The 54,484-nt window shown below is 46.3% G+C and carries 52 protein-coding genes and 2 tRNA genes; 10 read left to right on the forward strand and 44 right to left on the reverse strand.

What is annotated here, in order from left to right; genetic code table 11:
- Positions 1-396 precede the first annotated feature (396 nt).
- The 6 genes from K8S15_06915 to K8S15_06940 all read left to right on the forward strand — a co-directional run bounded on the left by K8S15_06915 (position 397) and on the right by K8S15_06940 (position 8,717).
- Complete coding sequence (locus tag K8S15_06915; GenBank protein MCD4775768.1) at positions 397-1,476, forward strand: hypothetical protein; 1,080 nt, start codon at positions 397-399, stop codon at positions 1,474-1,476.
- A complete protein-coding gene (locus K8S15_06920) occupies positions 1,469-2,320 on the forward strand; it encodes a hypothetical protein (GenBank protein ID MCD4775769.1) in 852 nt (283 codons plus the stop codon). Before K8S15_06915 ends, K8S15_06920 begins: the two co-directional genes overlap by 8 nt.
- Positions 2,321-2,387: 67 nt before the next feature.
- Positions 2,388-3,434, forward strand: a complete 1,047-nt coding sequence (locus tag K8S15_06925; protein ID MCD4775770.1) for a hypothetical protein — start codon at positions 2,388-2,390, stop codon at positions 3,432-3,434.
- A gap of 498 nt (positions 3,435-3,932) precedes the next feature.
- Entirely contained in the window at positions 3,933-4,976 is a 1,044-nt protein-coding gene (locus K8S15_06930; GenBank protein MCD4775771.1) for a GNAT family N-acetyltransferase, read from the forward strand.
- Entirely contained in the window at positions 4,966-6,141 is a 1,176-nt protein-coding gene (locus K8S15_06935; protein ID MCD4775772.1) for a 6-bladed beta-propeller, read from the forward strand. Before K8S15_06930 ends, K8S15_06935 begins: the two co-directional genes overlap by 11 nt.
- A 641-nt stretch (positions 6,142-6,782) precedes the next feature.
- The gene (locus K8S15_06940; protein ID MCD4775773.1) at positions 6,783-8,717 is read left to right on the forward strand and encodes a carboxypeptidase-like regulatory domain-containing protein; all 1,935 of its coding nucleotides are present in this window, start codon (positions 6,783-6,785) and stop codon (positions 8,715-8,717) included.
- Positions 8,718-8,755: 38 nt separating this feature from the next.
- Here K8S15_06940 and K8S15_06945 read toward each other — a convergent pair.
- The 9 genes from K8S15_06945 to K8S15_06985 all read right to left on the reverse strand — a co-directional run bounded on the left by K8S15_06945 (position 8,756) and on the right by K8S15_06985 (position 15,356).
- A tRNA-Arg gene (locus tag K8S15_06945) sits at positions 8,756-8,831 on the reverse strand.
- Between the two features lie 29 nt (positions 8,832-8,860).
- Positions 8,861-9,346: a metallophosphatase family protein gene (locus K8S15_06950; GenBank protein MCD4775774.1), complete on the reverse strand. Its 486-nt coding sequence runs from the start codon at positions 9,344-9,346 to the stop codon at positions 8,861-8,863.
- A 96-nt stretch (positions 9,347-9,442) separates the two neighbouring features.
- Positions 9,443-9,724 carry an integration host factor subunit beta gene (locus K8S15_06955; protein ID MCD4775775.1) on the reverse strand — a complete coding sequence of 94 codons (282 nt, stop codon included), beginning with the start codon at positions 9,722-9,724 and terminating at the stop codon, positions 9,443-9,445.
- A gap of 435 nt (positions 9,725-10,159) precedes the next feature.
- A tRNA-Ala gene (locus K8S15_06960) sits at positions 10,160-10,236 on the reverse strand.
- A gap of 55 nt (positions 10,237-10,291) precedes the next feature.
- On the reverse strand, positions 10,292-10,714 hold the full coding sequence (locus K8S15_06965) for a DUF296 domain-containing protein (GenBank protein MCD4775776.1): 423 nt from the start codon (positions 10,712-10,714) through the stop codon (positions 10,292-10,294).
- Positions 10,692-11,072 carry a hypothetical protein gene (locus tag K8S15_06970; protein ID MCD4775777.1) on the reverse strand — a complete coding sequence of 127 codons (381 nt, stop codon included), beginning with the start codon at positions 11,070-11,072 and terminating at the stop codon, positions 10,692-10,694. The genes K8S15_06965 and K8S15_06970 overlap by 23 nt, the downstream gene beginning before the upstream one ends.
- Entirely contained in the window at positions 11,065-13,449 is a 2,385-nt protein-coding gene (locus K8S15_06975; protein ID MCD4775778.1) for a T9SS type A sorting domain-containing protein, read from the reverse strand. Before K8S15_06975 ends, K8S15_06970 begins: the two co-directional genes overlap by 8 nt.
- 15 nt (positions 13,450-13,464) lie before the next feature.
- Entirely contained in the window at positions 13,465-14,562 is a 1,098-nt protein-coding gene (locus tag K8S15_06980; protein MCD4775779.1) for an AI-2E family transporter, read from the reverse strand.
- Complete coding sequence (locus tag K8S15_06985; GenBank protein MCD4775780.1) at positions 14,559-15,356, reverse strand: carbon-nitrogen family hydrolase; 798 nt, start codon at positions 15,354-15,356, stop codon at positions 14,559-14,561. Before K8S15_06985 ends, K8S15_06980 begins: the two co-directional genes overlap by 4 nt.
- A gap of 126 nt (positions 15,357-15,482) precedes the next feature.
- Here K8S15_06985 and K8S15_06990 point away from each other — a divergent pair, with 126 nt between their 5' ends.
- Entirely contained in the window at positions 15,483-16,688 is a 1,206-nt protein-coding gene (locus tag K8S15_06990; GenBank protein MCD4775781.1) for a pyridoxal phosphate-dependent aminotransferase, read from the forward strand.
- Positions 16,689-16,767: 79 nt separating this feature from the next.
- Here K8S15_06990 and K8S15_06995 read toward each other — a convergent pair whose 3' ends face one another.
- The 35 genes from K8S15_06995 to der all read right to left on the reverse strand — a co-directional run bounded on the left by K8S15_06995 (position 16,768) and on the right by der (position 51,337).
- Complete coding sequence (locus K8S15_06995) at positions 16,768-17,157, reverse strand: NusG domain II-containing protein (GenBank protein ID MCD4775782.1); 390 nt, start codon at positions 17,155-17,157, stop codon at positions 16,768-16,770.
- The gene (amrS, locus tag K8S15_07000) at positions 17,144-18,163 is read right to left on the reverse strand and encodes an AmmeMemoRadiSam system radical SAM enzyme (GenBank protein ID MCD4775783.1); all 1,020 of its coding nucleotides are present in this window, start codon (positions 18,161-18,163) and stop codon (positions 17,144-17,146) included. The genes K8S15_06995 and amrS overlap by 14 nt, the downstream gene beginning before the upstream one ends.
- Entirely contained in the window at positions 18,142-19,149 is a 1,008-nt protein-coding gene (locus K8S15_07005; protein MCD4775784.1) for an FAD:protein FMN transferase, read from the reverse strand. The genes amrS and K8S15_07005 overlap by 22 nt, the downstream gene beginning before the upstream one ends.
- Entirely contained in the window at positions 19,146-19,463 is a 318-nt protein-coding gene (locus K8S15_07010; protein ID MCD4775785.1) for a hypothetical protein, read from the reverse strand. Before K8S15_07010 ends, K8S15_07005 begins: the two co-directional genes overlap by 4 nt.
- Before the next feature lie 17 nt (positions 19,464-19,480).
- On the reverse strand, positions 19,481-20,266 hold the full coding sequence (locus K8S15_07015) for a hypothetical protein (protein ID MCD4775786.1): 786 nt from the start codon (positions 20,264-20,266) through the stop codon (positions 19,481-19,483).
- Between the two features lie 16 nt (positions 20,267-20,282).
- Positions 20,283-21,131 carry a membrane dipeptidase gene (locus K8S15_07020; protein MCD4775787.1) on the reverse strand — a complete coding sequence of 283 codons (849 nt, stop codon included), beginning with the start codon at positions 21,129-21,131 and terminating at the stop codon, positions 20,283-20,285.
- Positions 21,128-21,319, reverse strand: a complete 192-nt coding sequence (locus tag K8S15_07025; GenBank protein ID MCD4775788.1) for a hypothetical protein — start codon at positions 21,317-21,319, stop codon at positions 21,128-21,130. The genes K8S15_07020 and K8S15_07025 overlap by 4 nt, the downstream gene beginning before the upstream one ends.
- Positions 21,319-21,702: a hypothetical protein gene (locus tag K8S15_07030; protein ID MCD4775789.1), complete on the reverse strand. Its 384-nt coding sequence runs from the start codon at positions 21,700-21,702 to the stop codon at positions 21,319-21,321. Before K8S15_07030 ends, K8S15_07025 begins: the two co-directional genes overlap by 1 nt.
- Before the next feature lie 6 nt (positions 21,703-21,708).
- The gene (locus K8S15_07035) at positions 21,709-22,227 is read right to left on the reverse strand and encodes a hypothetical protein (protein ID MCD4775790.1); all 519 of its coding nucleotides are present in this window, start codon (positions 22,225-22,227) and stop codon (positions 21,709-21,711) included.
- Complete coding sequence (gene dut, locus K8S15_07040; GenBank protein MCD4775791.1) at positions 22,196-22,642, reverse strand: dUTP diphosphatase; 447 nt, start codon at positions 22,640-22,642, stop codon at positions 22,196-22,198. Before dut ends, K8S15_07035 begins: the two co-directional genes overlap by 32 nt.
- Before the next feature lie 25 nt (positions 22,643-22,667).
- A complete protein-coding gene (pnp, locus tag K8S15_07045; protein ID MCD4775792.1) occupies positions 22,668-24,776 on the reverse strand; it encodes a polyribonucleotide nucleotidyltransferase in 2,109 nt (702 codons plus the stop codon).
- A 121-nt stretch (positions 24,777-24,897) separates the two neighbouring features.
- Positions 24,898-25,167: a 30S ribosomal protein S15 gene (rpsO, locus tag K8S15_07050; protein MCD4775793.1), complete on the reverse strand. Its 270-nt coding sequence runs from the start codon at positions 25,165-25,167 to the stop codon at positions 24,898-24,900.
- The gene (locus tag K8S15_07055; GenBank protein ID MCD4775794.1) at positions 25,164-26,051 is read right to left on the reverse strand and encodes an adenylyltransferase/cytidyltransferase family protein; all 888 of its coding nucleotides are present in this window, start codon (positions 26,049-26,051) and stop codon (positions 25,164-25,166) included. The genes rpsO and K8S15_07055 overlap by 4 nt, the downstream gene beginning before the upstream one ends.
- A gap of 4 nt (positions 26,052-26,055) precedes the next feature.
- Positions 26,056-26,916 (reverse strand): tRNA pseudouridine(55) synthase TruB, encoded by an 861-nt coding sequence (gene truB, locus K8S15_07060; protein MCD4775795.1) that lies wholly within the window; start codon positions 26,914-26,916, stop codon positions 26,056-26,058.
- A complete protein-coding gene (rbfA, locus tag K8S15_07065; GenBank protein ID MCD4775796.1) occupies positions 26,913-27,257 on the reverse strand; it encodes a 30S ribosome-binding factor RbfA in 345 nt (114 codons plus the stop codon). The genes truB and rbfA overlap by 4 nt, the downstream gene beginning before the upstream one ends.
- A 22-nt stretch (positions 27,258-27,279) precedes the next feature.
- Positions 27,280-29,418, reverse strand: a complete 2,139-nt coding sequence (infB, locus tag K8S15_07070; protein ID MCD4775797.1) for a translation initiation factor IF-2 — start codon at positions 29,416-29,418, stop codon at positions 27,280-27,282.
- A gap of 95 nt (positions 29,419-29,513) precedes the next feature.
- Positions 29,514-30,911: a transcription termination factor NusA gene (gene nusA / locus K8S15_07075; protein MCD4775798.1), complete on the reverse strand. Its 1,398-nt coding sequence runs from the start codon at positions 30,909-30,911 to the stop codon at positions 29,514-29,516.
- A 41-nt stretch (positions 30,912-30,952) separates the two neighbouring features.
- Positions 30,953-31,372: a hypothetical protein gene (locus K8S15_07080; GenBank protein MCD4775799.1), complete on the reverse strand. Its 420-nt coding sequence runs from the start codon at positions 31,370-31,372 to the stop codon at positions 30,953-30,955.
- A gap of 104 nt (positions 31,373-31,476) precedes the next feature.
- Positions 31,477-34,518, reverse strand: coding sequence for an O-antigen ligase family protein (locus K8S15_07085; GenBank protein ID MCD4775800.1), 3,042 nt, complete (start codon positions 34,516-34,518; stop codon positions 31,477-31,479).
- On the reverse strand, positions 34,515-35,588 hold the full coding sequence (locus tag K8S15_07090; protein MCD4775801.1) for an undecaprenyl/decaprenyl-phosphate alpha-N-acetylglucosaminyl 1-phosphate transferase: 1,074 nt from the start codon (positions 35,586-35,588) through the stop codon (positions 34,515-34,517). The genes K8S15_07085 and K8S15_07090 overlap by 4 nt, the downstream gene beginning before the upstream one ends.
- Positions 35,589-36,686 carry a sn-glycerol-3-phosphate ABC transporter ATP-binding protein UgpC gene (ugpC, locus tag K8S15_07095; protein ID MCD4775802.1) on the reverse strand — a complete coding sequence of 366 codons (1,098 nt, stop codon included), beginning with the start codon at positions 36,684-36,686 and terminating at the stop codon, positions 35,589-35,591. It lies immediately after the preceding gene.
- 17 nt (positions 36,687-36,703) lie between these two features.
- The gene (locus K8S15_07100; GenBank protein ID MCD4775803.1) at positions 36,704-37,078 is read right to left on the reverse strand and encodes a hypothetical protein; all 375 of its coding nucleotides are present in this window, start codon (positions 37,076-37,078) and stop codon (positions 36,704-36,706) included.
- Positions 37,075-38,337 (reverse strand): hypothetical protein, encoded by a 1,263-nt coding sequence (locus K8S15_07105; GenBank protein ID MCD4775804.1) that lies wholly within the window; start codon positions 38,335-38,337, stop codon positions 37,075-37,077. The genes K8S15_07100 and K8S15_07105 overlap by 4 nt, the downstream gene beginning before the upstream one ends.
- Positions 38,337-39,113 (reverse strand): hypothetical protein, encoded by a 777-nt coding sequence (locus K8S15_07110; GenBank protein ID MCD4775805.1) that lies wholly within the window; start codon positions 39,111-39,113, stop codon positions 38,337-38,339. Before K8S15_07110 ends, K8S15_07105 begins: the two co-directional genes overlap by 1 nt.
- 8 nt (positions 39,114-39,121) lie before the next feature.
- Entirely contained in the window at positions 39,122-40,513 is a 1,392-nt protein-coding gene (locus tag K8S15_07115; GenBank protein MCD4775806.1) for a sugar transferase, read from the reverse strand.
- Positions 40,510-41,451, reverse strand: a complete 942-nt coding sequence (locus K8S15_07120; protein MCD4775807.1) for a glycosyltransferase — start codon at positions 41,449-41,451, stop codon at positions 40,510-40,512. Before K8S15_07120 ends, K8S15_07115 begins: the two co-directional genes overlap by 4 nt.
- Positions 41,452-41,477: 26 nt before the next feature.
- On the reverse strand, positions 41,478-42,929 hold the full coding sequence (locus K8S15_07125; protein MCD4775808.1) for a B12-binding domain-containing radical SAM protein: 1,452 nt from the start codon (positions 42,927-42,929) through the stop codon (positions 41,478-41,480).
- Positions 42,910-43,941 (reverse strand): glycosyltransferase family 9 protein, encoded by a 1,032-nt coding sequence (locus K8S15_07130; protein MCD4775809.1) that lies wholly within the window; start codon positions 43,939-43,941, stop codon positions 42,910-42,912. The genes K8S15_07125 and K8S15_07130 overlap by 20 nt, the downstream gene beginning before the upstream one ends.
- Positions 43,931-45,376, reverse strand: coding sequence for a glycosyltransferase family 39 protein (locus tag K8S15_07135; protein ID MCD4775810.1), 1,446 nt, complete (start codon positions 45,374-45,376; stop codon positions 43,931-43,933). The genes K8S15_07130 and K8S15_07135 overlap by 11 nt, the downstream gene beginning before the upstream one ends.
- A complete protein-coding gene (locus K8S15_07140; GenBank protein ID MCD4775811.1) occupies positions 45,358-46,080 on the reverse strand; it encodes a ChbG/HpnK family deacetylase in 723 nt (240 codons plus the stop codon). The genes K8S15_07135 and K8S15_07140 overlap by 19 nt, the downstream gene beginning before the upstream one ends.
- Positions 46,077-47,414 carry a glycosyltransferase family 39 protein gene (locus K8S15_07145; protein ID MCD4775812.1) on the reverse strand — a complete coding sequence of 446 codons (1,338 nt, stop codon included), beginning with the start codon at positions 47,412-47,414 and terminating at the stop codon, positions 46,077-46,079. Before K8S15_07145 ends, K8S15_07140 begins: the two co-directional genes overlap by 4 nt.
- The gene (locus K8S15_07150; GenBank protein MCD4775813.1) at positions 47,411-48,613 is read right to left on the reverse strand and encodes an ABC transporter ATP-binding protein; all 1,203 of its coding nucleotides are present in this window, start codon (positions 48,611-48,613) and stop codon (positions 47,411-47,413) included. The genes K8S15_07145 and K8S15_07150 overlap by 4 nt, the downstream gene beginning before the upstream one ends.
- Before the next feature lies 1 nt (position 48,614).
- Complete coding sequence (locus K8S15_07155; protein MCD4775814.1) at positions 48,615-49,412, reverse strand: ABC transporter permease; 798 nt, start codon at positions 49,410-49,412, stop codon at positions 48,615-48,617.
- On the reverse strand, positions 49,405-50,034 hold the full coding sequence (plsY, locus tag K8S15_07160) for a glycerol-3-phosphate 1-O-acyltransferase PlsY (GenBank protein ID MCD4775815.1): 630 nt from the start codon (positions 50,032-50,034) through the stop codon (positions 49,405-49,407). Before plsY ends, K8S15_07155 begins: the two co-directional genes overlap by 8 nt.
- A 1-nt stretch (position 50,035) precedes the next feature.
- A complete protein-coding gene (gene der / locus K8S15_07165; GenBank protein ID MCD4775816.1) occupies positions 50,036-51,337 on the reverse strand; it encodes a ribosome biogenesis GTPase Der in 1,302 nt (433 codons plus the stop codon).
- A gap of 97 nt (positions 51,338-51,434) precedes the next feature.
- On the opposite strand from der, the gene K8S15_07170 reads away from it, so the two are divergent.
- From K8S15_07170 to K8S15_07180, 3 genes are all read left to right on the forward strand, one after another.
- Positions 51,435-51,890, forward strand: coding sequence for a hypothetical protein (locus K8S15_07170; GenBank protein ID MCD4775817.1), 456 nt, complete (start codon positions 51,435-51,437; stop codon positions 51,888-51,890).
- Positions 51,891-52,001: 111 nt separating this feature from the next.
- The gene (locus K8S15_07175) at positions 52,002-53,120 is read left to right on the forward strand and encodes an HD domain-containing protein (GenBank protein ID MCD4775818.1); all 1,119 of its coding nucleotides are present in this window, start codon (positions 52,002-52,004) and stop codon (positions 53,118-53,120) included.
- A partial coding sequence (locus tag K8S15_07180; protein MCD4775819.1) for a CHASE2 domain-containing protein occupies positions 53,113-54,484 on the forward strand: 1,372 nt, incomplete at its 3' end. The genes K8S15_07175 and K8S15_07180, both read left to right, overlap by 8 nt.

Consider the following 54,484-nt stretch of genomic DNA (forward strand, 5'->3'; position numbering starts at 1 on the left):
TATTCTATTAAATGCAAGGAAAAATATAGCGCCTGTTTCCCGGCGTTTATATCCTGTTCAATATCACAGGTGTCCCACGTTCATTAGCTTCTATTCTAAACGCAGCAACTTACTTCTCATTTTGATCGCCTCTTGGTAACCAGCCCCAATGAAGTAATTGGAATTATGAAAGATCGAGCCTTTTGTGATATATCCGCAACAAAGCAATCCCTTACTTATGAGATTGTATAACGCATTCCAACAGTGATATATAAACTCTATCACTCCTGTTCTCCGAGTAATCAATCAGTTATCCAATAGTATTCATCGTCTATTATGAATTTCCAGACTGTTGTATCATCATGTATTTCAGAATTATATGTCGCTCAATGCTTGCATCATGTTCAAGAATAAGCTATGTTCATCAAAGTCGAAACAGACAGTTATAATGAACAAAGAAATGAGTTTGTCATGAAATTGACTCATCGAAATCGCGATAGGGAAATACTACAGATAGCACTCAAGAAACTTAACGAGGAATTACCTGTTGGAAATTGTGAAGTACAATGGGAGATACCCATGGGTATTATGGGCATCAAACATGATGCCGTACTCAAATTCGAGAAAATACTCCATGAATATTATGTTGAGATTCGCAGGAACATTGATCTCAAAATGCTTGATGTTATGGAATTCTACCAGGCTGCAACCGATAGAACCCTGCTACTAGTAACAGATGTAGCAACAAATAGGATTGCAAGAGATCTGAGAAGAAGGAAAATTCAATTCATTGACACTTTGGGGAACATGTATCTTACTCAGCAAGATCCCTTCATTCGAATTTTTGTAATCGGTAATAGACAACAGGACACAGCTATCCAGAAACCGGTTAACATGTTTATTGGCACAAGACTTCAGGTCATATTCACTCTGCTAGCAATCGAGAATGCTGTAAATCTCCCCTATAGAGAAATCGCAAAGCTGGCGGGAGTAGCTTTGGGAACTGTAGGATTGACATTCAAGGATTTGAAACAGCTTGGATATATTCGAGCTTACAAGCACAATCGAAAAATCATAAAGCGTGACAAACTTGTAGCTAGATGGTTAGAAGCATATCCTGTACAGATCCGTCCAAAACTCAATCCAAGACGCTTCGATGTTCTGGAGAAAAACTGGTGGATAAATATAGATCTCAACCAATATGGAGCAGTACTTGGTGGTGAAACAGCAGCCGCAGTTCTTACAAAGTATCTTCACCCAGAGCATGGAGTTATTTACATGCAAGGAAGCATTCACGAACTGGCTATTGCCTTGAAGCTAAAAGCTAATCCAGAGGGAAACCTCACTATACTCAGCAAGTTTTGGGACAATGAAAACTTACATGTCAATCAAATCCCTATAGTCCCTCCCCTGCTTGTGTGTGCGGAGTTGTTAGCTGAAGGTGGAGAAAGAAATAGAGAGACTGTAAAAATGATTATGGGAGATTGGGATGTATAAGGTAACTATCGATGCAGATAGAAGGAAAATACTTTCTGCCATAAATGCCATATCCACGGAGCTAAGCATTACCTGGTTTCTCTGCGGTGCTTATTCCAGGATTCTGCTTTTCGAAGAAATTTTAGAGGTTTCAGTTGGTCGAGCAACAATCGACCTTGATATAGCTATTTGCGTAAAATCCCTTGAGGACTTCTACAATTTCAGGGATAATCTTCGTAGAAAGTATAACTTCAAACAAGATCGTTATAATGAACATAGACTTATTCATTCAAGTAATTTACGTTTGGACATAATTCTCTTCGGACGTTTCGCTGAGCCTGATGAAATGTACCGTTGGGGAGATGATGACGAATTTGAAATGAATGTTCAGGGTTTTGCAGATGCTTACTCATCCAGTATAAGCATAAGTATTAATGACGAGTTTGAGATCAAATCAGCCGGTTTTGCTGAGCAGTTTGTCCTTAAATTGCTAGCATGGAAGGATAGGCATTCGATACGTGGAGTCGACGATGCTGGTGATCTCGCTTACTTTCTAGTTAATGCAATACACTCTTTCCCGGATGATGAACTCTATAATAAGTATGATTCCGTTATGGAGGAAAATGAGTATGATGCCGAACTCACTTCTTGTTTCGTCTTAGGAAAGCAAATCAAATCAGTGTTCTCCGAAAAGACATGTAACACCTTACTTGAACTCCTCCATAACGAGTTACAGAAAGCTGAGGACTCTGCACTTATATCAGATATGTACGAGAAATTCACCTCTTGGCCTCAACCGGAAGAGCGAATATCCGACCTATTCACGCAGCTCCTTAATGGTATCTGTACAATCATTGTTGGCTAGGAAATTTGTTCTGATTGTGTTATCCATACGTTCCCGGTCAATGCCCATCAGCATGTAAGGAAAGTTTATGAAGCTCATATCAGCCGTTCTTCTACTCCTGTTTGCAGAATCAGCAAATTCAGTCACTATCGATATTCTTTCAGAGCATTCATGTCCTGTCGAAATTATGAGATGGAGTCCAATCCGGATCGACAGCTGTCAGTTTCTGGAATCGGGAGGAATGAGAATCTCTACAAATCGGGCTGTTCCTTCTGGTGATTCTTTATTCAACACTGAATTGTGGACGATTGTAATTGATTCAGCTGGATGTCCGGTATCATCTGAAGTAGTTGTTCTGGATATCCCTGATAACCGGCTCATACTGAGTTTTTCCCAACTTGGGGGATCGAACGAGATATGGATGATTGCCTGCACAGAACAGAATGACACGGTATGGACATGCGCTCTTGAGGGAACGGATGAATTCAGCAATTATCAGGCTGTAACGAAGCTCCCGGATGGCGGATATCTGATAAACAGCCCTCCCGATTGCCATTCCACCTACACGGAGATCCAGAGTGTGTCATCTGCCGGCGAGATGATATTTCACTACTCACTTGGTACCTGCTATCTACTGGACCTGCCTGGGGTTATCGGTGAGGTATCGCCGGGCGTCAGATTCCTCAGGAAGACATCAAGCGGAGATATTCTTGCCGGTGGTACTGTCTCGCAGTTTCTCACAAGCCCTGACGCCTGGTTCGTATGCCTTCTGGATGGTGATACCGGCAATCCCCGGTGGAAGACAACAGGCTATGCCCTCGGAATGGCCGGAGTTTACGAGGCTATCGAAGCTTCTTCGGGCTTGATAGTAGCTGTAGGTGCTACAGCGAGGATCGTTATACCCGAAGGGTACCCTCGTTCCGCCTGGGGATCAAAACTGCCGTTCATCACCGTTCTTGATTGCACGGGAGCATTTCAGAAAACGGTTGTGTGTGATCTCGATTTCGCCGATTGGTTCTACAGCATCATCGAGACGAACCCTCTGGAGTCCGAGTTCCTGATTACCGGGGAGGATACTACATCGAATGAACTTGTGCTTCTCAGAGCAAATATTTCCACCGAACAGGATAACTGACGCTTAGTCAACCAGAATTTTCGTTGGTACGGAATTTTGAACCGGGTCATAACCTTTTTCGTGCCGGAATATCGGAAGAATGAGTGAATTCCGGTGAGATTTCAATAGAAAACACGACCGCAGCGCACCGCTGAGATTCTGCCGATCGGCCCGAATACCTTCCGGCTTTCATTGATTTCACTGCTTCATTGAGTAATATTGGAATATATCTGACCTGTCAAAGAACCAACCTCCCCGATGGGAAGCGGAACCCCTCCCCGGAGCGCACACTCCTCCTGATGCCGGGCGGATACAATCTCACCCAACCTCTATCTCCGGGACGTCATCCTTCCAGGGAAGGTAGTTCGCGTCAGGCTCACAGACCAGAAATAGTGCCTTCCGACCCGAGGTGAAAGCTTATCTTGACTCAAGGGTATGGAACCATTCAATATACGCAGGTGAATCATACTCTCAGTGACGGTATTATATTACTCAAAATTAAGAATGGAGGCTACAATAATGTACGGGTTTACAATTGTTCCCTTCTCAGTCGCTTCCTCGAACCAGAAACAGATAGACGCCTGGTACGCTCTGCGGAGTAGCCTTCGCAAGGAAACGCTCCCTGACGAGTCTGTTTTAACCATGGAGATACTGCTTGCACATAACCGCGCCATGCAAGAGCTTCTGGAGTCTGTTGAATGGTGCATCTGGCATGGTGAAGATGAGGTCATGGTCGGGCTTGCTGGTGTCCATTTCTCAAAGGAGGGTTCAGAAAGCGACCCCGCCTATTTCACCATACAGATCGATCAAAACTACAGACGCAGTGGAATTGGCAGTACATTTCTGAGAAAAATAGTTCAAACTGCAACAGAACGGGAAAGGAAGATACTTCGCGTTCAAACAAATGACAGGTGTCTGCCCGGTGAGAAATTCATCGCTCCAACAGGGGCAGAAACTGTCCATAAGGGACACTTCAATATTCTTGTTCTAAAGGATGTGGAGGAAACCCTTATCAATTCATGGCTTGGGCTTCCGATGCAGGGATTCAATGAGGTCACCATTGGTAACTGGGAAGGATTAACTCCGGAACATCGGATCCAGGAGATATCTGACTTCTATCAGGTGATCTATGACGCAGGGAAAGAACAGCACGGGGATTCTGGTTATAAATTCACTCCGGAGAATGTTCGAAAAGGTGAAAATGTTTCGATTTCGATGGGTAAAAAAGTTCATGCAATTTACGGTGCTGATGCCGAAAGTGATCGTCTGCTTGGGCTTACGAAGATATCTTGGTTCTCTTCACGACCATCGGTTGTTTTACAGGGGTACACAGCTGTTCTTCCCGATGCCAGAGGAAAAGGAATAGGGAGACGGCTCAAGGCCGAAATGCTGAAGAAAGTGATTCGGGACATGCCCGAGGTTGAGTATGTGAAAACGGGAAACGCAGACAACAACGATGCCATACTGAAGATCAATGCTGAGCTGGGATTCATACAGCAAATGGCAACAAAAACCTGGCAGATAGAAACGGCTGCTTTAGAGGAGTATCTCAGTGTGCTTTAATTTTGTGAGATTAAGCTTGCATCAGTTAAAGAAACAACTTAAGAAATTTGGAAATAGAAGGGTCTGGGGTCGAAACATGAAATTTGCAAGAACCGTAATACTGTATCTCTGTGCCCTATGTATTTCATGCTCAGAGAATCAACAATCCGAAACGCTTTCATCAGTTCCTTATGACACTTTGCAAATAGTAGATTCAATTGGAGTTATGTATGGAGATAGCAATTACATATTCGGAACAATATCAAATGTTGATAGAGACCAGCAAGGCAAAATATTCGTTCTTGATAGCATTAGAAATTGTATCCTTATCTTCTCCCCAACAGGTGAGTTTATTCATCAGATAGGACGTTATGGAGAAGGACCAGGCGAGTTCAATGATCCGCTTGCACTTGAGATTACCGGTGATGGATCGATATGTGTTGTTAATAGACAATGGTTTCGCTTCAACAGTGAATGGGAGTATTTAGATGCGGAGTTGCTCGACAATTCTAGAATTTCGCAAATGGAATCATGCGGCCCTGATGCAATCGTTGGAATTGTAAATATACTGGACATGACAAATGCTGGCGTGTCTATCGACAGAAGAATAACAATGTGGAGTGAATTCGATCCAAATCAAGAAATCGCTGTTTACTATCAGGCAGACTATATTGCCAATGTTCCAAACGATATATTTACCATAGATCTTTATCATTATGTGAAATACACAGTTATTGATAGCACCATATTTGTAGCGCCGAATCCTCTAACAGAGCCATTGCTCTACTCCTTTGATAAAGACGGTACTCCTCGGGATACTCTGTTGCTTCCTTATTCAGCTGTTGAGAAATCTTCCGAAGATATTGCTGAAGAGAAAGTATTCATTGAAGGTTCTCTGTACTCCGCTACATCAGGTGAAAGATCAATCGAATGGGAGCCGTATCCATATAGAGCAATGATTGGTGAGCTTGGCACTGACAGCCTCGGCAGATTGTGGGTTCAGCGAGGATTTGAGGATATTGCTGTATTCGATATTATTGATCCCGACAGCCTGGAAGTCGTCAAAACGGTTATCATTCCAGATATTGATGGTGTAATAAACTGGAAATTCCACATATCGGAATACGGGATACTGGGGATTCCCAAGTACGAGTATGACTACCCGATAATCTATATTATCAAGTAATATCTCCATTCAGGAGATAGCCATGGGTCCTCTAAACACTCCACAATCCGGTTTCAAACGCAGATCCAATATCAACAGGAACAGAACGATTTTGCCATATAGAGACATTATATTTCACATCTGCAGCATATTTGAACATGCTATTCTCTACTGAAGTGATACAACCCAAATCCACTCCGGGAGATCAAATGATATATGCAAGTCAATTGTTATAAATCAATGATTTCTGAATATATGATTAAGTCCAATTCTCGATCTGAGATACCGAGTCCACAATGCAATACGAAATAGGGGCGGAGGTAATTAGATATTTAAATTCTGAAATTTGGTACCCCTGATGATTTCCAGTTGGAAACCGTTCTTGGATTGGATCATAAGTGTTGCTGAGCTGCAGAAAGCCTATACTGCGTGATATTAACACCTTAGCAGGTCATTATCTTAAAGTACTATTTATAGGCTATCATCTGCCAAATGGGATTGGAACTGGTACGAGTGATGAAAACATAATAAAATAAGTTACTATTTGAAGGATTGTCCTTCCTACAGTAATAAGTATCAATAATCAGACTAGACGAATGTCAATTAAGCGATAATAATAGATTGATGTTTTATTGGGTTATTACTGAAGGAGATATTTTATTTTGCGTAGTTTCGTTTTCCTTTTCGCTCTAACACTCTCTTTCATTTCTCATGCTGCTGAAACTAATCAAAGTACAGAGCCAGAAACTGGCACAATCATTGGGCGTGTTACAGTTGCCCATATAAACGAGTTATATGGTGTTGAAGATGCAGTAGCAAACGCAAGAGTAATGGTGCGAGGAACACTATTCGGTGCTATGACTGATTCATTGGGTTATTTCGCGATCAGTAATCTACCAATGGGGGCCTACGACTTGACCGCCCATGTAATGGATTATTCTACTTTCTCCCCTTTCAGTATACAAGTTTTATGCAACGACACTACTGATGTTGGTGATGTTTTTGTATCTCCACAATGGCCTAATCGTGGTCACTACTTTATATGGCCCTATTTTGAAAATACTATGGAAGTTGAAGTAGAACTCATCTCTGACAGTATCCTGAACCACATAGGGGACTTGGTTCAATTCTATACTGTATCTACTTGCCTACCAAGTACCAGATCTGGTCACACCTATAGAATCAGCCTGAACGATAGTAGCAATAGTCTTCATCTCAGAATTCCTGGATTCTGGGAGTTAAGTATAAACTTTGATGACGCTCGATATACTAACGGAGTATACCGGATTAAACTAGATTATCTGCTTCATCAATCAAGTGGATTTTCGTCCGATTCGCAATCACGCCAAACTCCGGATGTTTTTCATAATTCAATACCTGATGAATGGCTTGCAGAAGAGTATCAGGCAGATCATGAATACATAGATATAACGCAGTGGGGTAATAGCGATTTAATCAACTGGGGCTTTATAGGTCACAAGGTAATCTTCGATGAATTGGATAATCGAAGTATTCTTCTGATATACCATCATCGTGCAGTATTACTTCGAAGTAATCAAGAACCAAAGGTGATAGAATTCACATATCCAGTGAAAGTCTTTCGTTCTTCTCCTAATGGCAGATATGTTCTTGCAATGGAATCAGTTGGTTTCCTTTTTCAGGGCGGAAATGCTGAATTCATCGACATGATCACGGGAAACTCAACCTGTTTCGACCCGTCTCCCGAACTACAAGAGCCCGATAGAGCTGTAAGCCTTGATATGGCTTGCTATATAGCTCCATTCTACTTTATTGGAAATTGTGGAAGATTAGTAAGGGTTGAAGACGATAGAGTACATTTTTATAATGAAGATTTCACTCTTGATTCATTAATACTGTTAGACAATCTAACCCTCCCTCGCTATTGTAGAAATCGGGAGCGTTTGACGCCAGATGGTGATTATCTGCTGCAAGTCGGATTGTATGAAGATAACAAGTATGTATTGATATTTATGAATAGTGATGGAAACCATACAAAAATGATAGATCTCGAAAACCGGAATGAAAGGGGTGAGTTAACTGCACTCTCAATGGACGGCAATTGCAAATATGTTCTACTTTTCCAATACTCCCCCTACTCCCCTGGGAGAACACGCCTTTTCAATGCATCAACAGGTCAGATCCTGAAAGAATGGAATGAGAGAACCGTTCAAGCAGTTTTCTCCCCATCTGGTAATCTTGTATGCAATCATTTCGAATTGAGTGAAACACCATATTTGAGTGTTCTTTCCACTGAAACACTTGAAAATGTACTCATCATACCCGATGCTCATCCCGAAAATTATGAAGATCTCTCAATCTTTAGAGCCATACTAGGACTTTCAGACAATGGATATATTTTCGCAGAGTTACTCTCAGAACAGAGAAACGATATTGAACTCAGGTATGCTCTATTTGATGATATGATGAATCCTATTTGGTTGAGTTCCTGTTTCAGCTATGGTAACACACCGTCTTTCGACTATCGCAGGAATCATCCCACTCTATCCCCAGACGGAACCAGACTTTCTTATATGGATGGTAGATACCTTCACCTGATAACTTTTTCAAATCTGTAAAGGGGATCTATGCTCTGAATCTGAGTGTTTCTGAAATTTGGTACCCCCGACGGGATTCGAACCCATGCTTCCGGCTCCGGAGGCCGACGCTCTATCCAGCTGAGCTACGGGGGCACCTTTTATTTAATATGCACTGGAATCAGTCAGAAGGATATCTTTTCTACTAATGGCTTTTTGCCTTTCTCAAGAGTAAGAAGTGCCATTGTTCTGCTTCCAATTGATCCTGATACTGCGCCGGGATTCAGTCTAAGTACACCATCTTTGATATCATTGCAGAATACATGTGAATGACCAAAAATGATTATTTCCGGATTACGGGACTTGAACCTTTTGAAGATCCTGTTCTCTATTCCGAATCTTGCTCCTGTCCCATGCGTCATGCATATCCTTTTTCCTTCGATCTCCAGTTCAAGACTCTCAGGATACTTACTGAAGATATCGTATGGGTCCATGTTGCCATGAACAGCTTTTACCGGCGCAAATCTTTCAAGGTCAATAATTACGCTTTTATCGACCATGTCTCCTGAATGCAGAATGAGATCACATTCTACACAAATCTCATACACCCGGCCGGGGATTGCCCCCAGCCTTGTGGGTATATGAGTATCTGAAAGAACAGCTATTTTCAATTACTTGTTTTTCTTCTTATGCCTGTTAGCCCGGCGTCTTTTCTTCATTTTATGTTTTGCTATCTTTTTACGTTTTTTCTTTTTCCCGCTGGGCATCTATTTTGCGACCTTGTTTTTCACAATTCGTGAAGGTTTGAAAACAGGTACTTTCCTTCTTGGGACTTCAACAGCGTCGCCTGTGTGTGGATTTCTCGCAATACGCTTCTTGCGGTCTACAACCTTGAATGTACCAAAACGTCTGATCTCAACGTGATCATGACTGTAAAGAGCTTCTCTGATTTCTTCAAGAAATCCATCGACCACTAAAGCAACATCCTTTTTATTGAGGCCGATATTATTACGTGCTGCAATCTTCGATACGATGTCAGCTTTTGTCATTTTTTTCCTCCGTTAACTGATTAGTGTTTACCGGCAAACATGATTCCGGTATCGTTATTCGAATTCTCTTTCATCTTTTCCGTAGAAGCGTTAAGATAGAAAATAACAATGAGTTCGGCAAGGGTCAGAATGAAATCGCTTAATTTTCTACTTATATTCCAAATAGTTCTTATTGGAATTATTAATCTGTTCTAATATTTATTATTTTAGCATTTTGCGCTGACATGAAATTTTTCAACTCGCTTACTATCACTCACGATAGACTTAAATATTTGTTTTAATTCCTCATACAAATGAAAGCTGAGAGCAAAACCTCCCGCATTCTGGTGGAGCTGACGGGAGTTCCTTCGACTCGCTCCGCTCGCTCAGGATAAACTCACCCTTGATGGTTCTCCTCCCTGAAACTAAAAGCGGGAGGCTGAACCTCCCGCATTCTGGTGGAGCTGACGGGAGTCGAACCCGTGACCCCCTGACTGCCAGTCAGGTGCTCATACCAACTGAGCTACAGCCCCTCTGAAGTAGGTAACACTACGAAAACGATGGTGAAAGTCAATAGGGATTTGTTCTTTATCGTGGTATATCCAGCTTCCAGAATGTTCCTCCCGCCGGTACTCTTACGAACTCATTATCAAATTCAAGCATTACAAGTTCGATGGTCATTGAAACAGTACCATTGAAAAGATGCCCCCCCTTTACTGACATGTCTTCTTCCGCGAGGCTCACATGAAGGTGAACGAATGGTTTACCTTCTTTCATAGATACATTGCCCTGAAGAGACAGTATCTCCGAAGATGGCAGAACAATCTGTTTTACGTATTCCTTACCGTTGTATCGTCCGATTTCTATGTTCTCAAGCATTCCGATGCCTGCCACAATAGCGGCCGATTCCACTCTCTCCTTTTCGCACCAATCTGCGAGTGTTTCGGGAAATTTCTCGCCTATATCAAATCTAATAACAGTTCTTTTATTATTCCTGTAGAGTACTTTCATCTAAGTAACCTTCCGTCCAGCTTCTTCTTCCCGTGTCTATGAATCCGTGTCCAGACGGGCAGCTTACCACATAACCACTATCTGACGACTCCAGGAGATACTCCTCCCCTGTTTCCGGACATGTAAGAGTTTGCAGTCTTCCTGCACATTCATTCAACTGTTCTATAGTAGTTGCCCATTCACCGTTGACATCACAATATCTTGCCTGATCTGTGCATAGATTGTTCATATTAGCTCTGCAAGTTCGCCGTTTTGAGATGTCAATCAGCGTTTCTGAATTACTGCCATTGCAGGCTGTGAACAGGATAATGATGAAAGAGGCCGCAACAATTTTCAGTATTAATGATTTTTTATTCATCAGTTATAACAACCATCTGTCTTGTTATCGGGTCTGTACCCGTGGCAGTGAACCTTGCGAAATATATTCCCGAAGGTACACGCTTTCCATCAGTGTCAATACAGTTCCAAACCAGTGTTCCCGCTTCCGCGGAACCCGTATCAACCGTTTTTACGATTCTACCCGCAGCATCGAAAATGCTCACAGTAGCTGAGCCTTCGGTAGCGCTCCAGTTAAAGGTGATAGAACTGGATGCCGGATTGGGAGAGGGTCCTGAAAAATAAGGGAATATCGCAGGTACACCAGCATCTGCAATCCCTGTACCATATACAAGTATCTCTTTTGTTCTCAGTACGTGATTTCTGCTCCATACCGTTAATGCCACCGTATCGTAGTCGTCGGTTGCATTTATATTCATTGTGATCTGACCTGCGGCATCGGTGTAATCTACAGCGTACATCACTGAGTTATCCCATTCCCCCTGAATAAAACATACTCTGGCATCTTCCACAGAACCGGAGTTATCCGCCACCGTAACCGTAACGCTGTTCATTCCCGGCGACAGTGTATCCGGAGCGGTAATCTGCAGCTGTCCATCGGGTGCTTGAGACCAGACAGGTAACTCAGGGTCACCGAAAAGGGTAATAGATTTTGCTATCCAGTCGTAATGCGTATCGGTTGATATCAATGGTACGAACTCGTCCCAGGCCATTGAATGCGCGACACCAAGGTTGTACAGGTCTTCAGTAAATAGATTGGCGAAGAACTCCTGGTCAACCAGTTCGCTCCATTGGTCTCCGGGTTCTGAGGGCTCTCCCCATCCGTATCTTGTATTCATCATGCAGAAACCGCCGCCACCGGGTGATCTGATCCAGAATTCAGCGAGACAGGTACCCGTATCGAAGGAACCGGAAAGACAGGCTATTGTATTGAATATTGATACCCTGCCGTGTGCAGAGATATTGGTGAGTCCCATAAAATCGTCGCTCACAAGGCTTTCGTCGCCTATCGACAGCATTCCCTCACTGCCGTGCCCGGCATGATTGATAAGGTTCATTCCCGTATTGAGCATCTCCATCGTAGCGCTGTAGCTCTGGGTGCCGTTACTCTCATAATGCTTGACGACAGGTTGCCATTCTGTGGGTGTGTAGAGAGTGTCAACTTTTTCTTTGCCTGCACTTCCGGGACAGAAAGGAACCCACCAGAGTATACCTGTAGTGAATCCCATGGAGGTAAACCACGGGTCTGTGTCTTCACTGTCAGCAAGTTCGGGAATTTCGTAGGCGAGAACCTTGTTTACGAAAATATTGGCCTGCGTACCGTTCTCAACTGAAGCTCTTCCGATAATGTAATCAGGATGATAATCCATTACATCACCGCTGAGCTCTCCCCAGACGCCGTTATTGTTTGCATCCCACTGGTCCGAACCAACCGTCAGGTCGTTCATGTCCTGGTAGTAAATATCAGCCGCGGGAAACGCTTCGTAACCTTCGGCGGTCGCATAGCAGTTCCTGTGTGGTACGAGGGGCGTATCTCCGCCCAATAGAACGTAAGTCGGGGGTGATTGGGTGTATATATCTCTCAGAAAGAATCTGAGCTTCTGTGCGGCGTCAACGCCGGTGTAATTCGATTCTATATACTCCATGGTTACCACAGCTGCCGGAATTCCTTTCATGGTTTTAAACTGCGCAAGGGGCTCAAATACTGAAACCAACGAATCCCTCGTAACGATAAGGTATTCCCCCCATGGAAGATCGTCCGCCGGTACAGCAGATATTCGGCTCATACTCAGTTCTTCGGGATTCAGAACCTGACTGCTGATAATATCCTCAGATATCCTGAGTCCTTCCGCTCCCCTGCCTTCCGGAGTACACATCATATCTTCGTAATGGTAATGGATGATCATGGAGATGGAACTGGTCAGAACAGCTCTGCCGGAAGATGGATACCATACTATCGGAGATATTCTCATGTTCAGGATATTGTATCCCATGAGATTACCCTGCGATACGGGTATTATTAAAGGATTGCTTGCGGTTTCACTGTAGGATTGAGCATTCCTGGGAGTCACCGAAAAGAGTTCCGGACTGGAAATTGGAACACCGTGCTGAACGGGTTTGAGATCGTAATATCCATGTAGTGCGATCTCATCAAAGCTCACAATGGATACGGAATCAACCTTTGCGGCGGTTGGCAGCAGTACTGAAACCGGAAACACCGGAAGAGTCGGACTACCCGGAACCCCGGTATTCACAGCACCTTCCAGATAGAAGTACTCACCAAGAGTGCTTTCCATGACTGTTATATCTGCTACGGTACTTTCCCAGTTAATAAGCATTTCACCCGCAGATACCGTGAAAACGATAACAAACATAGTAAATACGGTTATTTTTCTCATTTTTTCCCTACTGTATCAGGTTTCCATTAAGGCTGTAATCCACCCTTTACCGTGTATTTCCTCCAGCATTACTTTCAACATAATCGTAATAGGCACCGCGAGTATCATACCCCACGCTCCCCATAGCCAGGCCCATGCAATAACCGCCAGAAGAACGGTAACCGAACCTATTGGAAGTTTGAACTGCATCAGTTTTGGCTCTATTGCATTTGAGACTGTGATGTTAACGGCCATAACAACGATTATTACCGGCCATGCATCAAGAAAGCTGCCGTGTTCGAAAACGGCCATCGTATAAAGAACAACGCCCGCACCTGCAATAAGCGAACCGTAAATCGGGATGAAGTTCATAACGAAACATATTGATCCCCATATCAGTGCGTCCTGGGGATTGAGAAATAGCATAAGACCAAGGCCGATACATATACCGGTGATAGAACTGGTTGCAAGTTTTACTAATATGAACTTACGTGTATTGGATTCTATTTTTTCAGATATCTTCATTATCCTTTTGTAGTTGGATAATTTGAGATTCTTCTCAAGGTTCTCTTCAAGCTTTTTTCTTCCCATCATAAGGAAGGTAGTGAGAAAGAGTATCATTACGAAAGTAAATACACCGGAAATAATTGGTTTTGCAGCATTTGGAGCTATGCTCATTGCAGATTCAGCAAGGCCGTTTATGTAGTTGGTTACAGCCGCCGAATCACCGAATATTCCGCTTGAAACCAGCCAACTCTTAATGGGCACAACGATATTGTTCATGATCTCGTTGCTCTTGCTGAGAATAAGAGCTATCTGCCCTCTTACAAGCAGATATACTCCAAGTGAAAGGGCTACGAAGAGCAGTATTACGAAAATAACTGAGAATATCACAGCGAGTTTGGACTCTTCACTGATATGCTCCCTGCCTAATTGGCCGATTATCCGGGACAGCATTTTGTCTGTCATACTTGCCGTTCTGTTCGCCACGGGCTGGAGAAGCAACATAAGGAAGAATGCGACTGTCACGGGTACAAATACCCCTGAGACACTTTTAAGAATAGTACCGGCAGCAACAATACCAAGGAGTACAATAGCCATTCTGAAAATTCGGCTGCTATAATCGTCTGTCATAAATACCCTCCCTGGCTGTTCCATGTACCGTATTCTTCAGGCCTGCGGTCTTCAAGACAGTTAATGCGACTTCGCATATCCTTCACGTCCGATAGATCTATCTCGAAATCACTGACACCTTCAGTTACACTGCGAGCTTTGATCATTTTTCCGCCTGGGTGGACTACTCCGCCCCCGCCTCCGAACAGGACCCCAAGATGTTCACCGCCCAGATTGCATCCAACAGTGAATATCTGGGCTTCAGCCGCTCTGGCCCTGAGCAGTGATCTGAACAGACCCAGCCTGCCGCTTGGCCACTGAGCCGGAACGAACAGTATCTCAGCACCATCCAGAACAAGCCTTCTGCCGAGTTCGGGGAATCTCAAGTCGTAACAGACCATCCCGGCAGCTGTTGTTCCCATAAAGGGGAATGTTCCACCGCATTTGCCCGGGATAAATGCCTTATCTTCCCCCATCTGCTTGAACAGATGGACTTTTTCCGTCTGATACGCAATCGTTCCCTCAGGTGAGTATACAACCATTCTATTCACTACTCCAGCTTCGGTCTTCACTGGAAAGGTTCCACCTATAATCCAGATACCGTTGTCCTTCGCAGCTGCAGCGAGTGGAATACTTTTTAAATCTACTTCTGAAAGGGCAAAGGATGGAATGCTGTCAAGAGCGTAGCCTGTTGTAAACAATTCAGGCAGTGCAGCTGCGTCAGGGAGTGGTGGTGTAACAGCAGCTTCAGAGAATCTGTGTATGTCTTCAGCCGGAGAACCTTCTATGCCAAGCTCAACAAGTCTAAGGATCATCAAATCTCCGTATCGTATCGGTTTTCTTCGTTGATTCTATAATATACTATTCAAATCATTCTCAGTATAATACATTGAATAAAAAAATTATCGAAATAGTCTCATCATTCAGAAGGGAAATCAGCAATGACCACTCCTAATATCAGCAGAAGGGGTGATTGCATTCAGGAATCACCAATACGCAAACTCGCCCCGCTGGCGGCAGATGCAATCAAAAGAGGTGTTAGCATTCACCATCTGAATATAGGCCAGCCGGATATCCCGACACCGGTTGAGTTCTGGGACATAGTTAAACTCAAGATGAACAACGTGCTTGCATACGGCCCCAGCATCGGTATTCCCGAACTGAGGGACGCCATATGCGGTTATTACTCAAAAGCTGGTATTATGATCGAATCGGACCAGGTGATGATAACAACCGGAGGCTCTGAGGCAGTCATTTTCGCAATGATGGCAACCTGCGACCCCGGCGATGAAATAATCTGTTTTGAGCCTTTCTACACGAATTACAACGGTTTCGCCACACTTTCGGGAGTGAAGCTCGTTCCTGTCACTTCCAGGGTAGAGAACGGCTTTCACCTTCCGCCTTCCGAGGAGATCACCTCACGCATTACCGAAAAAACAAAAGCGGTGCTCATATGCAATCCCAATAATCCCACCGGTACCATACTGAGCGATACGGAAATAGCGGAACTCGCAGACATCGTAATCAATTACAACTTGTATCTGCTTGCTGATGAAGTATATCGGGATTTCGTATTCGATGGAAGGGAACACTCATCCATTCTGGAATTTCCTGACATAGCAGACCGCGCTGTGGTCATGGATTCAATATCCAAGAGGTTCAGCTCATGCGGAGCGAGGCTTGGCAACATTATAACCCGTAACAGGTCTCTTATGACAGCGTTCGTGAAATTCGGTCAGGCGAGGCTCTGCCCTCCAACTCTGCCGCAGTACGGCGCCGCCGCGATGTACAAATCCCTGACGGAGCAGTATTTCAGTTCGATAGTATCGAAATATCAGTACAGGCGCGACATACTGATGGAGGAGCTTCATGGGAGAGAAGGAATATTCTTCCTTGAACCAGAGGGAGCTTTCTACGCTACAATAAGGCTTCCTATTGAAGACACCGATGATTTCGCCTCCTGGATGCTTACGGATTTCTCAGTTGACGGGTGGACCACTATGGTCGCTCCCGCTGAAGGATTCTACGCCACTCCTGGCATGGGGCTTAATGAAATAAGGATTGCATACGTCCTTGAAGAGAAAAAGATGCGGTCCGCGCTTGAAATCCTTAAGTCAGGACTGCAGGAATACAAATCGAAAAGATAGGTCAACAGGTTATTGCAACGTTGGCGCTTCTGGAACAATGAGTTTTAATTCTGTAAGTGTCGCTAATGAAGTCCGACCCCTAGTAGGATACCGCGTCGGGTGAAAGTCTGTTGTTCTCATCGGATACGATTATGAAAACACCTGACGGAACGCATACGGCCATATCTCCCGGACCGCTCAACCAGCCCTGCCTTACACAGTCCTGCCCCGGACAGGGTGATGATGATATTCTTGCCCTGTAGTTTTCTATGCTGATCTTCATCTCACCCAGGTTCCCCATGACAGTGAACATGGTATCCACTCCAAGCTGTAACCGGTACATTTCCTCTCCGGTGTGAATTTCCAGGCAGCATTCCGAAATGTTCTCCGATTCATCGTTGAAGCTCAGCATGAGAAAAGCTATGACAACAAATACCGGTATCGTGAGATCGCCTATTTTAAAAAAGGAATAATGTTTAACTGATTTCATGGACGATGTTCAGTTCGCCACCGCAGGAAGCGCATCTCCCCTTGTTCATTCCCTCAGTATTCACTGACCATCCGGTTCTCTCTATGCAGACAAATCCACAGTCCGGACACACGGTATTGGAATTCTCCATAGAAACGTTTCCTATGTATACATTATGGAGTTTTTCAGAAAAGATGTCTCTGGCTTTCACCAATGTATCAAAAGGGGTTGGTTTCCGCTCCAGTTTGTATCTTGGAAAATATCTGGATATGTGAAGAACCGTGTCAGCCCCGCATTCGCCCGAAATCCATTTCGCCATTTCCTGCCATTCCGCGGTATCATCGTTCTCCTCCGGTATCACAAGGAACGTTATTTCAAGGTGACATGATGAACGAGCAAGTGTCTTGATTGTCTGCAGAACGGTGTCTCTGTGTCCTCCGCAGTGTTCCCTGTAAAAATCATCTGACCATGATTTAAGGTCTACGTTCCAGGCATCCGTAACCTCGATGAGTTTCAAGAGAGGATCGGAGTTTATCTCGCCGTTGGAAACCATTACAACCGCTCCGCCCTTCTTTCGCACAATTGGCGAACAGTCGGCTATGTATTCGAACCAGATGGTTGGCTCGGTATATGTGAAAGCGATTCCACTGCTTTTTCCGCCTGTAGCCATTTCAGCCAGTTCCTCAGGCGAGACATACCTTGTCGGAACGTTCCTGCCCTGTGAAATCGACCAGTTCTGACAGAAATCACAGGTCAGATTGCAACCTGCCGGACCTGTTGAGAAAATGTACGAACCGGGAAGGAAATGATAAAGGGGTTTTTTCTCTATCGGATCTATCGAAAGGGAAACACATTCGCCGTATCCTGGAAGGTACGGTTTTCCATTCTTAAGACCTCTGACCCTGCAGAGCCCGAGGACGGATGAATCCGCTTTGAAAGAACAGCCCTTCGGACAGAGAAGGCATTTCCAGCTTTCCTTATCCCTCCTGAACCATTCGGCATCCCTCATATGCTTCCTCTTCTCCATTCCCCTATCTCTCCGTTCTCATCTTCCGTTATCACGATGATAAGGCTGAAAAGAGAATCTGGTATACTCGCAGCAGTGTCAATACCGCCTACCGAAATGGCTGTCGCAAGGGCATCGGAGATTGCCGCGTCATCGGACACTACTGTAACTGAAGCTACTCCGGACTCCGGATATCCTGTCCGCGGGTCCAGAATGTGACAGAAGCGCACTCCATTATCGAAGAAGTAACTCTCGTAATCCCCCGAGGTTGCCACCGCACCGCTTTCAATCTCAAGCATCTCAAGTATGTCTTCCCCCCTTGGGTTTCTGACCGCGAGCCTCCAGAGCCTTCCCGTTTCAGCATCCCCTCCGCAGCGAATCTCTCCGCCGATCTCAACCAGTGCGGCGCTTGCTCCCATGCTTCTTGAATGGCTGTAAATCCTGTCGGCCGCGTATCCCTTCGCTATGGCTCCGAAATCAAGGTTCGTTCCGCTGACAAGGTAGAGCGTGTCTCCCGATATACTGACATTCTTCAGACCACTCAGGGCTATCGCGCTGTCTATTTCGGTGCTGTCCGGAAGACGGGGGGCGTGTGGAAAACCCCATGTATTGACAAGAACACCCATCGCCGGGTCAAAGAGAGAATCTGTAACTGATGAGATGAACAGTGCTTTTTCGAGAAGGATTTTCATATCCGAAGATAGTTCAGGTATAAGGACGTAACCCCTCATATTAAGGGTAGATAACTCGCCATAACCGAACACCCCGAGTTCGTTGTCCAGATATCTTGCCAGAGAATCCATCGATGAAAGAATTGTGCCCGCAGCTTCGCTCTCCGCTATTACAATGTATGTGGCGAAAGTACCAAGCACAGGAGTTCTTTTTCTCATCTCCAGAAGCTCATCGCAACTGAAGACAACCGCGCGAAGGAACACTGCCGCCGCAAGACTTCCCAGTAAAAGTGTCAGAAGAGTACCGGAATTGAGTATTTTTCGGTCAGGCGTCACTCGGACCCCCGTTCCTCCTCCTCTTTCATGATGTCAAGATGGTACCTGCAATATTTGGATCCGGGTACCGAAGGCCTTCCACACTCTACACACTTCAGTGTTTCTCCGGCCTTTCGCCTTGTATCCTGGGGAGCCTCGCCTAATCTCGTTAGCATCATTACCAGTAGAATCACTCCCGATATAGGTGCCATATAGGCCGCAAAACCCGCAAGGGACCAGGTAAAAGACATTCCGCTTCCCAGAACGAATCCCAGAGTCCAGATCAGAACACCGAAAACAAGGCACATTTTAAGAATCTTCCTGAGTCTCCTCAATTGACTGTTTCCTTCCCTTAGAACAGGTCTATAAAACTAACAAGATGATTAACGCCCAGCACAGCTATGCCCGTCTCATTTTCACCGGTTGCTATCAGTGCAATTCCTCCCGCTTCTACTGCGATATTCAGCCACCCTATTCCCCTTCCGGCTGAGATCTGACCCCATCCGGGGAAAAGAAGTGATTTCCAGGGTTGAGAGGAAATCGCGGCGGATTCCGGTACAGAATTAACTGGAATGCTATCACCGGCAATGCTCCACTGTGGAACCAGAGGCCTTCTCATATCCGTTTGAAAGCATGCTGTTCCAACTTCGAATTCCCTGAGTTCAGCGTTCTGCCAGAATGCTTCATGGCTCAACGTTCCGTTCAGTACACTGTCAATACTGGCTATGCTGCATTTTATACCTATCCAGCTCAGGTCACTTGTATCAACCACATCGAGGGCAAGATCTGTAATTCCCATCCCCGGAAACCGGTTCATACAATCTGAGAGCACTGAGAATACACGATTGACCGTATAAACAGGTATCTGCGCCTTATACTCAACAAGCCCTGAGAATACTACGTAGTCTGGTGTGGATGAATCAGGGAATACCGAATGCTCACCCTGCATAATCATACCGGCTCTTGTTGTAAGCTCAAGCTGTGTTCTACCGGATTCCGGTACACCAGCGTTGATTTTTATACGAATAATGCTTACAAAGGGTTCGCCTCCAACCAGTTCCTGAACAACCGCGAACTCGAATGGGGTCTGAGCCATAGCCGTAGACGCAAGTATGAGTACCGCAAGTATATAACGCATTTATCCGATCTCCATTTCAATTATCAAGAAGAACTCTCTTCCAGTTATTTCCCGCAACGGAAGCTATGTCATGTACACTCCACCCTCTTCTGTCAAGAAGTTCCATGAGCTCCGGCCACACAGTGCAGTCCTTCATACCCGAGGGAAGTTTTATAACCCCGTCGAAATCACTGCCGAAACCCGCATTGCTTATGTCCGTAAGTTCAACCAGATATTCAAGATGGTCAGCGATGCTGTCAAGTGAAGCTTTACAGGCAAGAAAATCGGGTACGAATGTAATGCCAACAACTCCTCCTGAAGCGGCTATTTCCCGTATATCCTCATCCGGAAGATTCCTGGGAAAGTCATGCACAGCCCTGCAATTGCAATGAGTGGCCACTGTACGCAGCCCCATCGATAGAATATCTCTCCTGGAACGGTCACAGAGGTGTGAAACGTCCAATACCACACCAGCATGGTCGAGTTCCACCGCCAGCTGCTTTCCTCTTTCCGTTAGCCCTGTGTCAGTTCCTATTCCGCCCCCAAGACTGTTCTCTCCATTCCAGGTTAATGTCGCTACGGAGAGCATCGTGATGATCTCATTTCTATTCGGCAGGTTAACAAGTGGCTGGCACCCCTCAAGCATAAGAAGCAATTCTATTGAAGACCTGTCATACAAGTCTCTGTACATCGAAATACCACGGTGGAATGCTGGAATTGGTTCCTTTTCAGCTTCCGCGCAGATGGCCGTTACCAGGTGTGTTACACCACTCTTCAAAGCTCTGGGCATGTCCAGTTGCGTCACTGAGTTGCCTTCAAGGTATTCCTCGGAAGACTTCAGACGCATAAGAGTATCCACGTGAGCATCAAAAATGTGATACTTCATTCGGGGTGATTCTCCTCAACTGTGGCTGAATTGTCTGTGGAAAAGAATATTTTACTGAAACCGTTTACGAACGTGTTTGCTTTTAAAATCAGGAACACTATCATGAGAAGCAGAAAAATGTACAGTATCAGCCTGCCTTTCCCGGATTTCCTCTGGTGTTTCTCGCGCCAGTCATCAATTAGAGCCATTAATTATCATGCCTCATGGGTTTCTCAATACGGAGCTGGCGGTGTAGAGTTGGGAATCCCGGGAATTCGATGGAATCAGCATAAGATACTATGTACAAGTCGCCTTCGAAGCCGTTGCCGGGATACATGCATGATGCTGAAACAGCATCGGAACATTCGTCCGATCTGCGATATCTGCCCCACTCTCTGAGGAATTCAGCTTTCAAAACTTCCAGCGGTCTCACATCATCAACCCTGCTGTATGTCTCCTCCAGTTCACTGCCCACTTTCGCGGGTGTCAGCGAAACCATACCCACATATTTGATAACTACGCTCACGATCATCACAAGAACCACAAGAAGTAAAGTGAAAACTCCACTTTTACCTGAGAATAAATCTGACATATCCACCTACCATCCTGAAAGGCATCTTCTGACAACATCTTCCGCTGATTCCTCCAGCAGTCTGTTCCGGGCATCGATCTCTGTTTCGTTATCAGGATCGTAAACCAGCCATGTTGTTACGCTTTCGTTACCGATAATATCCGTTTCATGAATAAGATCGATAAACGATATTTCAATCCTGACTTCAAGCTTGTACTCTTCAACAACCTCTGCTGAAGTATACGAATAAGGGGTTTTACTGTACGCCGCGACCGTACCCTCAATTTCTGAATCCTGATTCTCGATAGCTACGGCGAGTCTTCCATCCCTCACTATCATTTCTATCACCCGCGAGGTGATATCCTGCTCCAGTCCATACTGCGAGACTCTGCTGCGAAAAGGTATTACTTTGACCGACTGGATGTATTCCGGAAGACTGCCTCTAAAACCGTAACTGCATGATACGCTGAGCATGATGAAAACAAGTACGCTCTGAATGCTTGCAAGATTTCTGTTAACGCCCGGAATGGCCAAACCCCCCTTCACCCCTCCTGGTTTCAGGTACGCTTTCCACAACCTTGAATCTGGGGTACATAACAGGTGTGAGAACCGCCTGGGCTATCCTGTCACCCCGCTTTATTCTGAATGGTGATTTGCCAAGGTTCGCAAGAATTATCTTCACTTCTCCCCTGTAATCTGAATCTATTGTTCCGGGGGTATTCAGTACGGTAATACCATATTTCAGCGCGTTACCGCTTCTGGGACGTATCTGCCATTCGTAGCCCGCGGGTATGGAAACTTTCAGTCCTGTCGGAACCAGTTCGGTGTTTCCGGGTTTAATCGTAATTTCCGATTCAACTGCGGCGCACAGGTCTACACCACTTGAACCGGATGTTGCTCTTGATGGAAGGGGAAGATTAGATGCGTGCTCAAGAATCTCAAGCAGTACATCCAGTTCCATATCCTCCCCCTCCAATTTCAGAAGACTAACTATCTTTGTTCTGCTCGACGCCCTTCATCGTAAGATCAATCTTGCCATCGTTCTTAACAGCTTTGACCTTTACTCGCACATGCTGTCCGCGCTTGAGGACATCTTCCACATTCTCAACCCGGTTTTCGCTTATCTGGCTTATATGCACAAGACCATCGGTTCCGGGCATTATTTCAACGAATGCTCCGAAGTTCATGATATTCGCTACAACACCGTCGTATATCTGTCCGAGTTTTGGTTTCCCGGTGGACATCTCGATAAGTTCAAGGGTTCTATTGGCCGCATCCGCATCATCTGAGAGGACAACTACCGTACCGTCATCATCGATGTTTATATCCGCGCCGGTTTCTTCGGTAATAGCTCTGATGTTCTTGCCCCCCGGGCCGATCAGTTTACCGATCATGTCCTTCTCAATCTGAATCGTGTAGACCCTTGGCGCGAATTCACTGAGTTCATCGCGTGGACTGCTTATCACGGAATTCATCTCGTTCAGGATGTATTCCCTGTTCCCCTTCGCTCTGATCATGGCCTCGCTCAGAATGTCAAGGGATATTCCTTCAACTTTCAGATCCATCTGAATTGCTGTAATGCCCTTCGTAGTCCCGGCGATTTTCAGATCCATGTCACCCAGATGATCTTCGACTCCGGCTATATCCGAGAGAATTATGTAATCTTTTCCATCTGTTACGAGACCAAGAGCCACGCCCGCCACAGCGTCACTTATGGGTACTCCCGCATCCATCAGGCTCAGGGAGCCTCCACAAATGGTCGCCTGACTGGAGGAACCGTTTGATTCGAGAATGTCGGAAACTATTCTTACAGTGTAATTGAATTTTGTTTTATCCTCAGGCATAACACCTGCCAGAGCAGTTTCAGCAAGATGTCCGTGCCCGATTTCCCTTCTTCCGGGTCCGCGGGCGGGTCTGACTTCTCCAACACTGAATGAGGGAAAATTGTAATGAAGCATGAAATCCTTCATGTATTCTCCCAGAAGACCGTCTATCCTCTGTTCGTCTCTGGCTCCTCCCAGTGTAACCGCCACAAGAGCCTGCGTTTCTCCTCTTGTGAAGAGTGCGGAACCATGGGGTCGCGGTAATACACCCACTTCGCAGGTTATCTTCCTTACATCGCCCTCATTACGGCCATCAGGACGCATGCGATCTACAAGAAGCTTCTGCCTTGCGAAGAGCTTCTCAGCTTCGTTTACAGCATCGGAAAGTATCCTCGCCAGCAGCTTTTCATCTTCAATTTCGGTGTATTTACTTGCAAGTTGATCAGTGGCCTTCTCTTTCGCGATTTTACCCGCTTCGGAGAGAGCGTTCTTCATGCCGTTTCCATAAACCTTCCCAAATTCCTGGAAGGCAATAGCGTTTACCGCTTCCTGAAGTCCATCGGGAACCTCAAAGGCCTTTTCGGGCTGGCGTTTTTCTCTGCCGACAGCTTCCCGCAATTCCATCTGCAGATCGTTGATCTTCGAAGCTTCGGAGGCAGCCAACCTGATAGCGTCCATGACCTCAGTTTCCGAAAGCTGCATGGTTGAACCCTCAAGCATTACAACATCGGTGCCCTTTACCGCGACTACAAGGTCGATATCGCTGTTTTCAAGCTGGTCAATAGTAGGATTGACTACGAACTCACCGTTCACCCTGCCAATTTTCACTGATGATACGGGGCCATCCCATGGGATATCGGAGATCATCAGTGCCGCTGAAGCCCCGAGCATACCAAGAAGACTTGGATCGTTCTGATCGTCGGAACTGAGGACCAGGATAAATACCTGTGTCTCTTCCATGTAATCGTTAGGAAAGAGAGGCCTCAGGGGTCTGTCTATGAGCCTCGCGGTAAGTATTTCAGTCTCCTGCGGTCTGCCTTCTCTTTTAAAGAAACCTCCAGGAATTTTACCTGACGCGTATTTTCTTTCACGGTATTCGATTGTCAGTGGAAAGAAGGGTAGATCCCTCAGTCCGCCCGATGTGGCAGCTACAAGTACCGCTGATCCTCCATACGTTATGTAGACAGCGCCGTCGGCCTGTTTCGCCATTCTTCCGGTTTCAATTGAAAGTGTCCTGCCTGCTATTTCTCTTTGTTTAACTACTTTTGCCATTATTCTTGATTTTCCTTTTCTTTTTCTTTCACATCCCGGCACTCTGCCGGGAAGAATTTACTACAGGCACTACTTCAATTGAACCCATAATTCCATCAGTGTGCTGTATTTCACTGAGATGCTATCTCCTCAGTCCAAGATCCTTAACTATCGTTCTGTACCGTTCTATATCCTTACTGCTTAAATAATTGAGCAGTTTCCTCCTCTGTCCCACCATCTGAAGGAGCCCTCTTTTACTGTTGTTATCCTTCTTGTGAAGCTTGCTGTGCTCGGTCAGGTTTTTTATCCTTTCTGTGAGAATCGCTATCTGTACTTCAGACTTTCCGGAATCATTCTCACTGTCTCCGAATTTTCCAATTAATTCTGCCTTTTTATCGGCTGTAATGCTCATCTTTTCAGATCCTCCATCCGTTCTTTCTTTTTAGCGTACTGCCTGACTGTTTCTACATCGTCCGCAATAAGCTCTCTCAGCTCCTCAGTGTTCAATGAAGATGCTGTCATTCTAAGCTTCTTTACGAAACTCACTTTCATTATACTGCCGTAAACATCTCCCGACCGATGGTTGACAAGATGCGCTTCCACCGGCCCGGTGGCGCTGTCGGGAACAAATACGGCTGCGGGCATGTGCCCATTTACATCGCCGGAATCTACGTAACCCGCATAACTGCCCGATTCGGGAAGCAGTTTGCACGCTGGAACCCTGATATTAAGTGTAGGGAACCCGATCTGTTTTCCAAGACCTTTGCCCCTCGAAACCACTCCAATCACCGAATAGTGCCTTCCCAGAAGCTTCTCGGCAGCCTGAAGCTCACCATTTTCAAGAAGCAGCCGGATCCTTTCACTTTTAACAGGTCCCTCGTCACATTCCAACGGAGGTACAATAATAGTATCTATTTCCCTTGAAGTACACCATTGACTGAGGTATTCCACTGAACCTGACCTGTTTCTGCCAAAATGAAAATCGTATCCTACCACGATTCTGTTGATATATCCCCATTTTAAAAGTTCATACAGAAACTCATCCGGTGATTTTTCAACAGTTTCAGTATCAAAGGGAATGAGATGAATATTCGACATTCCCAGCTTTTTAAGAATAGTTGCCCTTTCGAACGAAGTAGTAAGGCGCCTGCTCCATGTATTATTCGTAAAATACTGACGTGCCACAGGTTCAAAACAAACCAGTCCTGTTTCACCGCCAAAGGACTTCGTTCTTTCTATCACCTTCAGATGTCCTTTATGTATTCCATCAAAATTACCTATTGTAATTGTATCCATAGTTTCAGTATCCCGCAAATACGCATAATGGTTTCAGTATATTTCCGTCACCCTCCGCTACGGCCAGCAGATTATCATATTCGTCCATCAGAGCTATTGTACCGATCAGTTTGCCTTTCAGCCTTCCACCGTGCAGCACGGTCTTACGCTGTTCTTCATCCAGCACAATCCTATCGTATTCCCGAAGGATATCCGACATACTCAGCATGGCTTTTTCGTCATCGTTTTCGCGTGAAGCCTCTTCAACGCTGAATGCTCCTACAGACGTTCTTCTGATGTCAAAGGCCGCTCCGCCGGTTCCAAGTTCGTTCCCGATGTCCCTGGCGAAAGCTCTGATATAGGTTCCTGAGCTTACGGTAACAGAAAAACGAATCTTTGACCCCAGGAATTCCTCCAGCTTCCAGTTTTCGGCATACACCTCTCTAACAGGTGTAGAGGGCTTCAATCCCTCTCTCGCCATGGAATATGCTCTTCTACCATCTATCTTTACAGCTGAATAGTCCGGAACCTTCTGTTTTATGAAGCCGGTATAGTTACCTGTTATCCGGTGTATATCCTTCTCGCTGATATCCTGAACGGGTTTCCTCTCCAGGATTCGTCCGCTCGTATCATCGGTGTCGGTTCTTATTCCCAGTTCAATTCCAAAACTGTAGGTTTTCACGGAAGAAAGGAGAAATCTGGAAAGGCGTGTTGCCTTACCCATCAGGACGATAAGAAGCCCTGTAGCGTCGGGGTCAAGTGTTCCAGCATGACCGAATTTTCTGTAACCCCAGTGCTTCGCGACTCTTGCAGCTGTCCTTCTTGAAGAAATGCCGGCTGATTTGTCAAGAAGATATGCCGCACCGGAAATTCGGGGTAATGTCAATCGGTATCCAGTTCTCTCATGATATTCAGAACTCTGTCACCCTTTTTGCCCGAGTCATCCTTGACAAACGATAGAATGGGAACAGTACGCATCTGTATCATGGATGCAAGCTTCGATCTGAGATAGCCTTTTGCCGATTCCATCGCTTCGAAGGCTTCCTGCTGTTCTTCTTCGGCACCTGATATTTCAAAGAACAAGGTGGCGTTTGAACCATCGCGGGATAGTTTTACCCTTGTTACACTGAGATTCTTCAATCTTTCGTCCGATATATCTCTGGACAGTATTTCTCCAACATCCTCACGGATATCAACTTCAAGCCTCTGTCTTCTTCTTTCTTCCATGTGAAATCCTTCCGTGAACCCGTCAGAGTTCCCTTGCTATGGAAATAATATCGAAGCTCTCAATTACATCGCCCACCTTTATATCGTTAAAGCCAGAGATGCCTATGCCGCATTCAAAACCGGATTTTACCTCTTTTTTATCTTCTTTGAAGCGCTTCAGGGAACTTACGGTACCTGACCATATGTCAACTCCGTTTCGCACAAGCCGTAACTTCGCGTTTCTTTTTATGACTCCGCTGATAACATAAGATCCTGCTATGATGCCGATCTTCGGAACCCTGAAAAGATCCCTTACCTCGGCCGATCCGAGGAACTCTTCCTTTTCCTCTGGTTTAAGCAGGCCTGAGAGCGACTTTTTGACGGTATCCTCAACCTGATGAATAACGCTGAATGTAGCAATTTCCACATCCTGAAGTGTGGCTTCTTCTCGGGCTCTCACATCCGGACGAACCCTGAAGCCGATAATCACAGCATTTGACGCGGCAGCAAGATTTACATCGTTTCCAGAAATGCCACCTGCACTGCTTCTTATGATGTTAACCGAAACTTCTTCATTTCCCAGCTTGCTCAGAGTGTCTACAATAGCTTCCGCCGTTCCCTGAACATCCGCTTTTACTATAAGATTCAGTTTGTTATGGGTCTCGTCGGATTTTTTCCAGAAATCCTCAAGAGATACCATTTCGCCCGAATGCAGTTCCCTTTCCCTCTGTACAAGCTGGCGTCTTCTGCTTATTCGCTTGGCTTCATGTTCGGAATTCAATGCGACTACAGACTCTCCCGCATCGGGGACGTCGGAACAGCCAAGTATCTGAACCGGGATTCCAGGACCGGCCTCATCAATCTCGTTCTCATTTTCGTTGTACATAGCACGGACTCTTCCGTGGAATTTGCCGGCAACAAAATAATCCTCAACTCTCAGGGTACCGTCCTGAATTATCACATTTACGACCGTTCCCCTTCTTGGATCAATCTCTCCTTCAAGAACGATCCCTTTTGCGGACCTGTCTGGAAATGCTGTCAATTCCAGCATTTCCGCTTGAAGCATCAACTTCTCCATAAGGTCATCGATATTTTCACCTGTGATCGACGAAACCTCCGAGCAGAGAATATCCCCTCCCCACTCCTCTATCAAAACATCGTGTGCCGCCAGGTCATTCTTGATCAGATCAGTATGCGCGGTGGGAAGGTCAATTTTCGTAATCGCAACGACTATAGGAACTTCCGCGGCCCTGGCGTGGTCAATAGCCTCTTCAGTCTGAGGCATAACCCTGCTGTCAGCAGCAATAACCAGAATAACTATATCGGTTATCCTCGCGCCCCTTGTTCTCATTGCGGTGAAAGCTTCATGCCCAGGTGTATCTATGAATGTAATAGATTTCCCATCAGGGAGTTTTGAGACGTATGCACCGATATGCTGCGTTATGCCTCCTGACTCCGTAGCAATGACATTTGTTTTTCTTATCCTGTCAAGAAGCGCTGTCTTACCGTGATCAACATGACCCATAACGGTAACAATCGGGAATCTTGCGGTTTCGGTACCACCGAAACTGACACGCTTTCTCTCAATCTCGCTGGCTCCGTAGCTCGCAACCGTTTCGACTTCAAAATTGAATTCGCCTGCTACCAAAGATACAGTTTCAACATCAAGCCTCTGATTGGCGGTAGCCATCACACCGAGTTCCATGAATTTCCCGATTACTTTGTTCAGCGGAATATCCATAAGATCGGATAGTTCTGATGGGTTTGTATATTCGGTTATTCGAATTGTCCGGGTAACGCTGTCATCAACAATATCCTGTTGTTTCTCGCTTTTCTCTTCTCTGTATTTTTTTCGCTTCTTCTGCCTGGTACGTCCCCCACCTGAATCAATTTTCGCGAGAGTGTCTTTAACAGTTTTAACTGCTTCCGCAGTCACTCTGGGTTTATGACGGCGTCTTCTCTTCTTCTTTTTCTTTTGAACTGTTTTTGTTCTTGCAGCCTTCTTCTCCTGGTCAAATCTGTTCCTTACCTCAAGTATTTTTTCAGGGGTGAGCGAACTCATATGGCTCTTAACAGATATCTTCATTTTCTTAAGAATCTCTATAAGCGCCTCACTTGACAGATTCAGCTCCTTGGCCATTTCGTATACTCTTATCTTCTTCCCACTGCTTTTTTCAGCCAAGGGAATCACCCGCTTCCTTCAATTATTCTATCCTGCAATTCATTCGATCTTAGTTATTCCATACAACAGTATCGCCAATGCGCTGCGGCTGGTCGTCACTCCTCTGTGGTTTCAATATCTCCAACCGATTGTTCATCAGCAGCTTCATTTTCAAGCTCAGCTTTTCTGGCTTCCTCTTTCCTTGTTTCAACTACTTCACTTCTTGTCTCTATCTGCTCAGCGGCTTCCTTCAGGAGTTGTTTTATTTTCACCGGGCCCACTCCCTGAACACCACGAAGTCTATCCATTGAACAATCGATAAGTGTATCAGCAGAATCAAATCCTGCGCGGGTCAGTCTTTCAGCAAGCTGACTGTTGACGCATTCGAATTCCGAAATGTCAACTCGCAGCATTTCCTCCCACCGCTTTCTTTCCTCCCAGATAGATTTTTCCTCGATTTCAATCCTGTATCCTATTAATTTGCCGGCCAGTCTTACGTTATGGCCGCCCTTGCCTTTTGCTCTTCCTATCTCGTCATCAGGAACTGTAGCTACCATTATACTCTCTTCTTCACCGGTCTCGTGGTTTATCCTGGTATCCATCGTTACCTTGAGAACGGTTGCCGGGAGAAGAGCGCTGGTCACAAGGAGCTTCCTGTCTATTGTCCAGGAGATAATATCGATTCGCTCACCGTTTAACTCACGCATAACGGACTGTACTCTCATGCCCTTCATTCCGACAAAGGTACCTACAGCATCAACCCTGATATCGTTACTTGCCACAGCTATCTTCGTTCTGACGCCAGCTTCGCGGGCAATGGCCTTAATCTGTACCACGCCCTCGTCGATTTCAGGAGCTTCCCGTTCGAACAGCCTTTTAACAAGCAGTGGATTAGCTCTTGAAAGAACAAGCTGAGGATCGGTACTCTCCGGGCTGAGAACCTCAACAAGCACAGGAAGCACGGTATCACCGTGTTCAAACCTCTCACCCCTGGCCCTTTCTTCAGGTGGTATGACAGCGTCTATCTGTCCGGCTACACGGACATTGACCCTGTTTCTGTAAACCTGCTGAACCACGCATCTTGGAATGAGCTGGCCTATCCTGCTTGAATACTCATCGTAAACCTTATCTCTCTCCGCGGATCTCTCAAGAGTGTGAAACTCATTCCTGAATACGTTTATCGCAGAACGACCGAAATCATCGAAATCGATTGGTATTCCAACTTCATCACCGTAATCGGCCTCGGGGTTGTACTTCCTTGCTTTTCTTCTTGTGATCTGAAGATGAGACCACGCAGGATCAACTTCCCTGACCACTTCCACAAGAGCAACGATAACAACATCATCGGTCTTCTGATTCCATGTTATCTTAATATTCTGAGGTGAACCGAATTCTTTCTCGGTTGCTTCCATCAGCCCTCTTTTAAGCCATTCCAGAAGAAGTTCCTGATTCGCGCCTTTACTTTCCCTTATCACAGCAGCCAGGGCTTCTATTCTCTGATAATTGTCTGACACTTTAATCTCCTCGCAAATCCTATAACTTAAAACAGTTTCAGTCAGTCCAGTACTTCCACTGCCCTCACAATATCATCGGCGGTTACTATCCTGCCTTCCCTGAACTTAAGGCACCCTTCACTGTATCCTTCAAGCCAGTCGATGAAATCTTCATCCTCTATCTGTACGGAAAGTTTTCTTCCAACTGATCTTTCCCAGTCAACCTCCGTACTGAGAAGACGTCCTATTCCGGGTGAACTCACTTCCAGCCTGTAATTCAGTTGAAGCATGTTTCCATCAAGGTGGTCCTTAATACTTCTTGAGAGTTCAGCGCATTCCTTGATGGTAACCCGCTCCGGTTTGTCAACAAGGAGCCTTATAATGTGGCTTCTGCCAATGTTCTTCATGGTAAAATCAACCAGCATTAGACCGGCTTTATCAACAAATTCATCTATATCTTCAAACAAATCAGAGGTTTCCATATCTCCTTAATTCTACAATATAAAATAAAGGCGGAAGATACCGCCTTTTGAATCTTTTGATTCTTCTAGCGCACTCGTTAAGTAAATCTAGTTTTTCTCAGCGTTTATGGCAAGTCAGGCCGGCTGATTCTTCCCGTAACAAGATCGCTCCTGAGAGCTTCTAATTGAACCGTAGACCTACCTCCGGCCAGGAAGCGTGATCGAATTGAAAGATCATTGAGCATACTGCCTATCTGGTAGTGCGCTTCATCTTCTCCAATAATATCAACCAGTCTCATTCGGGCATCAATAAGAAGTGAAAGTATCTGATCAGACTGAACAGCGCTGTAGTAAGGTATGCTGCTGAGTGACGAACAGAAAAATACGTAAAGCCACTGGATCTCAAGCTTTATCAGTTCCGCATTCAGTGAATCCTGTGATTCCAGTGCAAGCAGTCCTGAGTACGAGTCTTCCAATAATGACATCTCCCTCATGGCCGGGGTTCCGGTCTGATCATCCCTCATATTCATGAAACAGTACAAAGGACCTCCAATATGCCACCATATGGTTTGCAGCTTATCTTTCACGTCCGCAACTTCGTACTGAAGAAAAGGTGATGAATCTATGAAGCTAATGACTTCAAATATGCGTCTGTCAAAAATCAGCATACTGGTTTCATTTAAAATGTACATTCGTCTCTCTTCGGATTCATTCAGCCCGGTGCTCAGGAGTGCTTTATTCAATTCGTTCACCATCCGCGATATTTCGATGGGCCATGCTGTTAAATCCTCAAAATCGATTCCGTTTAAAAGACCAAGAATTTCACTTACCATTCGCATGCCCTCAATATCGCCCTTTGAAGCTTGTATTAGTCCCTTCACCGCCTGGTGAATTGGCAGCACATCGAGTTCATCCTGATGAATACTGTTGAGATCCCTTATCACTCCGGCTGTATCTCCCTCTTCAAACCGCTGAAGTATATCCATACCTTCATGCATCCGCTGTACCTGTATGTCGGTGCATTCTTTTATTCTGGAAGCATAGTCCGGCTCTCTGCTGCTCAGTAGCATGTTGAGCTCATGGTTAAGGCTGTCCGCTGAATCCGCATATCTGAGGAATGTGGTGCCGAAGTCGAACAACAGCATTCTTAATATTGAATCCTCATCATCAATCCCACAGCTTTCTTCTCTCAATTTGCTCATCAATACGATTGACGTCTGCCATTTCAGATATACACCGTCAACGGACTCGGTAAGGATATTCAGAAAGTTGATCTTTTCCGAATAGTCCATTCTATTGTGGGCATGAAGGTCCCATGAGTTCCGCATTGAGGCAAGAGCACTGTCGGGAAAACCGAGACTTATCCATACAATGGAAAGGTTGTTATGAACCTCAGCATAATTCGGAGCCCTTCTGGTAAGCGAATCGTAAGCTGCCAGTCCAAGCCTCATGTATCGGTCAGCTTTTTCGTAATTCTCCGCTTGTATACCGTTTATGGTGAGAACTGAGTTTAATGAAGGCGAGATATTCTGATACAGTCTGGCATTTGATATGTATGCGCTTCCCAGCGCGTACCATCCCCCGAGTTCATCAGGATTCGTTTCAACACACTTTTCGCACCATGTCACAGAGCTGTCCGCTATCTGTCTTGCGTTATTGTAGCAGTGAAGTGCCGTCCGCATAGATTCGTCGTTTCCGTTTGCTTTCCATTCGTTGGAAGCCCTGACAGCGTTCGCCACTTCAAACTGTATACGTGTCAGGTATATATCTTTTCCTGTGAACAGCTCTCTGCCGGATCTCATTGCCCTCAGGTAAACCGGAAAAGAAACGGTTCCAAGAATAATCGCTATAAGAAGAAGCACAGCTGCTGAACCATATCTCCTGAGACTTTTCAGAGGAGCGAATTTGGATGGAATGGAAGCAAGAAGCAAAGCGGTAAACAGAGCGAGAAGCAATTCTGATGAAGGCCATCTCAAAGCTACCGATACTGAAGCCTCAGCCAGAAGAGCGATAATGCCGGCCAGAAGACCCAGAATTAGCCATTCATTGCCAGATACCTCCGGTTTTTCGATATTTTCGGAAATAGATTTCCATTTTCTGTACACTATCCTGAATATTGAATAAGCCACAGCTGCCCAAAGAAGCAACCCTATAATTCCAATATCACCAAGTATTTCCATATATTCACAATGTGCGTGAAGTGTGTTGTGGCTGACACCAAGAAGGAAATACTCCGGATTTCTGAACGCTGGAAACAATATCTGGAATGATCCCGGCCCGTTCCCAAGAACAGGATTACTGAGAATCATGGAAAGCGCACCGGACCATATCAACTGCCTGACCTGCAGAGTACCTGTATCAGTATGAACAAGCTCTTCCATACGGCTGCCCAGAAAGAGAACTGAGCTGCCTATAAGAAACAGCAAAACCAGAATCGTCAGAGCAAATCTTCGTTTGTTTTTTCTTACGAATGGAATGAAAGGAAGAATGACCGTGATGGCCAGAAGCCCTATCAGACTTCCCCTGGTTTTGCTTGCGAGCATTGCACCCGTGCAAAGCATTACAAAAACTACAGCAGATATGTAACGGAATCTCGAAAGACGTGATCTGCTCAGGAGAAATCCGGCACCGGCAGGCAGCATTGCCATTGCAAAACTCCCGAGAAGGTTCGCGTTCCCCATTGTGCCCGAACTTCTTGCCATTTGCGTAAGACCTGCGTCCCATTGAAATAATATTATGCCGAAGGACTGAAGGATTGCGTATATGGATAAAAGAATAGTGGAAACCACCATAACCCACAGAATACCGTCCCTGGCGCTTTTCGTGAACGTGGCTGCTATTACGATAACCAAGCCGGCGAGGGCAATTGTACTGTATATGTACTTCATGCCATTGACGGATTGAATCCCTGCGTAATGCCTGAATATCATCCACAGCATAAGAAGACAGAAGGACACTGCCAGAGACCTGCTGAATCTCTCCAATGCGATTCTGCCGTCTATTACTATACACAAAGACGCGACAAGCAATGCAAGCGCAGCGCCTCCAACGTAGACTGCTTCCTTTATCAGTATACTGCTTCTGCTGTTCGTCTGAACGAGAAATATCGACCCGAGTATTGTAAGGACGATGATTATCTGAATAACGGTTCTCGGAATACTCCTCATCCCCTTTTCTCCCTGGTTTCAGCACGGTTTATGAAAAATGCAAACAGACATATGAGACCCAGGGCATGTATGAAAAGAAGTACTGCCTGATACGGTTCCAATGTTGGCAGAAGCAGAGCCAATGTGCCCATCAGAGCCGAAAGAACCAGCAAGACAACTACGGATTGATTATGGGTTAATCCAAGCCTCATGAGACGGTGAGCAAGGTGATTCCTGTCAGCGTTGAAAAGCGGTTTCCGTGTTTTCCATCTGTATCTCAGTACAAAAGCGGTATCTATCAAAGGAAGGGCAAGAATAAATATCGGAGTGAAAACGGCAATTTCCCGGATCGACCCTTCCGAAGTGTAAACACCAAGCACAGCGATTATTCCAAGCATAAAACCCAGCATATTGCTTCCGCAGTCACCCATGAAAATCGAAGCCGGATTGTAATTGTAGAAGAAGAATCCGATTGTCGCCCCTGCAAGTGCTGCGCTGATGAATGCGATAGAGTAATTCCCCGCGAGTACATTAAGAACTGAAAAGAATATAGCCGCGATAGCGCATGTTCCCGCGGATAGACCATCAGCATGATCAAGCAGGTTGACAGAATTAGTGATACCCACAAGCCAGATCAGAGTCAGTGGTGCGGTAAGCCAGGCAAGACTGCTTCCAGTAAGGAACACGCTCAGCAAAGCTCCCTTTGTAATGAAAATGAAACTCACAAGAATCGCGGCTATAGTATGAAGAATGAGTTTGATAATGGGAGAAAAGCCGAAGACATCATCCACAAATCCCATGATCGACATCAATCCTGCTCCGGTTATAACCATAATGCAGAGTGTTTTCCAGTCGATTGGAATCATGCTGCAGTCACCGCTGAACAGCAGCATGCCTGCAAGAACTGCTGCTCCGAAAGCCAGATAGATCGCCATTCCTCCCAGGAGCGGAGTGGTCATGAGATGCCTTTTTCTTCTATCCGGTTTATCCACGAACCCATACTTAAGAGCAACCCGCTTTGCCATCGGCGTTAGAATCACACTTACGCTAAGGGCTGCAAGAAAAGCGAACCCGATTTCTTTAATACTCAATTACTGAACAACCGTATCCAATTCGCCCGCCTTTTTTTCTGAATCAAACTGCATGCGTAAGCCATCCATATCGAAAAGATGACATCTTCCAAATTCAACCGAAAATCCGAACATATCTCCTGGAACAACCTTCACTGTCGGGCTGCATCTCACAGCGAACTGCTTTCCAGCGAATTTCATGTAGATGATATTTTCATTACCAAGGGTTTCAACAACTTCGACTTCACCTGCAAACCGGCTTTCCTCAGATTGATGAATATCTTCCGGCCTTACTCCGAAAAGGTATTCGCCGTTCGGCAGGGCTGCATAGGGAGTATTCTCCATAACCATATCACCCGCTCGGAGCGTGCCGTTTTCCAGTTCAACATTCAGAATATTCATTGAAGGGCTGCCTATGAACCCGGCAACAAAGCTGTTATCAGGATTATCGTACAGGTCGAGAGGTGTGGCAATCTGCTGAATATATCCATCCTTCAGCACCACTATTCTGTCTCCGAGTGTCATCGCTTCAGCCTGATCGTGTGTTACGTATATCATGGTTGAGCCCAGCTTTGTGTGGAGCAGGCTCAGTTCATTCCTCATCTGTACCCTGAGTTTGGCATCAAGGTTCGAAAGGGGTTCGTCGAAAAGAAAAACAGCTGGATGCCTGACTATTGCTCGTCCCAGGGCAACCCTTTGACGCTGCCCCCCTGACAATTCCCTTGGTTTTCTCTGCAGATAATCTGAGATCCCCAGAATTTCAGCAGCGTCTTTCACGTTTTTATCTGTCTCTCCTACCTGCATTTTCTTCATCTTCAGTGAAAAAGCCATATTGTCGTAAACGGTCATGTGGGGATAAAGAGCATAATTCTGGAAAACCATAGCTATATCTCTGTCCTGTGGCTTCACGTCAGTTACATTCCGATCACCTATGAAAAGCTCTCCCGTGGTTGGTTCCTCGAGCCCCGCCAGAACACGAAGAGTTGTCGATTTTCCGCATCCGCTGGGACCTACGAGAACAAGGAACTCCCCGTCCATGACTTCAATATCGAATTTGGCAAGAGCAAGGATATCTTTCTGATAGGTTTTACTTACTCCCTGAAATTTTACAGAAGCCAAAAATCACTTCCTTTCAATCAGTCCGGAATCATGATAACGGAAACAATTCGACCTTCAAAAGCAGCTGTTTCGGGATTAGCCGGATCTCTTATCCATTTGTATCCATTCACAAAATAGGCGTACCTGTAAACCCCGGCCGGCAACCCCTCGATGTCCAGTATCCAGGATCCGCTTTCGTCTCTTTCCATTCTTCCAGTTATCGGGTCTATCAAACCACCTGCTGCAACGGTCGAGCCCCAGTCATTCCAGTCAGAGAGTACCTGAACCGAAGATGCTCCGGGCAACCAGAGAACAAGTGCATTACCCTGTTCGTGTGGTCTTTCCCTTGGAATGAAAAGCGAGCATCCGACCAGACAGAGCAGGACCATGGATACGGTGAATATTCTGATCATCTCAGCAATCCTCTCAAATCTATCCGAAAGGAAGGAGAATTCGCGTAGTCCCAGTCTATTCTCACAAGGCCCGTTACAGGACCAAGCGCCGCGGATACAGCAAGACCGCACGCGGGTTGAAGACTGTCATCAATATCGCCTGAAACAGATAACTCCGCGCATACATCGACCCTTGGAGAATAGGAAGCGCTCCCTGTAACCCTTGAGCTGTCGTTCATTATTTCTACTGCTATCCCTGCGGAAGCGTAGGAATCGGAAGTGATGGAAGACATAACTGCTCTGTAATCTCCATCGGAGTAATAATCAAAGATCATATCCCATGCTATCCCAATCTCCGATAGTAACCCCGCAGATGCCGAAATTCCACTCAGGCTGTCACTTTCGAAGTCAACCATACCCTTAATACCGGCTGAGGCAAAATATCTGCTTGATTCAAGAAACGCGCCAAGCGTAATTACCCTCTGCCCGGGCACGAAAGCGCTTCCTGGAAATTCAATACTTTCTCCGGCGAAGTGGATTCCAGGAACGATTTCTATCCTTCCCCACCGTGTGTTAAATGGAGAGTAGTCGCGGATTTCACCTGATACAGCCCATTCACCCGCTTCTCCTTCAGCTCCGGCAACGATAAGCCATGGGCTGAAGTAACGGAAATCCCCTCTGACTGACAATGCATTAACAACGATATTTTCATCCGGTATGGAATCAGTGGTGCGAAGCTGTGCCCTTGCGTAGTCCAGAGCAACGAATCCCATCCATGGTGAACGCACGTTCAACTGTGTAAGCGTATCGCCCCGGGTAAGCTGAATAAGGTACTCTCCACGGAAACCAAGGATACCGCCGGAAGACAAACCGTAACCCCGAATGGAGTCTATATCCACCCAACCCCATTCAACCACCGGATTTGACAATCCTGCTATGAAAGGCTGCTGATCGTTCAGGTAAACACCCGCGCCTATCCATGGAGTACCCGGCCATTTCACGACACCCCTGCCCCTCCTGAACAGAACCTCTGAAATAGAATCACTTTGAATCGCTCCGGTTGCCAGAAAATCAACTTCCGGTGATTCGATCCGTACCGAAACGGCCGCGTCAATATTCGTACTGTCAATTATCGGATGATTGCTTTTCCAGCTCCCCCCGGCGGAAGCGTCAAAAAGACAGTCGTAACCGAATATCCAGTTCTCGGGAATAATAGAAACATTCGTTGAATCCGTACTGCCGGCAAAGAGAATCATAGAAGCTAAGAATGAAATATTCATTAATAGCCTCCCGGGGATACGGAAATGCCAATAACCTGCCTGCAGTCATGCTCGTTCAACAGTACTGCCCAGTCCAGTCTCAGCCACTCATGCTCGATGGATGCTCCCGAATTCCAGGATGAGCCATCGGTCCCTGTTCGCACCGTTAGCCAGTCATTTACTCCCAGATCGAAACCAACAGCGCTCTTGCCATCCGTTACCGAGAAATGCCCGCGAAATCTTCTGTCAAATACTGTTGAAAAACCGTAACCGATAACTCTATCGTTAAGTCTGTCGCCGTAGAGCCTGAGATCAGAGACATTCGCGCCAATTGCTATGGTGGGGAATACTGAGAACTGAAAACCAAAGCCTGCGGAAAGCATTTCACCGTTCTCTACCGAATCGTCATCTGTAACGGTCAATCCCAGTTTCCCGCCTATTGAGATACTCGGCCCGAACACCCCTTCCATAAAACCGACAGGATCACCTCTTACTGTCCTGGCTGCGATTACAGCCGCCTGAAGAGTATCAGGTTTTGATTCTGACCTTATCCATCCGGCTGCGGCGCCGTAGTTATACGATCCCAGTTCCATGACTCCCGCTGCGAATATGTTGTTATTCTCCATGTTACTGGCAGTTGAATAAACTGAGAACTGGGTTCCGGTAATCCTCACCAGCCCGGCAGGGGCAATAAGACATGACGACGCGTCGTCAGACCATGCGTAAGGTCCACATGCACATCCCGCAGTTCCCGGAGCATCCGGAAAAGATTGCAGTGAAAGAAGAAATAGAAGCAAGCAGCCGATCAGTATGCACCCCTTCCCTTGAATATCGTTGCGATAGTTTTTACAAATATCGTAAAATCAAGCATCAATGACTGGTTCCGAATATAGTAGTAATCATATTCCAGATTGTCATGAAGGGGAAGCTCCTTTCTGCCCATTATCTGCCACATCCCTGTCAACCCCGGTTTTACATCCAGCCTATGTCTCTGCCAGCTGGTGTATCTTTTTACAATGAATGGCATTTCGGGTCTCGGGCCAACAAGACTCATTTCTCCGCGGAAAACGTTAAAAAGCTGAGGCAGTTCGTCAAGGCTTGTTCTTCTGAGAAATTTTCCGATACCGGTAACCCTTTCGTCATCTATTGAAATCGGAGCTACTTCGTACTCGTCGGATTCCGGTTTCATCGTCCTGAACTTGTAAAGGGTAAATTCCATCCCACTGAGTCCCACCCTTTTCTGACTGAAAACAGGTGAACCGCTCTTGCTGATAAGCTGGATAAAATATATCACAGCCATCAGAGGAAAAAGAAACAGAATAAGAAGAAAGGATATCGATATATCCATGATCCTTTTAGTTATTCTGTGTAATGTACCCGGTTCACCATACCCTATTTCAACAATTGGCAATTTCGCCAGTTCATCAACGTCTGTGACTCCAAGAGCTATTTCAAACAGATCAGTTACGAGCCTGTAATGAATGTTTTTATTCTTAACAAGAGAAATAATCTCAAGTATCCTCGAACGTTCCAGTTCAGGCGCGGCAAAGAAAACCTCATCAACGTTCATCCGGTCTATTTCCTCAACGATACTATCCAGTGAAGTTATTATCGTTATTCCTTCGAACCGTTCGTCCTCGTTAGCTATAGAAGAAATCACTCCAACAAGTTCGGGGGGGTTTCCCGGAAGCCTTCTCAGCGCACTGATAACCCTCGCGGCAACTTCACCTGTACCAACAACCAGAATCCTTGGAACCTCTCTTACCGGAGCTATTGCCTGAGCTACCTTTCTTGCCAGAAACCTTGAAAACACCGTTACGGGTATTGAAATTCCTATGAACATGAAGAGGATCACCCTTGAAAATTCCATCCTTGCAAGGTAGCTGGCGGCCATTAGGGCAACAAGAAGGAATACGAAGGCCTTCAAAAGCTGCTGGAGTTCACCCATGTTACCAAGATACCTCCTCGGGCTGTACAGACCGGTCCTGGCGAAGGAGAATACCCAGAGGACCGCAACCACCGGCATAATCATTATGTACAAACTCAAATGATGATAGAATCCGGGAAGTACATTTACAAAAACGTCAGTTCTCAACACCCATGTAAGCATGAATACGAACGGAATGGTTATTAAGTCAGCCGCAATCAGAAGAATCATCAGTATACGGTCCGATCTTCGTACCGGCGCTAGCTTCATTCGTTCACCCCTTTAGAGGTGAATATACCTCTGCAAAGACCTGAAAACAGAGCACAGCTCCTTAAGAACGCGAAAATGGGGATTACGGGAACCAGCAATTTATCCATTCTGAATGCTGTCAGGACAAGGGGAATCGTAGTTAGAATGAAAACCGCGGCCCATAACACGGAGATCAACGGATTAACGGGTAAAAGCAGTAACGCCGGAAGCATAAGCGGACAGAGAAGTATCTGGATTTTCATGCATATCGGTGTGTAGGAATCAGTTCCTGTTTTCCGGGGAAATCTTCTAAGGATCTTCATCCTCCATCTGCCCCTGGAAAACTTCATCCGCAGATATGTCTTCCATGTATCCCTGTGTGTGTGAGCTACCTTTGCCTCCGGGGCAAAACGTAAAATGTATCCTTCTTCAGCCATTCTATAGGAAAGGTCTACATCCTCATGGTCAGGAAATGGAAATGTTTCATCGAATCCCCCTGCCTCCATCAGTACTCCGCGCCGGTAACCCGCGGAATAAGTATCTATCATATCTATAGTATCGGACTTCGAAAGGAGCCTGTACCTTTCTTCGAATTCCACCTGCGCCAGCCTCTGTATAATCTTTCCGCCCCCGAATGAATAAACTCCCTTCACAGCATCAGCTCCCGCGGTGAGTACATTCAGCATCTCCTCCGCCCAGCCCGGATCCGGTACACAATCGGAATCTGTGAATAATATCGGGTTCCCGTCAGTTCCCTTCCATCCCCGGTTCCTTGCCGCAGCTGGTCCTTCGTGCCTGCCTTCAATGATTTTATCAGCCTTTGCCCTCATTCGTCCGGGTAACGATTCTCCGCCATCGAGGGATACGATGATTTCCAGTCTGTCTCTTACAGTCTGGTTGCCGAGGGCATCCAGACATCTATCCAGCCGCTTGAAATCGTTGTACGCAGGTATGACCACACATGCTTTTTCAGATGAAATGGATCTTACCTCCGCCTTGAATTCCTGAAGAGATATTTTCTGAAAGTCGAAAACGCAAGGAACGTTCTTTTTCGCTCATCTCTGTCGATAAGGCTCCTCCAGAGTTTTCTGAGGATATAGGAAGGTCTGAGGTAAAATCTGCGCCTTGCGTAATCGCAGAAATCAACCAGTTCCGCTGAAGAAAGACTTTCCGTCCTTATCACGCAATTATGCAGCCCCTCTTCCGTAAGCCAGTCTCGCCAGTTGTCCGCGAGCAGGTTTCCCGATTCAAGTGCCTGCCTGTAGGCTTCAGTGCCGGGATAGACCATCATGGGGTAGAACTGTGCCGTATCAGGGTTTATTTCAAGCGCGAATTTCAGTGTTTTTCGCATCGTGTCATTGTTCTCTCCACGTGTTCCCACCATGAAGCATCCATGAACCAGTATTCCCGCCTTTTGCGCGTTTTCAGCGAACCGAGATGACATATCAGTAGTTATTCCCTTGCGCATCTGCGTTAGCATTTTGTTGCTTCCGCTTTCGAATCCCACGCATACTGTCCGCAGTCCTGCCTTTCTGCAGAGCATGAGTGTTTCAAAATCAACATCCGCCCTCATGTTCGATGTCCATGAAACCGATACTCCGTTTTCAATAAAGGATCCGGCAAGTTCCCTGAGCCGCTTTCTGTCAACGGATATGGTATCATCCTCGAAAAATACCGCCCTTACCTCTGGCATGTTATTCTGAATCCAGAGCATCTCACCAGTTATATTCTCAACCGATCTTCGTCTGAACTTCCTTCCCTGAAGTGTTTGCGGGAATACACAAAAAGTGCATCTATGAGGACAACCTCTGCCCCCCATTATCATCACCTGGGGATGAAGAGCATTTGGATTGTTGTACTTAACTACATTGAGGTGTTTCGCATAAACGCTGCTGACGTACGGCAGTGAGTCAAGATCGTTCACTTTTTCCGCTTCACCCGTAAAAACAGGTTCGCCGTTTTCCTGCCGCAGGCACAGGCCCCTGACCCCCGCGGGATCTCTCGTATGTTCAATCGCTTCCGCCAGTTCCGTAAGTGGATTCTCGTATTCACCTATGACAACGCCTGCAAACTTTTTTCCCAACTTCAGTGTATCATCAGGCAGGGCGGATGGATGCGTCCCTGTGAGTACAACGAACCTTCCTTTTCCAACGATTGAGTCCGCAAATCGCACGTCGGATTCGATGGAAGGGGTGGAAGTCTCCACAATCACCAGTCCAGGATCAAAACCATGTATCCTGTCAATGGTCCGTTCAGCATCCAGCCCATCAGCCGGAGAATCGACCAGATCAACTTCATGGCCAGCCTTCTCAAGCGCGCCTGTTGCGTATGCCAGCCAGATTGGATAGTACAGAGTCCCGCTTTTTGTAACAGCCGGACTTCGCTGCCCCCTGCTGTAACCCGGGATAAAAGGAGGGTTAACTGCCGTAATTCTCATTTATAACTTCCTGTACTGCGATCCAGACCTCTTCAGTCTCAATGGAATTCATACATATGGCCTTTTCATGAACACATCCCGGAAAAAGGCTGTTCGAATAGCATGGCGAACATTCGATATCAGCCTTGACAGGTCTGATAAGACCCGGGGCAAAGAGGTATTGCGGAGATGACGGGCCGAAAATAACAACCGATGGTATTTTCCTTGCCGCCGCAAGATGGGCGGATCCGCTGTCTACACCCAGAAACCCGCAGCACTGATCAAAAATTGCCGCGGTCTGTCCCCATGTTGTTTTCCCGGTCATGTCGATTACTGCGGCCCTGCACAGTTTCGAAGTCTCCTCCGAAATCTTTATATCATCTTCCCCCCCGATAAGAACGATATTGAATCCAGCGGCCGAGAGCCTGTCAATTATTATCGCGAACCTGTCGGGAAGCCATCTTTTCTCGATTACGGTATCCCGGGGGTTCTTCCCCCCTCCCGCAGCTATGGCAAACAAAGGCCGGGGAAAGCGCAACTTTAAAACCCACTCCTTTTCTGCTTTCCTTACCGGAAAAACAGGTCGCCAATCGTCTGGAATTACACCGGCTGTTTTCGAGTAGGATCTGCCCGCGAATTCCTTTTCAGACATGGGAAATACACTCTCCCATTTACCTATGGGCTTTCCGCCTGATGATCTCATAGTTGCTCCCGTAAGGTACCGTACCCATCTCCTGATGGCCGGTGAGCCCTGAAACACCAGTGTTTCCTTTACATTTTTCAGGAGTTTTCTGTTCCTGACGGACCACCCCAGGAGCTTCAGGTAACCACCGGTGCCCGAGGGAGGTACTGGAGCCACAAATACTTTCTTTATTCCTGGAAATCGCTCCCACACATCCGCTGCTGAATCACCTGTAAGAACCCAGAATTCCGTTTCCTCTCTCCCTGCGAGTTCTCTTACCGAAGGAGTACAGAGCAATGCGTCACCAAAGGCATGCGTCTTTACCAGAAGAACGGGATATTTATCCGGCATACTTCTGTTCCTTCCATGCAAGGTATCTTCGTACCGAGTATCTCACACCGCACATCGCCGCTATGGCCATTGGGAAATCGATGGCTACTCTGTGCGGAGTTCCGGAAGCCGTAAGAAGGTGCATTAGTGAATATCCCGCTACAACTGTGGCAAGGAAGAAACCTTCAGCTCCATTTTCCAGCAAGCATCTTACCGCTCCTCCCCACAGAAAGAACAGTACCCAGAAAAGCACAAGCAAACCTGCAATCGTGTAAAACGGCGAGAATGAATTAAGAGGAAATGGTTTAAAGAACTCCACAAAACGAAGGGAGATCAGCCTCAGTGTCAGTACGGGGTTATCAAGCATAAAACGGATATTTCTCTCGTAGAGTATGCTGTCCCTTACCCACTCCGGCTCATCCCTGAATTCAGGGAACTCCGCGAGTTCGGGAGAATTGAGCCTGTCAATGTACTCATCACGAAGATCGCTGTACAACAGTAACGCGCCCCGGGCTTCATTAAGGAAGTGATCCGTAAATATTCTTCCGTTGTACTCCCACAGATTGACTCCGCCCTGAGCAGGCATGATGCGAAAAGTTCCGGAAATCCTGCTATTCCGGATTCCCCATGGAAGCATGAGAAGAGAAAATACAACCAGGATTGTAATCGCCGCCAGTAAACCATTTCTGGAGAACCACTGCTTTCCCCTCCTCTTTTCGAAAGTACCCCTGAGCCTGTCGATAAATCGCTTCAGAAGCGGTGTGAACGGCAATATCATGAGCAGCCAGACCATTACGGGCAGGGAAGCTGGACGCGCGTAGAAGGCAGCAGCCCATACAACACCGTCCAGTGCCGATATCATAAAATATCTGCCCCCGTTTAAGCTGCGTTCCATTATCCTGAGCGATACGAATATTCCAAGAAGAAACAGGAGCGAAAACAGCGCCTGTGTTGCCGGCAAAGCTTCGTAGTAAAGTTCAAATGGATCTAGAGCGAAGAAGAGCCCGGCAAAGTATAGATATCGGCCTGAAAGAAACCTTCCCGCTATTTTTAGACCGATAAGCACCGTTAATAAACCGAGGAGCAGCTGAATTCCCCTTACAGCAAGGTAATTCCCCTGTCCGAACACGGCAAATATTCCCGCCATGAAAAACGCGTATCCGGGTACAAGGAACATCGTCGGCTGTTCCGGCCTTAATGCCCCGTAATAGCCGTCTACCCTCCTGTAGAATTCAATGGACTTTCGGAACATCGGAGGAGCGTTTTCCTCCTCAATTGGATGCATCATGCTTCGGGAAATCATGAACCCTCTTCCCCCTAGAAGGTTCTCCGCCAGATTTGCCTGTGTTCTGCCTTCTCCAATCAGGAAGATACCCTGTGAAGCGGCACCGAATACGATAATCCGGGCGATAAGTGCAAACAGCAGGATTTTTCTTGTCAGTGCTTTTTCAACCATTCGGCAAACCATTCCGACCGCATCAGTTCAAGCTCGTCAGTCTGTGTTGATGTCCAGACAGGCTCCGTTGCCGGGTGCATTACCAGTTCAGCAACACCATCACCCTTTATGCTTCTGCCAATGCTCTCGAGATATCCCCTGGTAACATTACCACTTCTGGAGAAACCCAGTAACAGATCCGGGGTTATAATTCCTCGTCTGACCGCTGATTTTGCGAATTTCCTTCCAAGTCTGTTAAGTACGAAGCACGAGGGACTTTTCCACTTTTCTGGAAGCACAGCTCCTCTTACCGTTCCTATTCCGTACTCATCCGCGAGGTCGAGTATAACATTCCTCAGTCCCCTGGCGTTATGGATATGCTGGTGGCTGTCCAACTTCGTTACCATAAGCCCTGTAGAAAGAACCTTCTCTATCTGGCTCCTCCATTCGTTTTTTACCCTGTCAGCAAGTTTTCTTCCCTTTCTGAACCACGTTATATGTGAAGAGGGAAAGTCTTTCTCAACAAGAAAGGGAGGTTTCACGCAGTTCAGGTGAACTGATACCGCTACGTCCAAACTGGAGGCAAGTGCAATCGCTCCATCCAGATCCGGGCCGGTAGCCATGATACTCAAGCCATCAATAACTCCCTTCGGAAGAAGTATTTCAACGCTTCTGTTCACGCCTGCGGCCATTCCAAGGTCATCTACAGTTACAAATACCTTCATACCTTTTTATCTTTCCCCCTTTCCGTGTATTCCTCTATCCGTTTTTTCTCGCTCCAACCCAATTTCCTACCGATAAACAGCGATGTGAATACAATAAGAATCGTATCAACGGGCAGCCTGTACCGTACTCCGCCGTGAGCGATTGAGTGAAGTGCCAGATAGAGTAAAAAACAGCAAACAAGAAAAATAATTCTGCCGTCCTTTCTCCTCCTTATCGCCTCCCGGATAGCTATAAGAAGCATGGGGAGATAAATCAGTATTCCAGCCAGTTTTGCGGCTGCGTTTTCCATCGTTCCGCCGATAGGAGACAGGAAAAGACCGGCTCTAACTACTGTGAGATAAGTGAACAACATGGGATTCGCAAAAACGAACTCCCTGGCTCTGCTCATGATGATATTGCTTCTTTCGAGCTCCGTTTCAAGCCCGTCCATTGGAAGATAATCAAGAAGGTCCCTTCTGTTTATCCCGTTCTCGATGAAATCCGGAATGTTTATCCCTTCAATAGTCAGCATGGAAGGATTGTTCCTCATCCAGAGATTGAGGGAACCTTTTGTCGGTAAAAGGACAGGGCTTCCAAGAACTGCGTAGTTTCTTATTACCCAGGGAATGCAGCAAAGAACAAAACCGGTCAGTAGCAGAAGAGCTGCCCTCCATCTTCTTTTGAAAAACAGCCAGGCCAGCTGCAGAGGTACCGTGAACAGAATTGTGCTTCTTATGAGAAAGAGAATACCCGTCGCGATTCCAGCGGCAAAACCCATCTTTGGTTTGGAAGCGGACCGCAATGTAAGCAGCGCGATAACCGGAAGAAGAGAAATGTGAATCATATCTGTCATGGCGTAGGCACTGTAATAAATGTAGTATGGATAAAGCGACCATATCAGGGTTGCAAGCATGGCCTGCTTTTCTCCCCAGTTCTCCGATACCAGTTTCCAGACAGCCCATGCTCCCAGTATCGCAAAGATGGAATTCAGAAGAAAAACGGCTCCTGTGCATGGCCCTGTTATCATGAAAAGAGCCGCCAGAAGGATAGGATACCCCGGTTCTATTGCTGCCGTGGGAGTCTCTACCGGTACTATGCCGAAGATATATTTCGGATCCCGTGTCCAATTGTCAAAGGATTCCATCTCCCTGCCCATTACGCTTTTGACCAGGCCCATTTCTCTGCTGAATGATATCCCTTCGCCTTCAGCCACCCTTCCGGCCATGGATATGTAAAATACCTGATCCCGCGCGGGTTTCGGCAGATCACCACCAAGAAGAACGAACCACGCAATCCTCGGTAGAAGAACCGCAATGACGATAACGATGTATCTGTATTTCAGTGGTAGTTTCATTCATGCTTCCAGATCGCTTGAGACAGCCTCAGAGGTGGATTCTTCCTCTCTTCTATCAATGTGATGGGATAGAAGAACTCCTGCCAGTGATAATCTTTGCCTGCTTCCGGATCTGTAAGGGCAATGCCAAGAAGATAGGTTCCAGGTTCTCTGATATCCAGGTCTATTCTGATGCTGGATTCGAGCGAACCGGTGAAACTCAGCAGGGGCTGGTTCATTTCAAGATTATTCGTTCCGATTACTGTTTCACCGTCTGTTCTATGAATGGAAAAACCGAAAACCACATTATCTACCCTCGAGGGAATACGGCTCTTTATGACCGTATCTACAATAATCCCTTCCCCTTTTCTGAATGTTCTGGTTGGAATACCATCCGAGTTTCTCAGTTTGACCGAATCGAACCAGATTTCCCTGCTGCCCCATTCTTTCTGAGTCGCGGTTGTGGATACATCGTTCATTCTCGCCGATACATTCTGCAGGTACCCTGACAGAACGTCCTCCGCGTCGGAATCCATCTTAATCCTGCCTTCATTCAGCCAGATGGCTCTGTTGCACAGCTTTGACACGGCTTCAAGGTCATGTGAAACGAAAATTATCGTCTTTCCTCTTTTCCTGAAATCCCATATTCGCTGGTGGCATTTCTGCTGGAACTCCGCGTCACCCACAGCAAGTACTTCATCAATCAGCAGTATATCCGGATCTACAGCCGTCGCAAGGCTGAAACCCAGCCTCATGAACATACCGTTGGAATAGTATTTCACGGGAGTATCCATGAATCGGGAAAGCTGGGCGAAATCCGCAATTTCGGGAACGAGCAGCTTCATATCGTTCCTGCACAGACCAAGCATGGCGCCATTAAGCATCAGGTTTTCTTCGCCTGTAAGATCGGGGTGAAAGCCAACCCCAAGATCCAGAAGGGACGCAATCCTTCCGTATGATACCGCGGTTCCCGATGTAGGCCGGTATATTCCTGCCAGTATTTTGAGAGTGGTTGATTTCCCCGCGCCGTTCGATCCGATTATCGCCACTGATTCGCCCTGATCAATATTGATACTGACATCTTCAAGCGCTCTGAAGTTTTCCGTCCTTGTTTTTCTATTGAACAGATTCAGCATTGTTTCCCGCAGTGATACAGCCCTGTCATGGTAAAGCCTGTAATCCAGCGTAACTTCATTCATGCGGATAAAGCCGGTATCCAAATTACAACTCCTTTACAACCACTGGCTCGGCTTTTCTGAAGACTGCGATGCCAATAAACAGCAGCACGAAGGACCAGGAGCCCAGGGATATCCAGCACCATAATGGCGGCCATGTACCCGCATAAAAAATCGAATGCATTATCTCCATGAAACCTGAAACGGGATTGAATTTAAGAATAGCCACCAGCTTCTGAGACTGAATTATATCAACACCAATTGAATCCAGTGGATAAATAATCGGGGACGCGTAGAACCAGGCAAGAAGCAGAACTTCTATGAACTGTTTGACGTCTCTGTAGAAAACATTTCCGATGGAAACCAGCATTCCGATTCCCACTGTCATCATCGTCAGAAGGATTAAAGCCGGAAGTATTAAAACAATAGAAATCCCCGGATAGTGCCCGAATATGATGAGAACAACTTCCAGTACAACAAGTGCAAGGAGCAGGTGAACAAGGTTGGCCGCTACCTCGGCCGCCGGAAGAGCCATCCTGGGAAAGTATATGCTCCTTATCAGCCTGTGGTTATCCAGAAGGCTCGATGTGGTTGCGGAAAGAGATGAGGAGAAGAAATTCCATGGCAGCAGTCCTGTCAGCAGGAAAAGTGAGAAGTGTTGTATCGCCCCGCCGAACCGCAGTATCCGTGTAAATACAAAATAGTATACAACCATGCTGAACAGGGGTTTCAGAAGAAACCAGGCAAAACCAAGTACAGACCTCTTGTAGCGTACTTTCAGATCCTTGGCCACCAGGCTTTCCATCAAAAGGACCAGTCTTGCTATACCCCATTTATCAGCCATCTTTCCCACCGCGAAAACTGAATTTGTCTTCTTCCCCCCTCAGTAATCGTACAATATTCGATTTATGTCTTACAATAATAAGAACGGCAACAAGACATATAATTATCTGGATGGAAGGCTCACCGGGCTCCAGAATGAAAACCGCAGGTATCATCGCCACTGCCGCCGATATTGAGCCGAGAGATACGTATCTTGCGGTTGAAAGAACAAGGATAAACACGGCAAAACCAACTGCGACTGTCAGAGGTGATAAAATCAGCAGAACACCAAGAGTTGTAGCGACACCTTTACCTCCGCGAAATCCAAGCCAGGGGCTGAAAACATGCCCTATAACAGCGAAGACGGAGGAGGCGGCCAGAACCCATTGCCCGGCTGGAAGCGTGAAACCCGTAATTCCATACTTCGCGGCAAGAACGGGCAGTGCTCCCTTTAGAGCATCCAGAAACAACCCGGCAAAGCCTACTCGTCTGCCGCATACCCGAAACAGGTTCGTAGCGCCTGTGTTACCGGAACCCTCTTTCCTTATATCAACGCCCCGGAGTTTACCCAGAAGCCATGACCAGGGTACGGAACCGGAAAAAAAAGCGAACAGAATGTAGAAAATACCTGGCCAGAGGATCATATCAATGCTTCCTCTTTCTGTAGATAACTTTCAGGGGAACCCCTTTCATTCCAAGACAATCCCTAAGGTTATTCTCAATATAGCGCCGGTAATTCTCCGGAATATCCTCGGGACGATTTGAGAATATCAGGATCTTCGGAGGTTTCTGCCCTACCTGGGTGGCATAGAATAGCTTGACCAGTTTCCCTCTTGGTGATGGAGGCTGAACATCTTCTACTGCCTTCTGTATTCTTCTGTTCACCTCGGGGGTTGAGAATTCCGATTCCCGCATTTCCCCGACCTTGACAACTGTTGGGAGTATTCTGTCCGCACCTTCCCCGGTCAGAGCGGAAAAGAAAAGAATCGGGATGTTCTTCGCCTGGTTGAAACGTTGAATGATGCTGTCTATCCAGAGTTCCCTGTTTATCCCCAGGTCGATCTTGTTAACACCTATTACAACACCCTTGCCCATATCCCAGGCTTTTGCCGCAATGCGAATGTCCTGCTGAACAGGATACTCCGTCCCATCCATCAGAACCAGAACCACATCCCCGCGGGAGATGGATTTCCAGGCTCTCACTGTGCTGTAGAACTCCACATCATCCATTTTGCGTGATTTTCTTCGCAGTCCTGCCGTATCAACAATCTTTATCTCATTATCATGCCATGTAACCATGGTGTCTATAGAATCCCTGGTGGTTCCCGGAACGTCTGTTACGATATTCCTTTCTTCCCGGCATAACCTGTTGACTATCGAGCTTTTTCCGACATTCGGCCTTCCAACCACTGCCATAGAAAGTCCCGTGTACTCGCTTTTTACAACGGCAGGAAGAACGGCGATCACAGCATCAAGCAGATCACCCGACCCGTGGCCATGCAGCCCGCTTACCGGCCATGGATCTCCCAGACCCAGTCTGTAGAATTCCGGCACAAGATCCATTCTCTGATTGTTATCGATTTTATTCACGGCAAGAAATGATGGCAGACCCGTTTTCCGCACAAGTTCCGCAGCCTCAATATCGAAAGGATGAATCCCTGATACCGCGTCAACCACAAGAATTACGGCATCAGCTTCCAGAAGAGCAAGGTTTATCTGACGTTCAATACTCTCCTGAAAAGCATCTTCACTGCCTGGCTCCAGCCCGCCGGTGTCAATGACAAGAAAGTCGTAGCCTGACCAGTTTGCCCAGGTTATCTTCCTGTCTCTCGTAACCCCGGGCTGATCGTCAACTATCGCTATGCGTCCTCCCGCGATGCGGTTGAACAATGTTGATTTTCCCACATTTACTCTGCCCACTATAGCGACAGTCGGTAAACTGGACATGCTTTCACCCCATTTCGTAGATTACAGACGAACAACAATTATACATTTTGCGGGTTTGATAAGGGAGTCCGTAATATACCATAACCTGGAGAGAAATATGTTTTTGCATTGTGTTTACTCAATAATGATATTCGCATCGATAACCGATTCAACCGAAATTGTACCGGCATTCAGGGATTCGATCCTTGCGGGAAACGTGTCAGCTGCCGTTGATATGATTTCCATAGAAGCTCTCCTTGATGTAGATTCCGTTCTTACGCAGAATCCTGATCAGATTTCCAATGTGCTTTCTTATTTCGGCCTTCAGATGGAAATCCGGGAGATGCAGGGAATGGATGGAAAGCAGTTGCTTCTTGAGATACTATCAAGTCCAAACGTTTTCGGTGCCATTGTTCTTTTTGGTATTTCACCCGAAGAACCAGTGAAATCCGCAGAAAGAACGTTTGTTCCTGTTGGTTACGGGTTGTTCGGAGAAAGGGACACGATATACCTTGAAATAGTATCCGAGAGCGGACACTGGAAAATAGACGATTTCTTTGAAACCGTTCCCTGAATTCATCCACTCCCCCGAGGTATCTGAACATGTTAGATTAGATTTTGAAGGTATACAGTCTTTGTTACGTACGAAACGTACTGAAACAGTCCTCTATATCACGGAGACGGAATGCTCTTTAAAAACGGAAACGTAGAAGCTGTCCAGATGAAATCCCTGTTAAGAATCAACAGGGCTATAAGCCGTGTCAGAGACCTGCACTCCCTTGTTACTCTTCTCGCGTCGGAAACCAGCAAGGTTCTTGATGTTGAGAGATCTACCGTGTTCCTTTACAGCAGAAAAACCGATGAACTCTGGTCTTACATCGCAGAGGGCGAAGCGGAAGAAATACGTTTCGACGCCAGCCAGGGCATCGCCGGTTCAGTATTCCGAAGCACGAAGACTTTGATCCTGCACGATGTCTCCGATAACGAGCAATTCAACAATACAATTGATGCAACAACAGGTTTCATCACAAGGAACATGATAACAGCACCCATTATCAACCCTTCCGGTGTCTGTATCGGTGTATTCCAGGTCATCAATAAAAAGGAAGGTAATTTTAACTCGAAAGATGCTGAATTCCTTGAAATAGTATCTTCTGAAACCGCCGTAACCATTGAAAACGTCAGGCTTCTTGAAAGCCGCAAACGTATGTTCGAAAGCCTTATTAAAGCTCTCACCATCTCCATTGAAGCAAGGGATCCACTCACAGCGGGACACAGTTTCGACGTTACTTTTCTGGCAGGCAAAATAGCTGAATACATGAACATCGACAGCGATACCCGGGAAGCGATTTATTACGCCGCCCTTCTGCACGATTACGGAAAGATCGCCGTTCCCGACAGTATACTCAAGAAACCTGGGAAACTGTCTGAGGACGAAATCGTTATACTCAGAAAACATGTGCAGCATACGAAGATAGTTCTCTCTTCGATAGAATTCGCTGAAAAACTTGAGCAGGTTCCCCTATTCGCGGCGCATCATCACGAAAGGATTGACGGAAAGGGGTATCCTGACGGCCTTAAAGGCTCTGAGATATCCATAGGAGGCAAGATAATAGCAGTCGCTGACGTATTCGAGGCACTTACAGCCAAAAGGCACTACCGTGAACCCTACACACTGAAGAAAACTCTTAACCTTATAATCGATGGAATCGGCACTCAATTCGACAAAGACGCTGTACTCGCCCTGAGGAATTATTTCCTGGACATTGGAAAACTGAAGCCCGAGGAAGTACCGGTTGGCTGATTCAGGAAGAATGCTGAAGGTTCTTCTCATCGGTGTACTTGCGACGGTATCGATCTTTGGTATTTCAAGACTCGAGTTCTTCGACAATTTCGAACGCAGTACTCTTGATTTGCGTTTCAAGCTTTCAGCATCACCCGCAGAGGCTGACAGCAGTATAATCCTTGTTCTTCTCGATGGTCGGTCCATGGATCAGCTGCCCTGGCCCGTACCAAGACAGCTTTACTCTGATGTTCTCGGTCTTCTTCAGGACTGGGGAGCCAGTGTAGTTGCATTCGACATTCTCTTTGACCTTCCATCCGTTTATTCAGTTTCAGAGGACAGCATCTTTGGAACTCTCGCATCCGGGGGGAATACCACATTTGTCATGGCCATGCTTCAGCGTGAAGGATCTGAGATACCTGAAAACGCTGTTTTAGATGTTTCAATGAACTCATCCGAACTTGATTCCGCCTGGTTCTGCACACCACCTACTCAAATGATCGCCAGGGGTGCCAGTATCCTCGGAAGCACCAGCGACAGGCAGGATCCTGACGGTGTTTTCAGAAGCATCCGTCTTCTCACTTCGACACCTCATGGAATTGCCCCCTCGCTTCCAGTAGCCATCGCATGGCTTGCCCTTGGACGTCCCGACATTTCAGTCAGCGAGAACACATTCACCATCGGCAATATCGCATTGAGTACTAGCGGCAACTGCAGGCTTCAGCTCAGGTTTCACGGAACCGCCGGAACGTACACCAGTGTTCCACTTGCAGACCTTACCGCAGCACTTAACGCCCGTGCAATGGGACAGCCCTGCCCTGTTGACACGACTATTTTCAACGACGCTGTTGTTCTTATAGGTTACGCAGCTCCCGCCCTTTACGATCTTAAACCTACTCCATATTCTCCTCAATGTCCGGGTGTTGAAGTAATCGCTACAGCTGTTGATAACATCTTGAATGATAATTACATAAAAATGTACCCTTTATGGGTATCATTTCTTGCAGCTCTTATTGTTTCACTCCTTTCCGCAATCTTCCTTTCCGCTGTCAAACACATACCTCTTGGTACTGTTCTCGCGGCTCTTCCAACCCTGCTGCTTCTTCTGGTTTCCCTGTTTTTGTTTCGCAACGGCATATGGCTTGAAACCGTATTTCCCGCTTCTTCGGGAATACTGACCATTCTCGCCGGCGGCATTTATCTTTTCAGTTCCGAGAACAGGAGAAAGCAGGAGATAAGAAACGCGTTTTCCCAGTACCTTTCACCCGATGTCGTATCGCAGGTGACGGAGCATCCTGAAACGCTGGTTCTTGGTGGAGATAAAAGATATATGACTTCCTTTTTCTCCGATATCAGAGGATTCACCGGGTTTTCGGAAAAGCTTA

This window comes from Candidatus Aegiribacteria sp. (genome assembly GCA_021108005.1).
Classification (GTDB): Bacteria; Fermentibacterota; Fermentibacteria; order Fermentibacterales; family JCC-6; genus Aegiribacteria.

What these genes read in the sequence shown, in the direction of transcription:
- K8S15_06915 (MCD4775768.1), top strand. Translation starts at nt 397, where the DNA reads ATGTTCATCAAAGTCGAAACAGACAGTTATAATGAACAAAGAAATGAG.
- K8S15_06920 (MCD4775769.1), top strand. Translation starts at nt 1,469, where the DNA reads ATGTATAAGGTAACTATCGATGCAGATAGAAGGAAAATACTTTCTGCC.
- K8S15_06925 (MCD4775770.1), top strand. Translation starts at nt 2,388, where the DNA reads ATGAAGCTCATATCAGCCGTTCTTCTACTCCTGTTTGCAGAATCAGCA.
- K8S15_06930 (MCD4775771.1), top strand. Translation starts at nt 3,933, where the DNA reads ATGTACGGGTTTACAATTGTTCCCTTCTCAGTCGCTTCCTCGAACCAG.
- K8S15_06955 (MCD4775775.1), bottom strand. Translation starts at nt 9,724, where the DNA reads ATGACAAAAGCTGACATCGTATCGAAGATTGCAGCACGTAATAATATC.
- K8S15_06965 (MCD4775776.1), bottom strand. Translation starts at nt 10,714, where the DNA reads ATGAAAGTACTCTACAGGAATAATAAAAGAACTGTTATTAGATTTGAT.
- K8S15_06970 (MCD4775777.1), bottom strand. Translation starts at nt 11,072, where the DNA reads ATGAATAAAAAATCATTAATACTGAAAATTGTTGCGGCCTCTTTCATC.
- K8S15_06975 (MCD4775778.1), bottom strand. Translation starts at nt 13,449, where the DNA reads ATGAGAAAAATAACCGTATTTACTATGTTTGTTATCGTTTTCACGGTA.
- K8S15_06980 (MCD4775779.1), bottom strand. Translation starts at nt 14,562, where the DNA reads ATGACAGACGATTATAGCAGCCGAATTTTCAGAATGGCTATTGTACTC.
- K8S15_06985 (MCD4775780.1), bottom strand. Translation starts at nt 15,356, where the DNA reads ATGATCCTTAGACTTGTTGAGCTTGGCATAGAAGGTTCTCCGGCTGAA.
- K8S15_06990 (MCD4775781.1), top strand. Translation starts at nt 15,483, where the DNA reads ATGACCACTCCTAATATCAGCAGAAGGGGTGATTGCATTCAGGAATCA.
- K8S15_06995 (MCD4775782.1), bottom strand. Translation starts at nt 17,157, where the DNA reads ATGAAATCAGTTAAACATTATTCCTTTTTTAAAATAGGCGATCTCACG.
- amrS (MCD4775783.1), bottom strand. Translation starts at nt 18,163, where the DNA reads ATGGAGAAGAGGAAGCATATGAGGGATGCCGAATGGTTCAGGAGGGAT.
- K8S15_07015 (MCD4775786.1), bottom strand. Translation starts at nt 20,266, where the DNA reads ATGCGTTATATACTTGCGGTACTCATACTTGCGTCTACGGCTATGGCT.
- K8S15_07020 (MCD4775787.1), bottom strand. Translation starts at nt 21,131, where the DNA reads ATGAAGTATCACATTTTTGATGCTCACGTGGATACTCTTATGCGTCTG.
- K8S15_07025 (MCD4775788.1), bottom strand. Translation starts at nt 21,319, where the DNA reads ATGGCTCTAATTGATGACTGGCGCGAGAAACACCAGAGGAAATCCGGG.
- K8S15_07030 (MCD4775789.1), bottom strand. Translation starts at nt 21,702, where the DNA reads ATGTCAGATTTATTCTCAGGTAAAAGTGGAGTTTTCACTTTACTTCTT.
- dut (MCD4775791.1), bottom strand. Translation starts at nt 22,642, where the DNA reads ATGGAACTGGATGTACTGCTTGAGATTCTTGAGCACGCATCTAATCTT.
- pnp (MCD4775792.1), bottom strand. Translation starts at nt 24,776, where the DNA reads ATGGCAAAAGTAGTTAAACAAAGAGAAATAGCAGGCAGGACACTTTCA.
- rpsO (MCD4775793.1), bottom strand. Translation starts at nt 25,167, where the DNA reads ATGAGCATTACAGCCGATAAAAAGGCAGAATTAATTGGAAAATTCGGA.
- K8S15_07055 (MCD4775794.1), bottom strand. Translation starts at nt 26,051, where the DNA reads ATGGATACAATTACAATAGGTAATTTTGATGGAATACATAAAGGACAT.
- rbfA (MCD4775796.1), bottom strand. Translation starts at nt 27,257, where the DNA reads ATGGAAGAAAGAAGAAGACAGAGGCTTGAAGTTGATATCCGTGAGGAT.
- K8S15_07080 (MCD4775799.1), bottom strand. Translation starts at nt 31,372, where the DNA reads ATGGAAACCTCTGATTTGTTTGAAGATATAGATGAATTTGTTGATAAA.
- K8S15_07085 (MCD4775800.1), bottom strand. Translation starts at nt 34,518, where the DNA reads ATGAGGAGTATTCCGAGAACCGTTATTCAGATAATCATCGTCCTTACA.
- K8S15_07100 (MCD4775803.1), bottom strand. Translation starts at nt 37,078, where the DNA reads ATGATCAGAATATTCACCGTATCCATGGTCCTGCTCTGTCTGGTCGGA.
- K8S15_07105 (MCD4775804.1), bottom strand. Translation starts at nt 38,337, where the DNA reads ATGAATATTTCATTCTTAGCTTCTATGATTCTCTTTGCCGGCAGTACG.
- K8S15_07115 (MCD4775806.1), bottom strand. Translation starts at nt 40,513, where the DNA reads ATGAAGCTAGCGCCGGTACGAAGATCGGACCGTATACTGATGATTCTT.
- K8S15_07125 (MCD4775808.1), bottom strand. Translation starts at nt 42,929, where the DNA reads ATGAGAATTACGGCAGTTAACCCTCCTTTTATCCCGGGTTACAGCAGG.
- K8S15_07130 (MCD4775809.1), bottom strand. Translation starts at nt 43,941, where the DNA reads ATGCCGGATAAATATCCCGTTCTTCTGGTAAAGACGCATGCCTTTGGT.
- K8S15_07135 (MCD4775810.1), bottom strand. Translation starts at nt 45,376, where the DNA reads ATGGTTGAAAAAGCACTGACAAGAAAAATCCTGCTGTTTGCACTTATC.
- K8S15_07140 (MCD4775811.1), bottom strand. Translation starts at nt 46,080, where the DNA reads ATGAAGGTATTTGTAACTGTAGATGACCTTGGAATGGCCGCAGGCGTG.
- K8S15_07145 (MCD4775812.1), bottom strand. Translation starts at nt 47,414, where the DNA reads ATGAAACTACCACTGAAATACAGATACATCGTTATCGTCATTGCGGTT.
- K8S15_07155 (MCD4775814.1), bottom strand. Translation starts at nt 49,412, where the DNA reads ATGGCTGATAAATGGGGTATAGCAAGACTGGTCCTTTTGATGGAAAGC.
- plsY (MCD4775815.1), bottom strand. Translation starts at nt 50,034, where the DNA reads ATGATCCTCTGGCCAGGTATTTTCTACATTCTGTTCGCTTTTTTTTCC.
- der (MCD4775816.1), bottom strand. Translation starts at nt 51,337, where the DNA reads ATGTCCAGTTTACCGACTGTCGCTATAGTGGGCAGAGTAAATGTGGGA.
- K8S15_07170 (MCD4775817.1), top strand. Translation starts at nt 51,435, where the DNA reads ATGTTTTTGCATTGTGTTTACTCAATAATGATATTCGCATCGATAACC.
- K8S15_07175 (MCD4775818.1), top strand. Translation starts at nt 52,002, where the DNA reads ATGCTCTTTAAAAACGGAAACGTAGAAGCTGTCCAGATGAAATCCCTG.